The sequence below is a fragment of the Marinobacter sp. F4216 genome (genome assembly GCF_019931195.1).
GTDB classification, from domain to species: Bacteria; Pseudomonadota; Gammaproteobacteria; order Pseudomonadales; family Oleiphilaceae; genus Marinobacter; species Marinobacter suaedae.
Map to the genome: position 1 here is coordinate 56,265 of NZ_JAIOUO010000001.1, position 48,989 is coordinate 105,253.

Consider the following 48,989-nt stretch of genomic DNA (forward strand, 5'->3'; position numbering starts at 1 on the left):
TCTTGCCGGCTTCCATCGGGCCGCCAGAAACGAATATGGTGGGGATGTTCAGGCGCATGGCGGCCATCAGCATGCCCGGGGTGATCTTGTCACAGTTGGAAATGCATACCAGAGCGTCGGCGCAGTGAGCGTTCGCCATATACTCCACCGAGTCGGCGATGATCTCGCGGGAGGGCAGGGAATAGAGCATGCCGTCGTGGCCCATGGCGATGCCATCGTCCACGGCGATGGTGTTGAACTCTTTGGCAACGCCGCCGGCGGCCTCAATTTCGCGGCACACCAGTTGGCCCAGGTCCTTCAGGTGGACGTGGCCCGGCACGAACTGGGTAAAGGAGTTGGCAACCGCAATAATGGGTTTGCCGAAGTCCTCGTTTTTCATGCCGGTGGCGCGCCAGAGGGCTCGGGCGCCGGCCATGTTGCGGCCGGCAGTGGATGTCCGCGATCGATACTGTGGCATGGTGCTGTGATCTCTCTTTTATTTCAGTTGGACGTTATCGTAAGGCATTGTGCAAAAATGAAGAATACCAGATTAGAATCCCTTCGCATGGATGTTTTGAGGGGCGGCATTTCTTGAAAAGTTTCAACGGGAGTAGCTAAAAATGACCGAGGGTCGGAGCATAACGTCGCCGATGGCCGCAGAAGATGGCTTGCTCCCTCGGCTCAGGGAGTTCGGGCCGCTGGCCCGGCTCAGTGATGACCAGCTGGTGCTATTGGCCAGTCGGGTTGAGCACCGGCAGTTTGGAGCTGGTCAGAAGCTGGCGGAGCGGGGTGGACGGGACGGCAAACAGCTGTTCCTGCTGGAAGGCATGGTGGAGCTGTTGGCCGGCGACGGTCAGAAAACCCTGGTTGACGCCCATTCGCCCGAGGCTGCCGCACCTATCGCCCGGCTACAGCCCCGGCTTTATGATGTCATTGCTGCCGCGCCCTGCGAGATCGTGTCTGTTGAGGGACGCATGTTGACTCAGTTGTTGCAGGAAGCGCCACTGGCTCGGCCTGACGGCGGTTCGCATGAGGTGGCGGTAATGGATGAAGACCGTGAACACGCGCTGCTCATGTCTTTTTATAGCGAGCTCCGGGCCAATCAGGTAACGGTACCCAGTCTTCCCGATGTGGCCTGGAAGATCTGTCGGGTGGTGGATGATGATAGCTCCTCGCCGGAGGCAGTGATCCAAGCCATCTCTGCGGATCCCGCCATTGCAGCCAAGCTGATTCGGGCCTGCAACAGCCCTCTTTACCGCGGGTTCAGTGAGGTGACGAGCGTCCGGGGCGCAGTGCTCCGCCTCGGCATGCCAACGACACGTCAGCTGGTAACGGTTTTCGCCATGCGTGAGGTATCCACGGCGCTGCCCCCTGCTTTGAAATCTGCCATGGAGCAACTCTGGCGACACTCCCGGGAAGTTGCCGCGCTGTGTTGGGTGCTGGCGGACCAGATCGCCGGGCTGAATCCGGAAGAGGCCATGCTTGCTGGACTGTTGCACGATATTGGCTCGGTCCCGGTACTGGTTCACTCCGAACGGCATGCTAATCTGTGTAAAGAGGAATCGCTGCTCGCCAAGGTAGTCCGGGAACTTCGCGGTGATGTGGGTGCCTCAGTGCTGGAGAGCTGGTCGTTTCCGTCAGCGTTTGTCGAATCCGCCCGGCATGCTGAGGATTGGCAGTTCGAATGCAGGGAAGAGTCCCCCCAGTTGGTGGATGTCGTTATTGTCGCGCAGATGCACTCGATGATTGGCTCGCATCAGGGTGCCCAGCTGCCACCCTTCACCGAAGTACCTGCCTACCGCAGACTTGGAGCACTGGGACTCAATGCCTCGAAAAGTCTCCAGCTACTGACGGAGGCACGGGCTCGTGTTGAAGATGTGCAGCAACTGCTGTCCATACGCTAATTCTTTTATGTCTGGTCGCCGACGGGGCCCACTGTAACTATGAATGTACCTCTCTTTCCGCTGAACTCCATCGTGCTTCCCAAGGGCAGGATACCTTTACAGCTTTTTGAACCCCGCTATATCGACATGCTGACCCGTTGTTTAAAGGAGGATCGCGGATTTGTCGTGGTCTTGCTTCGGGATGGCAGGGAAACGGATTCCGCTGCGGCCTTTTACGATATTGGCACCTATGTCCGGATCATCGACTTCCAGCAGCTGGACAATGGCCTGTTGGGTATCACTGCCGAGGGTGTTGCCAAGGTCACGGTCGTGCGCAGCTGGCAGCAGGAAGATGGCCTGAATATCGGTGATGTGGAAATGTTGCTCGACGAGGCAGACAGCGATGTGCCGGAGCGGTTTGGGGAGCTGCCCTCAGTACTCCGGGCGCTTTTCAGGCATCCGGTAGTGCGTGACCTGGAAATGGACGTCGATTACGGAGATGCCCGGCAGGTAGGATGGCGACTGACCGAGTTGCTGCCGTTTGATAAGCAGGAAAAACAGCGACTGGTGGAGTTGCAGGACCCGCTTGAACGCCTCAGTCGGCTTCAGGAGTTGCTGGAAGCCTTGGAAGAGGGGTAGTCACATGCCGGTCAGAGTGGCTGGAAGCTGGCCTGTGCGACCGGCCAGTTCGTGATCATGTAGCTGATTGTGAACCCGGCCCAGACGAGTGTTGCCAGCGTCATCGACAGGTCTGGCGACAGGTGAATCCGATCATAGCGGCTGTAACTGGCTCTTACCGCGCCGGTGACGGCCAGCCCCAGTAAAATCCCCCCGATGATGTCCGTAAACCAGTGCACCCCGAGGTACAGTCGGCTGAGTGCGACGGGGATCAGTGGTAGTGAGCACAGCACATACACCTGCCAGCGCTTTCCCGGTCTGCTTTCAGCGGCGACGAAGCTGGCCAGCAGTGTGACGAATACAGTGATGCCAGCGCTGTGGCCGCTCGGGAAGGCCCCCGAGTCCGGTGGGTTGGCGACGGTTTCGGGGCGGACAATGCCAAGGGATGATTTCAGCAGCCAGACCAGAACAAAGGTCAGTAAGGCAGCAAAGGCCACATGCAGCGCTGCGGCATAATACCCCCGAAATACCAGGGTCAGGCAGATCAGGCCGGCGCCAGTCAGCAGCACGGGAGCATCCCCCAGCATGGTGGCGGCGATGGCCGGCCCCTCCAGGAGCGGCTGTCGGAGTTGTTCAAACCAGTGCAGGGCCTGCTGGTCGAACGGAATCAGAGCGTCGGTCTGGGTGGCGAGTTGTCCCCAGATCAGCAGCAGCCCCGCTGCACCCACTGCGAGGATCAGTGAGGCCAGAGGAAACTCCCCGGCGCGGGCAGGGCGGTGGTTGGTGTACAGGCGCCAGAAACGATGAGTGGCGTCGTACTTTCCCATCTTATCTTCCAGCCAGTGATAGAGTCGTCCGCCATCCGTGAGGCCAAGCTGGAACTGGATCAGCAGCAGGTAGACCACCGCTACGGCGGCGAGGCTGATGCCCACCACCAGGTAAAAGTGGGCAGGCGGTCTGATCTCGCTCGCGAGCGCACTGCCCACCATAAACCCGGGCAAAATGTACACCGGGGCCCAACCGACGGCGGAAAAAATATTGAAGGTGAGGAAGCGTTGCCAGGACATGCTGAGAGTGCCGGCCACCAACGGGATGACAGGTCGCACCGGCCCGACAAACCGACCGATCACCACGCTCTTGCCGCCGTGCTCGAGGAAAAAGGATTCACCCTTGGAGATCAACGCGGGATAACGGCTGAATGGCCAGACGGTATGTAATCTGCCCTGCAGTTTGCGTCCGATGGCAAAGCTCAGAACATCGCCTGCGATTGCGCCGAGTCCGGCCCAGATCAGCGCCTGGATCAGAGGCATTTCGATCTGGCCTGCCAGCGCTGCAAAGGCAAAGAGGATGGCGACGCCGGGCACAATGACACCGGCGATGGCCAGGGATTCAATAAAGGCGGCCAGGAACAGCGCGAGGGCCAGCCAGCCGGGGTGCAGGGTCAGCCAGGCGGACAGCTCGCTTAGCCAGCCGTCGTTCATGCCGTAACGGTCTCTCCCGCGCTGAACCAGACCGAATCAGAACCCCGTTTCCTGGCATTGAGCATGGCCTGGTTGGCGCGATTGCGAAGGGCGTCGGTGCGGGTGTCGCCATTGCCTCGGGTTGTGCAGCCAATCGAAACGGTGGCCTTGCCAATGTCAGGCCAGTGGTGTTCGGAGATGGTCCGGCGAATTCGTTCGGCGATGACCCGAACCCCTTCTTCCGGCGTGAACGGAAGAATCAGGAAGAACTCGGTGTCGTTCAATGAGTACAGTGTGTCGCCGGCACGAATCACCGTGAACAATTGTCCGGTCATGTCCTGGTAGAGCGTCTGCAGGCTGTTCCTACCATGCAGGTCCACCAGTTCGTCAACATAATCAATGCTGAGATTAATCACCGACAGCGGATGACCGGTGGCGATGGCGCGGCTGATTTCTTTTTGCAGCGACTCGTCCAGGAAGCGTGCGTTGTGGGCGCCGGTTACGGGATCGGTAATCGCCAGATCTTCTGCGGATTGCGCCATATGGTCGTAGTGCCAGATGTAAAGTGCGGCTGCTGTCAGCAGAATGAAAAGGCCCGCAATGCGGGTAATGGCGTCTATCAGTGGGCCTTCGAACAGCAAGATGGCGGAGGCCGGAAGCAGAAGCAGCAGCGACAAGGAGACCCCCTGTCGCAGAGGCAGTATCAGGAGGTTGAGCACCAGCAGGGGCATGGCCCAGTGGATGATGCCGGCGTTGTCCAAGGTGACAAGGGCCGCAAGCAGACCGCTGTTCAGTCCAATCAGAAGCAGCAGGTGCCCCTTGGCCGACAGCTGGCGCTGACGACACAGGATCGTGTAGGCGAGGCCGATCAGGGTAAGGCCTGCCAGCGTCGCCGCCAGGTAAAACAGCTCGTAAAACCCGTAACGCAGGTTCTGCAGGGCCAGCATGAAAATAAAGAGGGTGGCGAGACCGTAACCGATGCCGTGGGTACAGGTGCGAAGTTGCGTTTCGGTCATCAGGCGGTCCCCTCCGCAGAAGCCGGTCCGGAAGGCGCCGCCTGACTCCAGGCACTGTAAGCCTGGGTGCGGTCGCCACCTTGTTGCTGGGCTCGGCGCAGGGCGTTGGCGGCGCTCTGTTGCAGGCTGTCGGCATCGTCACCAATGTTCAGCCCGGCGATCCCGGCGCTGACGGTGAGTTTCAGTGAGTAGGACTCCAGAAGTGTGTTCAGGCCCTTTCGGATCGTGTCCGAGCGGGCAATGGCATCCGCTGTAGGCACACCCGGAAGGATAATCAGGAACTGGAGATCGGCCACCCGGTAGTAGGTGTCAAAATCCCGGAGCTGTGAGTGCAGGTAGCGGCCAATGCGTGGCAGGATGGAACGGATGTCCTTGTCCGGGGGTGCCTGATCGGTCAGATGAGTATCGAGACCAATCATGATGATGGACATGTCGATGCCCTCGCGCTCACTGCGCTGAATCTCCTTGTGCAGGTCAGCGGACAGGTATTCCCGGCTGGCGGCCTGAGTCAGTTCGTCGGTCCGGCGCAGAGGCACCAGCTGGCGGGCCTTGTATTCCCTGAGGAAAACCAGCAGCGCGGAGAGCAGCAGCGTTAGCAGGAAGGCACTGATCATCTGGTGTCGCTCCGGCTCGCCTTCAGCCAGTGGCAGAGTAACGATCACCACGGCCAGTACCAAGAGACTGATCAGTGCGGCGATGCCGATCGGGAGCAGCGCGAAGGTCAGCAGTGGCAGAGCGTAAATCCAGTGCCTGAGCTCCCAGGGGCCGGTCCACAGGCTGGCGATCAGCAAACCCAGGAAAGCAAAGTAGAGAACCTGCTGGATACGGGGCCAGGGTGCGTTCTTTCGATTGAGACGGAAGGTCCTGGAGCAGATGACAATGCCGGCTCCGGCAATCGCTGCGACGGCGGTTACAGGCTTCCCCAGGGTAAAACCAAGTACGCCAATGGCGATCAGAGCCACGAAACCGGCGCGGGACAATTTGCTCAACAGGAATTTTTCGGCCAGTTGGGCCATGGTGTCCTTCCTCTCTGCTCCCTGACGTGTTGGCATTGCTGCGTCGCTATCATATCCGTTTAGGGTGCGTACTTGAATCGGGCAAGGTAAAGTTAGCTCTTATTACTGAATTCTGCTCGAAAACGTGAAGGTAATTGAATGGATATAGCAGCTTACATGGCCGAAATCGGGCAGCAGGCCCGTGCGGCGGCAAGCGAGGTGGCTCGTTCCACCACCGCGGTGCGGAACCACGCCCTGCTGGCAACTGCGAACGAGCTGGATGCAGCCCGCACTGAGCTGGCTGAGGCCAACGCAAAGGACTTGCGAGACGGCGAACAGCGTGGACTGGACAAAGCCATGCTCGACCGGCTGGAACTGACCCCGGAGCGCATCGACACCATGATCGAGGGGTTGCGCCAGGTCGCGACGCTGCCGGATCCGGTGGGTGAAATTACCGACATGACCTACCGCCCCTCCGGAATTCAGGTTGGCAAAATGCGCGTGCCGCTTGGGGTTATCGGCATCATCTACGAATCACGCCCGAACGTGACGGTGGAAGCCGCCAGTCTGTGCCTGAAATCTGGCAATGCGGCCATCCTGCGCGGTGGCTCCGAATCCATTCATTCCAACCAGGCCATTGCTCAATGCCTGGCTAAGGGCCTTGCGGAGGCCGGCCTGCCGGAAACCGCGGTGCAAGTGATCAAGACCACAGACCGGGCTGCCGTGGGTGAGCTTATTACCATGCCGGAGTATGTGGATGTGATCGTACCCCGGGGTGGCAAGGGGCTGATCGAGCGTATCAGCCGGGACGCCAAAGTGCCGGTGATCAAGCACCTGGATGGTGTCTGTCACGTGTACATCGACAGCCATGCCGATCCGGAAAAGGCGATTCGTGTAGCGGTCAATGCCAAAACCCAGCGTTACGGCACCTGCAACACCATGGAGACCCTGTTGGTGGATGCGGAAATCGCCGAGGATATCCTGCCGATGCTGGCGTCCGAGTTTGTGGCTAAAGGTGTGGAGCTGAGAGGCTGTGACCGGACCCGGGGAGTGATTGAGGCCGGTGCGGCGGTGGAAGGCGACTGGGAAGCCGAATATCTGGCGCCAATCCTGGCCGTTCGGGTGGTGGACGGGCTGGATGGCGCGATCGAGCACATCAATCGCTACAGCTCCCAGCATACGGACAGCATTATCACTGAGAACTATACCCGGGCCCGCCGGTTCCTGACCGAGGTGGATTCCGCGTCGGTGATGGTAAACGCGTCCACTCGCTTTGCGGATGGGTTCGAGTATGGCCTGGGTGCCGAGATCGGGATTTCGACGGACAAGATCCATGCCCGCGGCCCGGTTGGGCTTGAGGGACTGACTTCCCAGAAATACGTGGTCTTCGGGGACGGCCACATCCGGACCTGATCTCCATGCATCTCGTATACGGCGGCACCTTTGATCCCGTGCATCATGGTCACCTGCGCATGGCGCTGGAGGTGAGTGATCGGCTCGGTGGTGAACAAGTCCATCTGATGCCCTGCCATATCCCACCACACCGTGGCGGGACAGGCGCCTCTTCCGAGCAACGTTTGCGCCTGCTGGAGCTGGCAGTCGATGGTGAGCCTCAGTTGGTCGTGGATGATCGCGAGCTACGGCGGGGTGGGGCGTCCTACACGGCGGACACCCTGCGCCAATTGCGTGCGGAGCGAGGGCAGGACACGCCGCTGGCGATCATCGTCGGTACCGATGCGTTTGCCGGCTTTGACCGCTGGCGGGAGTGGCGGGCGATCCCCGAGCTTGCCCACATCATTATTGTTCGGCGGCCCGGCTACCAGTTGGATGCGCATGGTGAGCCGGCCCGGCTGCTGGCGGAACGGGGCGTGTCTGCGCCTGAGGCGTTGTATGACCGGCCGTGCGGGAGACTGCTGGCGCTCGACCTGCCGTTGCTGGACATTTCGGCCACCGACATACGCGCACGCATTGGCGACGGTCGATCACCCCGTTATTTACTTCCTGAATCGGTCTGGCGGGAGATTCGTGCTCAGGGACTGTACAGTGCGTGCCCCGACAGGAACTTTTAGTGCTACAATCGCGTCTGAATAGGGCTTATGGGGATGCCATTCCGGCAGGTCCCGTCTAACAGGGTGATTATGCACGCAGAGCAGCTGAAAGATCTCGTCGTTAACGCACTTGAAGAAGTAAAAGCACAGGACGTCAGTGTGATTGATGTCCGTGACCGTACCAGCGTTACCGACTTCATGGTTCTGGCATCCGGAACGTCTAACCGTCATGTAAAATCTCTGGCCGACTCAGTGGTCGCGGACGCCAAGGAAGAAGGCGTACGAGCCAGCAACGTTGAGGGCGGTGCCACCAGCGACTGGATTCTGGTCGACCTTGGGGATGTTGTTGTCCACGTCATGATGCCCGCAACGCGGGAATTCTACGATCTGGAGCGCTTCTGGCGAGATGCTCCGGACCTGGGTGCTGCGGGCAGCGAATAAGCATGCGTTTACGTCTGATCTGCGTGGGGCAGAAGATGCCCGACTGGGTCAGTACGGGGTATAGCGATTACGCCCGCAGGATGCCGCCGGAGCTGCCTCTGGAACTGGTGGAGGTTCCTATGGCCCACCGAGGCAAAAACCCGGATATCCCCAGACTGATGCAAAAGGAAAGTGACGCCCTTCTGGCCGCCGCTGGTCCGAAAGACCGGGTGGTTGCACTGGAGGTAGGTGGCCGTCCGTGGACCACTGAAAAACTGGCCAGTCAGCTGGAAAGCTGGCAGCAGGATGGTCGGGACGTCAGTTTCTTTGTTGGCGGACCGGACGGTTTGGCCGACGCCTGTCGCCAACGGGCCGATCAGCAATGGTCACTTTCGCCGCTAACCCTGCCTCACCCCCTGGTTCGTATTGTGGTGGCCGAACAGCTGTACCGGGCCTGGTCGATCACCCGCAACCATCCTTATCACCGGGCCTAGGACGTTATTATGCCGTGGGGTGAATTCAAGGATACCGCCGCAGAGCGACGCCTTTTCCAGCGTCGTACCATGGTCATGCTGACGCTGGTGTTCGTTTGCCTGACAGGGCTGTTGGCCCGTATGTACCAGCTGCAGGTAATCGAACACGATATCTACACCACGCTTTCCGACAAGAACCGGGTGCAAGTGCAGTCGGTTCCGCCTCCCCGTGGCCTGATCTACGATCGTAACGGCATTCTGTTGGCCGAAAATCGGCCCGTATTCAGCGTAACCCTGGTGCCAGAGCGGGTTGACGGCATGGACGAAAGCATTGCCAACCTGGGTAACATTCTCGATGTGTCCGAAGAGGATCTGGAGCGATTCGAACGCCGGCTTCGCGAGCCTCGTCGGCCGTTCCAGGAAATCCCGCTCCGCTACGATCTCACTGACGGGGAAATCGCCCGTCTGGCGGTGCACCGACACGAGCTGCCGGGGGTTGAGGTCAAGGCAGAGCTGGTCCGCTACTACCCACACAGCGAACTGACGGCCCATGCCCTGGGCTTCGTCGGCCGCATTAACCGGGACGAGCTTCAGCGCATCGACCCGGTCAATTACGCCGGCACAAACTACATCGGCAAATCCGGGATTGAGCGCTTCTACGAGGAAATTCTCCACGGTCAGGTGGGCTACCAGCACGTAGAAACCAACGCACGAGGGCGGACGCTCCGGGTGCTTGAGCGGGAAAATCCGGTGCCGGGTGAAGACCTGAAACTGCATCTGGACCTGCGATTGCAACAACGGGCTCACGAACTTCTGGATGGCCGGCGTGGTGCCATCGTGGCTATTGAGCCGGAGACCGGGGGAATCCTCGCGCTGGCCAGCGTGCCGGGCTTCGACGCCAATAAATTTGTGACCGGTATCAGTGTCAAAGATTACCGGGCCCTGAGCGAGAGCCGGGACAAGCCACTGTTCAACAGAGCCTTGAGAGGGCAATACCCGCCGGGTTCCACCCTCAAACCGATGCTGGCGATTGCCGCACTGGACAGTGACGTAACTACCCGGGATTACACCATCTGGGACCCGGGTTATTTCCGTCTGAACGAGAGCGGGCGCCGGTATCGCGACTGGAAGCGCGGTGGTCATGGCTGGGTCGACCTGATGGATGCCATGGCGGAGTCCTGCGATATCTATTTCTATGAGGTGGCTGTGAAAATGGGCGTGGATACCATGCACAGCTACCTGTCCCACTTTGGCTTCGGGGAAGACGCCGCACTGGATGTTTCCGGGGCGCTCAGTGGTTTGCTGCCTTCCCGGGACTGGAAACGGGCCATGCGTAATGAGCCCTGGTATCCGGGGGACTCGGTTAACCTGGGGATAGGTCAGGGCTTCATGCTGGCGACCCCTCTGCAGCTGGCAACCGCTACGTCGTTGATTGCCAATCGTGGCATCTGGTCTGAGCCGCGGCTTCTGCGGGATATCGAGGGCGATACGCCGGTAGAGACGTATCTGCCGGAACAAACCCACGAGCCGCTGAAACTGGATAACCCGGATGACTGGGAGTTTGTCGTCAGGACCATGGAGGAGGTCATGCACGGTCGCAAGGGCACCGCACGCAAAGCCGGAGCGGATTCGTCCTATCGTATGGCCGGAAAAACCGGGACTGCTCAGGTGTTCAGTCTGGCAGAAGATGAAGAATACGATGCCGAGGAAATCAGGGAGCGTCTGCGAGACCATGCCCTGTTCGTGGGCTTTGCACCGGTGGACAATCCAAAGATTGCCGTAGCCGTCATTGTAGAGAACGGCGGCGGAGGCAGCAGCACGGCCGCACCGGTTGCCCGAGAGCTTTTTGATGCCTGGCTGCTGGAGTTTGGCCAGCAGCCAGAGTCGCTGGTGAGTGATGTACGATCCCAGGGAGTAAACGATGGCAGCGAATGATCTTGTAGATTCTGCCGGAAACGGCGGGCTGGGGCGTCCGCGAGGCATCTGGGCGGCCTTGCATCTTGATCCGCTCCTGCTGTTCCTGTTGACCGCACTGGTCTGTGGCGGGTTGTTTATCCTGTACAGCGGAGCTGACAGGAACATCGATGTCGTCAAGGCGCAGGGCATTCGTCTGGGTGTGGCCTTTGTCGTCATGCTCGTTTTCGCTCAGCTTGACCCGGCAGTGTTCCGGCGCTGGGCGCCGTGGCTCTACATTGCGGGTGTCGGCGCCCTGATCGCTGTCCTGCTGGTGGGGGTGGGTGCCAAGGGGGCCCAGCGCTGGCTGGCACTGCCGGGGCTGCCCCGGTTCCAGCCATCGGAAATCATGAAGCTGGTGGTTCCGATGATGGCGGCCTGGTATTTGTCACGGCACTATTTACCCCCTCGTAACCGGCATGTATTCGTCGGTCTGGCGATTGTGCTGGTGCCGATGGTGATGATCATGCAGCAGCCGGACCTTGGTACCTCGTTGCTGGTGGGCATGGCCGGCATTTTTGTGGTGTTCTTTGCCGGCATCAGCTGGAAGCTCATTGCTGCATTCGCGGCGCTGGTGGGCGTGTCTGCGCCGGCCATGTGGTTCTTCGTCATGCGCGAGTACCAGAAGCAGCGGGTGCTGACCTTGCTTGACCCCCAGAGTGATCCGCTCGGCGCGGGCTGGAATATCATTCAGTCGAAAACCGCCATCGGGTCCGGTGGCATCGAGGGCAAAGGCTGGCTGCAGGGCACCCAGTCTCACCTGGAGTTCCTGCCGGAGAGCCATACGGATTTCATCGTGGCGGTGTTGGCGGAAGAGTTCGGGTTCATCGGGGTGACCGTACTCATGATTCTGTATTTCCTGATTATCCTGCGCTGCCTGTACATCTCCGTGACCGCGCAGGATTCCTTCAGCCGGTTGCTGGCCGGTGCCCTGACCATGACCTTCTTTATTTACATTTTCGTCAATGTCGGCATGGTGAGTGGGCTGCTGCCGGTGGTCGGCGTGCCTCTGCCCCTGATCAGTTACGGGGGAACGTCGGGGGTGACTCTGATGGCGGCTTTTGGTGTTCTCATGTCCATCCAGACACACCGAAGAATGATTACTGCCTGAGCCTGCGAGGAAATCGTGGCGGCAGGGTAATGGTGAATCTGAGATATAACCCGTTACAATGTAGAAGCAAGTCCAGTAGCGGCATTGATCTGGCGAATAACAAGAGGAAATCCGGACGGTGAACAACAGGCTCCTGTTTTCATGTATGTTTGTGGTGAGTGCGTTGGTGCTGGGCGGATGTGGTTCGGCACCGAAAACTGACCATTCATCACGCTATACCCTGACTCAGGACCGCGCACCGGCAGGCAATTTCGATGCCTCAGGGCTGGTGGATGCCCGTCCGATGTATGAGAAACCAAGGCGGGCGGGCAATAAATCTCCCTACACCGTCTGGGGCAAACAGTACAATGTGCTTGGCAGTAACGACGGCTATGTAGCCCGCGGAACGGCCAGTTGGTATGGAGAAAAATTTCACGGTCACAAGACCTCGAACGGCGAGGTTTTTGACATGTACACCATGACAGCAGCGCATAAGTCCCTGAGAATTCCGAGTTATGCGCGCGTAACGAACCTGGACAACGGACGCTCGGTCATTGTTCGTGTGAATGACCGCGGCCCTTTTCACGGTGATCGGCTGATTGATCTGTCCTACGCTGCGGCGAAGAAACTGGGATACCAGGCCCGGGGCACCGCACGGGTTGAAGTGGCAGCCATTACGGTCCGGCCTGATGGTTCCATGTTCCTCGCAGGCCAGCCGTTTGTGCCCGGAGACAACGTACGACCCGCGGATAACCCCGTTGCGGCCGGTGGACTGGTCGGCTCAGCCAACCAGGCGTTGTTTGTCCAGCTGGGTTCGTTCAGCAGCCGGGATCCGGCCGAGCGGCTTCTCGGGCAGGCGCGCGCCGTACTCCAGGACCCGATGCGGGTTCGTTCGATTGACACCGGCGCCGGACGTTTCCACCGGGTGCAGGTAGGCCCGTTTATCGATGAAGACAGCGCCCGGCGGACACAGAGTCTGCTGGAAGACCGCGGGTTTTCACAGACCATCGTACTGACTGATCATCACTGATTTCGAATTCCACGAAACACACCTGACGACGAACGAAAAGACTCATGGCCCTTAAACGATTGCTTCATTCTTTTTCCGTGATCCTTATTCTGCTGCTTTCGGGCAACGCATTGGCCCAGGCCGTGCTGATCCCATCGCCGCCCCAGATTGCCGGCAGCTCCTACGTACTCATGGATCCGAAAAGTGGTCAGATCATCATGGAGGAAAACAGCCATGAACGACTGCCACCGGCCAGCCTGACCAAGATGATGACCGCGTACATCGTCGAGCGGGAGCTGGACGAGGGCCGGATCAGTATGTCCGATATGGTGCCGATCAGTGTTCGGGCGTGGAAGACTGAGGGATCTCGTACTTTCGTGCGTGAAGGTACCAGCGTACCGGTGGAAACCCTGCTCAAGGGCGTCATTATTCAGTCTGGCAACGATGCTTCAGTGGCGCTGGCGGAGTTCGTCGCCGGCAGTGAAGGGGCCTTCGTCGATATTATGAACCAGCAGGCCCAACTGCTGGGCATGAAGGACACCAGTTTTGCCAACGCCACCGGTTTGCCGGCGGAAGACCATTACTCCACGGCTTACGACCTGGCACTGCTCGCCAAGGCAATCATTAACGATTACCCGGAAAACTACCCGATCTACGCTGAAAAACAGTTCACCTACAACAACATTCGCCAGCCCAACCGGAACAGTCTGCTGTGGCGTGATGACAGCGTGGATGGCCTGAAAACCGGTCATACGGAAGAAGCGGGTTACTGTCTCGTGGCCTCAGCCAAGCGCAACGATACCCGGTTTATCGCCGTGGTGATGGGTACCAGCAGTGCCGAAGCCCGCGCCCAGGAAGTCCAGAAGATGCTCAATTTCGGCTTCCGCTACTACGAGAGCGAGCGTCTGTTCAGTGCCGGCCAGGAGCTCATGGAAGCCCGGGTCTGGGGTGGTCAGTCTGACCAGTTGTCGGTTGGTTTGATTGAGGACGCCTTTGTCACCATACCGAGAGGTTCCCGCGGCAACCTTGAGTCCACCGTGGACTTGGATTCTGTCATCAAGGCCCCCATTAAGGCGGGAGACGAGCTTGGCCGTGTCCGGGTAGCCCTTGAAGGAGAAGTGTTGGTGGATCAGCCGGTGCTGGCGCTGACCGATGTGCCGGAAGGTGGTTTTATCAAACGCATCTGGGACGCCATCAAGCTCTTCTTCTTCCAGTTATTTCAGTGAGGGTGACCAGCGTCCCCTGGGGAGTATCACGGCATGAGTGAGCCGAAAGCACCGAAAATCGAGTTTCCCTGTGACTATGTCATCAAGGTCATTGGAAACGCAGCGCCGGATTTCACCGACTTTGTGGTCGAGGTGGTCGAGCGTCACGCACCCGGTATCGACGAATCCCGTATTTCAGTCAACGAGAGCAGCAAGGGCCGGTTTTCATCGGTCCAGTTGACGATCGTCGCCACCGGCGAGCCCCAACTCAAAGCGCTGTTTGAGGAACTCAAGGCCAGTGGCCGCGTACATATGGTGCTTTGAGGGCGCTTTGCGTCTCCAATAACTTCCGCCTGTTGCCCGGGCCAGAGGCACGATGGTTTCTGGTCTGGCTGTTTTCACTGATCTGCGACATTCTTCCCTGTCACTACCATTCCTGTTCAGAGGCCAGGTTTCCGCCTACATTGATGGTTGAGCAAAACTCAGTTGGTATTTGAGGGGGGTAAGATGGACAGACTGAATGGAAAAGTTGCGGTTCTGACCGGCGCCTGCGGTGGAATAGGCCTGGAAATTCTGAAAAAGCTGGTCAGTGAGGGCGGCAAGGTACTGGCGGTTGACCTGTCAGAGGAAGGGCTGGCGGCAGTAAAGGCAGAACACGGCGATGCGGTGGATACGCTGGTCGTGGATGTGACCGACTACGATCAGGTCGCCGGAATGATGGCTCGGGCGGCAGAACGGTTCGGGCATCTGGACATCGTCATCAACAATGCGGGAATCGGTGTTCCGAAGCCGCTGCTTGATCACGACCCCATTGCGGATTTTGAGGGCGTGACGGCGGTAAATCAGAAGGGCGTGTATTACGGCATTCTGGCGGGCGCACGGCAATTCAGGGCGCAGGGAACCGGAGGTGTCATTCTTAACACTTCCTCGGTCTATGGTCATATGGCATCCGAATTGACCTTTACGTATAACGTCAGCAAAGCCGCCGTAGACATGATGACCAAGTGCGCCGCATTGGAGCTTGGTCCGGCGGGCATCCGGGTGTGTGCGGTTGCACCAGGGCGAGTGGATACGCCGTTGCTGCGCAAATACGAAGAGCTTGGGCTGTGGGACCATATCCGTCGGGAGCAGATGCGCCAGACGTTTACCCAGCCTGAGGAAATCGCCAATGTGGTTGCGTTCCTGGTCAGTGATGAGGCCAACTGCATCAATGGTTGCACCGTTTACGCTTCCGACGGTTTTGAAAATTTCAAATTTCCATTGCTGGGCTCCTAGGCGTTCCCGGCAAGAGTATCTATCCAGAGGGCTGTTGTTTTCATCACGATATGAAGAATCTGATTGTTCGTTCCCTTGGGCAACAGCCCTATCTGGAAACCTGGGAAGCCATGAAGTCGTTCACGGCGGATCGCGACGACAGTACCGTGGATGAGCTCTGGTGCCTGGAGCATCCGCCCATCTATACTCAGGGGCAGGCGGGTAAGGCTGAGCACATCCTGGCACCGGACGATATTCCGGTCGTCCAGGTCGACCGGGGCGGGCAGGTGACCTATCACGGCCCCGGCCAACTGGTTATTTACCTTTTGATCGACCTGAGCCGGCGCAAGCTCGGAGTTCGCGCACTGGTGGACAAGATTGAGCAGGCGCTTGTACGAACACTTGCTGAGCTGGATATCGAGTCAGCACCCCGACCGGATGCACCCGGGGTCTACACCGGTGATGCCAAGATCGCTTCGCTTGGTCTGAGGGTTCGACGGGGATGTTCCTTCCATGGACTGGCTTTGAACGTGGATATGGACCTGGAACCCTTTGCCCGAATCAACCCCTGTGGCTACGCCGGTATGCCCATGAGCCAGGTTAGGGACTCTGTTCCGGGTGCCACGGTGGCTGATCTCGAAAGGCGGCTGGTCGCGCATTTGTGCGAGGGACTGGACGCATCAGAGGTTGACCACCGGAAGGGCTGGTAGGTCCTGGTCCCGCCTGCTAGGCGTCAGGCGGGGGCTTCGGCCTCGTGGGCGCAGACCCGGTTTCGTCCCAGTGATTTTGCCTTGTACAGGGCCTCGTCGGCGCGCTGCAGGAGACTGTCAATGGACTCCGACGGATGAATGCTGGCCACGCCAACGCTGATCGTGGCCGCCACTGGCTTACCATCCACATCGATGGATGAGGTCGCAATCTGCTTGCGAATACGTTCGGCCATCTGAAGGGCTTCCCCGGTTTCCGTTTCAGGCAACACCACCAGATATTCCTCGCCACCCCAGCGGGCAATGGTGTCGATCTTGCGGCACTGATCACGCAGGGTCTGGGCCACCAAGACAATCACCTGATCGCCGATATGGTGACCATGGGTATCGTTCACCGATTTGAACAGGTCGATGTCCATGAGCAGGATGGCGAACGTGCGGGCGTTCCGTCGATAACGGGCGAATTCCTGCTCCAGTTGCGCTACGGCTTCCCGGCGGTTGGCGAGGCCGGTGAGGGTGTCGTGCTTGGCCGCATATTCAAACTTCGACGCCAGGCTGATCAGCTCCTGCCGGGCCCGGCGACGACTCTGGTCCAGTACGAAACAGGTGAACATCTCGAACCCCAGCGCGGCAAGCATCAGCAGCCGGAAGCTCGGGTCATGGGCAGGGGCAAACAGGGCGTCACCGACGGGACTGAATAGCAACACCAGGCCAATAAAACCACCTGCACAGGCAATGACACCGGTCCGGGCGTCGTGAATGTAAAAAACAATGGGTGGGTAGGCAAACAGCCAGAGGATCGCCGCGCCATTTTCCGGCCCCTGCACGGCCAGGTATGTGAACAACGCGGTAATCAGGATGAGGAAGCCGCGGCGGAGCAGGGTGATGTTCTCGAGCGTCCAGTACAGGACACTATTGAAAGCGAGCAGAACTGCCACTGTGAGTAGCAGCGGCGAGGTGATCCAGTCACCTTGAAGTCCAGAGCGCCAGGCAAAGAGTACGAGCAGCGGAATGGCGGCAGCCGTCAGCCAATTGATCAGGATCGGTACCGGGATTTCGCCTGGAACCCGACATTCGCCGGTATCGGGCGTCGTTGGTGTGTCTCTGTTCATGATTTGTCTTGTTGTTTTTGTCATTTGCCAGGTAACCGCTCGTTGTCTCGGTTCTGAAGCGCTAAGCTGGGCCAGAACCGTAATGCACGCGTAAACTGTAACCAATACACAGGTCTACCGTTTCGGCACTGCAGGCGCATTGGCCTGGAGGCCGTTTTGCTGCTGGCGGACCGGTTAGGTTACGCCGCGCAGCTATTCGTATAATGGTCCAAGCCGTCGTGAACGGCAAAATTCTCGGAACCGGATAGGTCGCCCATGTCATCCAGACGTTCAGGAAAATCTGTCTCCCGCATCAAGACCGGCAGCTTCGAGCGCAGGCTCAGCCTGACGAGGGCTGGTCTTTTCGCTGGTACACGTATGGCCTCGCATATGGCCACCAACTGGATAGGCAGTAAGGAAAAGCGGGAAGAGAAGCATCGCGCGATGCTGTCGAACCAGGCCCGTTTCCTGGTGCACGAACTGGGGCAGCTGAAGGGCAGTGTGGTCAAGATCGGGCAGGTTATGGCGTTGTATGGTGAGCACTTCCTGCCCGAGGAAGTCACAGAAGCTCTGCACACGCTGGAAGATCAAACGACATCGCTGGAGTGGCCAGCCATTGAGAAGGTGCTCAAGGATGAATTGGGAGGCGATCGACTGGCCGAACTGGACGTGGATCCCGATCCGATCGGAGCTGCGTCACTGGGGCAGGTGCACCGGGCGGTCCGTCGCAGCGATGGTCTGGAACTGGTGCTGAAAGTCCAGTATCCAGGGGTGGCGGATGCCGTGGACAGTGATCTGAATGCCGTCGCCCAGCTCTTGAAAGTGGCCCGGCTGGTCAGCATGGGTCCCGAGTTCAATGATTGGCTGGAAGAGGTCCGGGAGATGATGCACCGCGAGGTGGACTATCGCCTGGAAGCCAGAACCACCGAGAAATTCCGAAAGATGCTGTCGTCCGACCCGCGCTTCATCGTACCGCGTGTGTTGCAGGAGTACTCGACCGCCCACATCATTGCATCCACCTTCGAGCATGGCCACTCGCTCAACTCGAAAGCCGTCAGGGAGTTGCCTCTGGAGCGGCGGAGTGAGCTGGGCAAGGCCGCGCTGGAGCTGTTCTTTCGGGAGCTGTTCGTCTGGGGGGAGATCCAGACCGATCCCAACTTTGGCAATTACCGGATCCGTTTCGCTGGCGAGGACGGTGACGACCCGGGTTACGACCGTGTCGTCCTGCTGGATTTCGGTGCAGTGCAGTCCTATACCGATGAGTTCCTTGATCCGGTGCGCCAGATGATTCGAGCCTCTTACGAGAACGATCTGGATGCGGTCATCGACGGGGGCGTGAAACTTCGCTTCATGAGCCGGGACTGGCCGGACGAAGTGTTGGAAACCTTTGGTTCGGTCTGTATGTCGGTGCTGGAGCCGCTGGCGCCAGATCACAGTGAGTGGCCCGACGACGCGGTCAACGGGCAGGGAGAGTACCGCTGGAAACAGAGTGACTTGCCATCAAGGGTCGCCCGCCGAGCAGCTCGATCAGCCATCAGCCGATATTTCCGGGTACCGCCAAAAGAATTTGTGTTCCTGAACCGCAAACTGATTGGCGTCTACACCTTCATTGCCGTCCTGCACTCGGAATTCAATGGCGAACATTTGCTGCGCAAATATCTGTATCAGGATCCGGCCGATGACGCTTCGGCAACCAGCCAGAGCACAAAGGCGTAGCGCAGGCCTTTGCCGATGCCCACCAGAATGACGAAATTGAGCCACGGCACGCGCATAATGCCGCCCACCAGTGTCAGTGCATCCCCGCCCAGTGGCAGCCAGCCCAGCAGCAGGGACCACTGACCATAGCGGTTGAAGCGTGCCCGCGCCCGTTCCAGCTGCTGTTCAGTGACGGGAAACCAGCGTTTTTCCTTGAAACGGTCCACTTGCCTGCCGATAACCCCGTTAACCACGGAGCCCAGGGTATTGCCGAGCGTGGCCCAGAACCAGAGCCACCAGTACGACAGTCCCTGACTGACGAGTGTGCCTAACAGAATTTCAGAGTACGCAGGGAGAAGGGTGGCAGCGGCGAAGGCCGTCAGGAAGAGCGTTAAATACGCCAATCGGGTCTCCTTGAGGACAGATTTCAAATTTCTTCACGAAAGTAATCTCATACGATGAGACAGCTCTCCCTCCAATTCAAACTCTTTGTCTTTGTGATCGCGCTGAGGCCAATTTGGGCCGTCCGCTACACGGGCGAAAGTCCGTCATCCATGGCTCCGCCCTATGGCTGTCATTTAAAGCCTCAATTTTCAAAATTTCTTAGTCGTGAGATCATTCCGCCATCAATTATTAGCATGCATCAGTAACGCTGATGCGCAGGAGTGAGTTATGGATCAGGTTACTATCTACGGCCGTGCCAGTTGCGGTTTCTGCCTGAGGGCGAGAGGCCTGTGTGAAGCCAAGGGGCTGCCATTCACCTGGGTGGATATGATGGAAGAGGGTCTGACTAAGGAAGATATTGCAGCAAAGATCGGTCGACCGGTTTACACGGTACCGCAAATTCTGGTGGGAGACCGGTACATCGGCGGGTGTGATGATTTCTTCGCCTTTGTTCGTGAGAATGAGGCAGTGCTGGCAAGTTGAGCGTTTGAATTTGCGCACCAATAAAAAACGCCCGGCTCTCAGGCCGGGCGTTTTTTTGGAGCGGATTAAATCTCGAAGTCGGTTTTCAGCTTCTTGTCCACCAGCTGATTTTTCAGCTTGGCGACCCGTGGCAGGCCGTTATCGAACGGCGGGAAACTTTCACCGGCAATCAGCGGGGAGAGGTATTCACGGCAGTCCTGAGTGATGCCGAAGCCGTCATCCGTGATGTAGTGGATAGGCATCTTTTTCTCCTGGTTGGCGACTTCGCTCAGGGGCGCTTCACCAATCTTCCACCTGTAGGGGCCACCCTGCTCGCGAACGATGGTTGGCATAACCGCCTGCTTGCCGCTAACGGCCATTTCTACGGCCGCCTTTCCTACCGCATAGGCCTGCTCAACGTCGGTGCCGGAGGCAATGTGGCGGGCGCTACGTTGCAGGTAGTCTGCGACGGCCCAGTGGTATTTGTGGCCAAGTGCCTGCTTTACCATGTTGGCCAGCGCCGGCGCGACGCCACCCAGCTGTGTGTGGCCGAAGGCATCCTTGGCACCGGCGTCCGCGAGGAAGCGACCGTCTTCGTACTGGGCGCCTTCGGATGCCACGATGACGCAGTAGCCATATTCTTTGACGCAGTGGTCAACGCGAGCCAGGAAGGCTTCGCGATCGAACGGAATTTCCGGGAACAGGATGATGTGAGGGGGTTCGCCTTCACGCTGGCCTGCCAGGCCACCTGCTGCTGCGATCCAGCCAGCGTGACGGCCCATAACTTCAAGGATGAATACCTTGGTGGATGTCTCGCACATGGACTTGATGTCCAGGCTGGCTTCCAGGGTGGAGGTGGCGATGTACTTGGCCACGGAACCAAAGCCCGGGCAGCAGTCGGTAAACGGCAGGTCGTTGTCGACGGTTTTGGGCACACCAATACAGGTAATCGGGTAGCCCATCTTGTCGGCGAGCTGGGACACCTTATACGCGGTGTCCTGGGAGTCGCCGCCGCCGTTATAGAAGAAATAGCCAATGTCGTGAGCACGGAAGACTTCGATCAGGCGCTCGTATTCACGGCGATTCTCGGAGATGTTCTTGAGCTTGTAGCGGCATGAGCCAAAGGCGCCGCCCGGTGTATGAATCAGCTGGTGAATCGCGTCGTCGCTCTCCAGGCTGGTATCAATCAGCTCTTCCTTAAGCGCACCCAGAATGCCATTGCGACCGGCGAAAACCTTACCAATCTTGTCCGGATGTTTGCGGGCGGTCTCGATGACGCCACAGGCACTGGCGTTGATGACGGCGGTCACACCGCCAGACTGAGCGTAGAATGCATTCTTGATGGCCATCTTGGGCTGAAGCCTCCTGCTGGTTCGATAATCGCGCAGATGATACGCCAAAAGGCGCCGATTTTCATGAGCAGGATTGCGGATGGCGCGGCTCTTGACGGGGTGGAACGGATACGGGAGTCTTGTCGGACTTTAAGACTAAGGAAGTATTCTGGCATGCATATTCATATTCTGGGCATCTGCGGCACCTTTATGGGGAGTCTGGCTGTCCTGGCCCGAGAGCTGGGGCATACGGTCACCGGTTCGGATCAGGGGGTCTACCCGCCCATGAGCACCCAGCTTGAGGCGCAGGGAATCGAGCTGATGGAAGGGTATAGTGCCGATCACCTGGAACCGAAGCCGGATCTGGTGCTGATTGGCAATGCCATGTCCCGGGGTAACGCCGAGGTTGAGGCGGTGCTCAACCAGAATATCGATTACATGTCCGGACCAGAATGGCTGGCTCGTGAGGTCCTGCGCCATCGCTGGGTTCTGGCGGTGGCGGGCACCCATGGCAAGACGACAACCACATCCATGCTCCTGTGGATACTGGAGCAGGCAGGATTCGAGCCGGGATATCTCGTTGGTGGTGTGCCCAAAGACTTTCCGGTGTCGGCCCGGCTGGGCAAGAGCGATTTTTTTGTCATCGAAGCCGATGAATACGACAGTGCGTTTTTTGATAAGCGTTCCAAGTTTGTTCACTACCGACCGCATACCCTGATTCTGAACAATCTGGAATTCGATCATGCGGATATTTTTGACAACGTCGAAGCCATCGAGCGGCAGTTCCACCACCTGGTCCGCACTGTGCCCTCCAAAGGGTTGATTGTTCGCCCCGCAGTGGACGAGCACCTCGATAACGCCCTCGCGATGGGCTGCTGGAGCCCGGTGCAGGATACGGCCATCGGCAGTGAGATTTCCCGGGCCTCGGACTGGCGTGCCGAGCTGTTGTCAGAAGACGGGAGCCGGTTCATGGTGATTCATCATGAGCAGCCGGTCGCAACGGTCAACTGGCCGCAAACCGGCATGCACAATGTGCGTAATGCGCTGGCGGCGATCGCGGCAGCGCGGCATGTGGGCGTGACTCCAGATCATGCGGTGGCTGCCTTGTGTCGTTTCTCCGGGGTTAAGCGACGCATGGAGCTTCTGGCGGATGTTGGAGGTGTGCGCGTCTACGATGATTTCGCTCATCACCCCACCGCGATAGCCACCACGCTCGAAGGACTGCGTGCGCAGGTAGGCGAGGAGCCCATCGTGGCGCTCATCGAACCCCGGTCCAACACCATGAAACAGGGGGTTCACCAGCAAACCTTGTTGCCGAGCGCCGCGGCGGCCGATCAGGTGTTGTGGGCGAATCTCAACGACATGGACTGGCTGGAAACGCTGGTGTCGGAGTGGTGCGCTGCCGGAGCAACGTCAGACCAGCATCGCGTTGAATCCACCGTGGAGGGATTGATCGATCAGGCGCTTGCAGATCTGTCAGGGCCTTGTCACATCGTCATCATGAGTAATGGTGGCTTTGGCGGAATTCACGGCAAATTGGTGGGCGAGCTGAAGCGTCGTCTTGGCTGAGATCGCAGGAACGGGGATGAACGGGATGTCTGAACAGGTTCGAACGATCAATCTGGCGATAACGGGAGCGTCCGGAGCCCAGTACGGGTTGCGGCTGCTGGAGTGTCTGGTGGCGGCCGGTTGCCGGGTCAACGTGATGGTGAGCCGGGCGGCACAGGTGGTAATCGCCACTGAAACCGATCTCAAGCTCCCGGGCACACCTCCGGCCATGCAGTCGGCCCTCACCGAATGGGCCGGAGCCGAGTCCGGGCAAGTGTTGGTGTTCGGTCGGGAAGACTGGTTTGCGCCGCCGGCGTCGGGTTCCGGTGAAAAGGCGCCGATGATTGTCTGTCCCTGCAGCACCGGTACGCTGTCTGCTCTGGCGACCGGTGCCAGCAACAATCTCATCGAACGGGCAGGGGACGTGGCGCTGAAAGAGCGCCGGCCTCTGATTCTGGTTCCCCGGGAAGCGCCTTACTCGGAAGTTCACCTGGAAAACATGCTCAAGCTCACCCGCATGGGTGCGGTGATCTTACCGGCCAGTCCGGGGTTCTATCACAAACCTGAATCAGTCCAGGACCTGGTCGACTTTGTGGTGGCCCGACTTCTGGATCATCTTGATATTCCCCAAACCCTGATGCCCCGCTGGGGTGAAGCACGTGCGGAGCGCAAACGGGACAGCTGATTCGGGCGGCAGCGATGCTTTTGGTCAGCCCGATTGATGGTTTTCACCATTGAGACCTGAGCCCCCTCGGCCGAGACTTGGTGCCATATAGACACAACACTGGCCAAGTACCGAGGTTCCACATGATTCCACGCACCCTTTTCGATGCCGATCTGGAGAGTTTCCGGGATTCTGTCCGAAAATTCCTTGAGCAGGAAGCCGCGCCCTACCACGAGCAGTGGGAAAAGGATGGGCAGGTCAGCCGTGAGCTCTGGCACAAGGCCGGAGAACTCGGGTTCCTGTGCCCCACGATTCCGGAGGAATATGGCGGTGTCGGCGCGGATTTCCGGTACAGTGCTGTGGTCATGGAGGAAGTCTCGCGAGCTGGATTGTCCGGTATTGGCTGGGGCCTTCATTCAGACATCGTGGCGCCCTATATTCTCAATCACGGCACTGAAGATCAGAAAAAGCACTACCTCCCCAAGCTGGTTTCCGGCGAGATGATCACCGCCATCGCAATGACGGAGCCGGGCGCCGGGTCCGATCTGCAAGGCATCAAAACGACAGCGGTAAAACAGGGTGATGAATACATCCTCAACGGTTCCAAGACCTTTATTACCAACGGACAGCTGGCCGATCTGGTCATCGTAGTGGCTAAAACCGATCCGCGTGAAGGTGCCAAGGGCATCAGTCTGCTGCTCGTTGAATCCGAATGGGATGGGTTCGAAAAAGGACAGAATCTGCAGAAAGTAGGGATGAAAGCGCAGGACACCTCCGAGCTGTTCTTCCAGGACGTGAGCGTGCCGTTAACTCACTTGCTGGGCCCGATGGAAGGGCAGGGCTTCTTTCAGCTCATGCAGGAACTCCCCGCCGAGCGTCTGCAGGTAGCCATTGCGGCGGTGGCGGCGGCCGAGGCTGCATGGCAGTGGACGCTGGATTACGTGAAAGAGCGCAAGGCGTTCGAAAAGCCCGTGATCGCATTCCAGAACACGCGCTTCAAGCTGGCGGAGCTGAAGGCGGAAATCACTGCTGCCCGGGTCTTTACTGACCGGTGCCTTGAGCTGCATCTGGACAAGAAGCTGGATATCCCGACGGCTGCCATGCTCAAGCAACACACCACAGACCTGCAATGTCGTGTGATGGACGAGTGTGTCCAACTCCATGGCGGCTATGGCTATATGTGGGAATACCCCATTGCCCGGGCCTGGGCGGATTCCCGGGTACAGCGTATTTATGCCGGCACCAATGAAATCATGAAGGAGATTGTGGCTCGCTCCTTTTGAGAGTGGCCACTTCAGGGAAAAGTTTTAACCATCTATTCCGGGGCAGTCTCTGCAGATTTCAGAAAAGCGTCTCTGAGGAAGCTGAGTATTGCCTGGCCTTCTGACCTCAAGGGGACATCCCTGGCCTTGAGGTCTTTTCTGAGAGATGCTCGAACGGCCTTATCTGAAGGATGCATCTTCATCCTCCGGAGGCGTCGCGCTACCACGGTCGAAAATAACACCTCTGATACTTAAGTTTACAATTTGCCAAACCAGTCAAGGTCTCCGGTACCCACTTCCCCTAAAGTAGCGGCACAACCTCTAAAAAGGATAAATGGTTGCCGCAATGAAACGCTTTCCTGCTCTCTCTGCCTCTGTAATTGCCGTCGCTCTCGCTGGTTGCGGCGAAGAGTCCGCTGTATTGCCTGTGGATGGGCGGGAGTTTGATGGGGTGGAATATGAAGAGCCGGCGCCTTATACAGGGAAGGTGATTGATGGCTACCTGAGGAGCGCCCGGGTCTGGCTGGACCTCGACGGGGATAGTCAGTACACACCGGGGCCAATGACGATTACGCTGGCTAACGGTCGTGAAGTGGTTCTTCCATCTGGTGAACCCACAGCAATGAGCGGCCCGGGTGGGGAATTCTCCCTGGATGTCCTCGAGTTGGAAGTTCCTACCGAAGTAGGGCCGGATATTGACCCTCGGGATTATCCCCTATTTGCGCTGGCGATACCGGGCAAAACCCTCGAAGAAGCCCATAATGGAGACGTGCCGGTCGAACGCGCTTATCTGTTATCTGCAGCGCCGGGCGTTCGAAATGTCACACCCCTGACCATGCTGGCGCGTTTCCGAGACATGCTTTTTTTGTTCGATGGGGCGGATGGTGGCTTGCCACAGGGGCTCGCCAGCCTGAATCTGCTTCGAGATTATATTCAGGCGGAGGATCACCAGGCCCATGCCTATGCTCAGGCATTTGCGCGGTTTTTAGCAAGCCAGTTTCCGGAGACCTACAACGGCGTTTTGGTGCAGGCTAATTCAGATGGAACTGAGCGTTTGTTGAGCAAGGAGGCAGCTCACCTCCTTGGTGTCTCTCTGGTGGCGCACGCCAGTTCACTTTCTGAGATGGTGGATGAGGCGGCTTCTCCGGGGGGATACGCAAATGTTGATGTGAAGGCTCTGAGCCTCCCCGAGGTACCCATTGACCTTAACGACCCCGTGCTACTGACAAGTCAGCGGATCTATGCTCATCCCAGGAGTCAGAGCAATTTGCCTGTCTCGGGAACAAGCCTGGACCAATCGGCGCAGCTTACTTTTTTTTATCGGGAAGACGGACGGCTCGAATCGGTGGACATTGATGGGTGCATCGTTCCGTCAATGGCAGAGCTGGCGCGATTAATCCGCCACAACGGGTATATGGTGAATCTGAATACTCAATGGTTGCCCTCAATTTCTCTCGCCTTTAATGAGAGCTGGATGCAATTCACGAATGAGCGTGATGTGGACGAGCGCCTGGAATTTGACTGGGAGAATCAGAGGATCTTGTTCGATAGTGCAACAACGTGCCACCAAAACCTCGGTATTGAGGCCGGCACAGAGCTTGGCGGCGTGCCGGAGATCTCATATGCGTGGGATGTGAATGATGGCAATGTGAGCTTGGTAGCCCAGATGCGTGGTGCGAATGATTCGCTCATTTCGAGGGAGTATGTCTCCAACTCATCGGCAGCCACTGGCGCCGTCTCGGGGTTTTCGCTTTCGAACGGTGGAGGAGAGCTCGCGTCACTGGAGTTGACGGGCAGCCCCACTGCTTGCCCACCCCCTTCAAGTGCTGACTCTGAAGCGGATCATCTCGTCAGCGCGTACCAGGCTTACCGCTTTGCTACAGATACCCTTACCTTGGAAGACACGGCGCTCGAATTCGACGTGCGTTCATTTGGTCTGGATCCATCCGGTGATGGCTTTGCATTTCAGCGCTTGTTGAGATTCGGCTTCTTGGATCAGGATTTGGCCGGCCTGCCGAATGTGGTTGGTGATAACGGGTTCGAGTGGCAGATGTTTTATAACACCGTAGACAGTGCTGGCTTTGCGCCAGATCAGCCCAATCTGATCGCCAAAGCTGATTTGCTGAGGTACGGGGGCGCGAAGGAATGTAGCCGTGCCGTTGAGCCTGCCAGTGGTGGACTCTTTGCCAAGGTAGACTACGTCTATCATACACTATCAGAACATCTGATCGGGCGCCTTCAATAGACGGCGCCCCGTCACTTTCTCCCGCCTATTTAAAGCACGCAAGAAAAATAGACAAGGCTAGCAGTTAATCTGGGTTTAATCTTAGAAGGAACGCTTAGGAATATCGCCATTTCTTGAGGAAAGAAATGGTGCCGAGGAGAGGACTTGAACCTCCACGGGGTTGCCCCCACTAGCACCTGAAGCTAGCGTGTCTACCAATTTCACCACCTCGGCAGGTGATTTGCAGAGCCGCTCGGTTTGTTGAAAACTTCGCTCGTCTGCCGCTGTTGAGGAGTGCCCCTCAACCGATGGCGCGTACTTTAATGATTCCCTCAAAACCTGTCAAACATTTTTTGGGAAAAATTTTCTCAAGCTAATACTCCCTGTTTTATGCCGTGGTAAGTCCTTGTTGGGCAGGGAGGCGTTACCAGCGTTATACTTCACGCCATACGACACATCCGTGCCGCTTTCAACAAGGATTCGAATGGTTTCCAGGAAGAAAAATGTAAGTGACCCCCACGCAAGTCGTGAGGCGCAGAAGTACGACAACCCTATCCAGAGTCGTGAATTTATCCTCGCCCATCTCAAGGACCGGGGGGCTCCTGCGACTCACGAGACGTTGTGTTCAGAGTTAGGACAAGCGTCTGCAGATGGCATTGAGGCGCTGCGCCGTCGTTTGATTGCCATGTGTCGTGATGGCCAGTTGATCTGCAACCGACGCGGCGCTTACTTGCCCATTGAAGAAGCGGATCTGGTGACCGGGAAAATCATCGGCCACAAAGACGGTTTCGGCTTTTTGTCCCCGGATGACGGCGGAAGTGATCTTTTTCTTACTGCCCGTCAAATGCGGCAAGTCTTTCATGGCGACCGGGTCGCAGCCCGGGTTGATCGGGTGGATGACCGGGGGCGCCGGGAGGGCGTGATTGTTGAGGTACTGGAATATCGTACCCAGCAGACGGTCGGTCGCTTCTTCAAAGAGAGCGGCATCAATTTCGTGGTTCCGGAAAACAGTCGCATAAACCAAGAGGTTCTGGTGCCGGATGAGAGTGCCGGCAACGCCAGGCACGGTCAGTATGTGGTGGTTGAGATCCTGCGTCAGCCCACGATAAGGCGTCAGCCGACCGGTAAGGTGGTTGAGGTCCTGGGTGAGCACATGGCACCGGGCATGGAAATCGATGTGGCCATCCGGTCTTACGATATCCCACATGCCTGGTCCCAGGCACTCGGAGATCAGGTTGCGGCCATTCCTGATGAGGTCCAGGAGAAGGATAAGGCCAATCGTGTCGATATTCGTGACCTGCCTCTTGTGACCATCGACGCTGAAACAGCTCGCGATTTTGACGACGCCATTTACTGTGAGTCTCGCCCTCGGGGTGGTTACCGCCTGGTCGTGGCCATAGCGGACGTATCGCACTATGTCCGCCCCGGCTCGCCGCTGGATGACGAGGCCGTGCGCCGTGGTAACTCGGTGTATTTTCCGGATCACGTGGTGCCCATGCTGCCGGAGAAACTGTCGAACGGGCTGTGTTCGCTGAATCCGGACGTGGACCGTCTGTGCATGGTGGCGGATATGACCATCAGTGCAGCCGGTAGTATCAGCGGTTACACCTTCTATCAGGCCGTCATGCGCAGCCATGCGCGGCTGACCTATACCAAGGTCAGCGACATGCTGGAGCGGCCGGATTCTGAACCTGGCTACCGGTTGGCGGAGCAGTATGCGGATCTGTTGCCACATCTGCATAACCTGTACGCCCTCTACAAGTTGTTGCGTAAGGCTCGAACAGAGCGTGGTGCCATTGATTTTGAGACGACGGAAACCCGGGTCGTGTTTGATGCCCAGCGCAAAATTGAAGAGATCGTGCCGGTCCATCGCAACGATGCTCACAAGATTGTCGAAGAGTGCATGCTGTGCGCCAATGTGGCGACGGCCCGATTCCTGAAAAAGCACAAAATGCCGGCGCTCTATCGGGTGCACGATGGTCCTTCGGAAGAGCGCCTGATGGCTCTGCGCCTTTTCCTGGGGGAGCTTGGCTTGTTCCTTGGGGGTGGTGACAAGCCGACCTCCGCCGATTATCAGGCCCTCCTTGCTCAGGTGGCTGATCGCCCGGATGCCCACGTCATACAGACGGTGATGCTCCGGTCGCTCAGTCAAGCTGTGTACAGTCCCGACGAGAGCGGACACTTCGGGCTTGGTTTTGCCAGCTATACGCATTTCACTTCGCCCATCCGTCGTTATCCGGATCTGATTGTTCATCGGGCAATCAAGTCGCGGATTCATAATCCGGACGTGACCAAGGATGTGGTGACGCCTCCCCACCAGGATCCGGAACTGGCTGAATACCCCTACGATCATGCGCAAATGGTTCAGATGGGTGAACACACCTCCATGACCGAGCGCCGGGCCGACGATGCCACCCGGGATGTTATGGCGTGGTTGAAGTGTGAGTTCCTCAGGGATCACGTCGGTGAGGAATTTGATGGCATCATTGCCGCAGTTGTTCCCTTTGGCTTCTTCGTGGAGTTGAACGATGTCTACATCGAGGGGTTGGTGCATGTCTCCACCCTCAGTGGTGATTACTTCCATCACGATTCGGCGAAACACCGGCTGATCGGTGAGAGAACAGCGGTGAGCTTCCGGTTGGGGGACGAAGTCCGGGTTAAAGTGGTACGAGTGGATCTCGAGGATCGGAAGATCGACCTGGAGCTGGTCAGTCAGCCGCGGCGCCGTCGAGCAGATCTTGATGCCCTCGAGGTATCTCGGCGTGAGGCCGGTAAAAAATCGAAGCGTGCTGAGAAAGCGTCTGGCAAGAAAACAGGTCGTCGGAAGTCGTCGTCCAAGGGGCAGTCTGCGTCAGCGCGCAAGGACGGCCGCAAGCCAAAAGCCGGCAGTGCCAAAGATCGCCTGGTGGCCGAGGCGGCCCGTGAGGCCGGAAAAAAACAAAAAGGGGATGGTGATCGCTCATCGGGCGGGCTGCGCCGCCCCAGAAAATCCAGCAAGTAACAGGGGCCTTAGCTCGTGTCGAAAGATTATGTGTTTGGATGGCACGCCGTTGAAGCTGTGCTTAAAAGAGAGCCCGAGAGGCTGCAAAGGGTCTGGATCCAGACCGGAAGGCAGGACAAGCGCGTCGGACGGATTACTGAGGCGCTGGAGGATCTGGGTGTTGCCTGGAAAGTGGTGCACCGGAGAGAGCTGGATGAAAGGGTGTCCGGGGTTCACCAGGGCATTGTTGCGGCGGTGAGCGAGAGCCGTGAGTGGACGGAAGATGACTTGCTCTCGATGCTTTCCGCCGCCGATGCCCCGGCCTTTTTGTTGGTCCTGGACGGTGTGACGGATCCCCACAATCTCGGGGCTTGTCTGCGCACGGCCGACGCGGTTGGGGTTCAGGCAGTTGTTGTTCCAAAAGACAAGTCTGCCTCGCTGACACCTGTGGCGCGTAAGGTTGCGTGCGGAGCGGCTGAGACCGTGCCCTTCGTTCGGGTGACCAACCTTGCCCGTTTTCTGCGGACTATAAAGGACGAGGGGGTTTGGCTGATCGGAACCGCAGGGGAGGCTCAGGCGACTCTCTATCAGGCTGATTTCAAGGGTCCCGTTGCGCTCGTGATGGGGGCTGAGGGCAAGGGTATGCGCCGGCTGACGCGGGAGCATTGTGATCAACTGATCAATATCCCCATGTTGGGCCATGTAGACAGCCTGAACGTCTCTGTGGCTACCGGTGTCTGCCTGTACGAAGCGCTACGCCAGCGACTTGGTTAATGCTTGCACATCTGTCTTTGGGTGCCTAGAATACGTCACCCCTTTTTCTGGGGGTGGCGTGTTTTTGTCTGAATAACAGGCACTCCGCGTCTCGCCTTCGGTCAGTCTCGGTACGTATGAGGCTGAACCGAAAGCAAAAAATTGAAACTGACAGCTCCGGCTGTTTCCTCCTTGCTTTCATGTTTGGCTCGCAGGCTTCGCCCGTGGGTCGAAAAGGAAGCTGTTAAATCCGTAGGGAGAACTCATGCGTCACTACGAAATCGTATTTATGGTGCACCCGGATCAGAGCGAGCAGGTGCCCGCGATGATCGAGCGTTACACCAGTATTATCAGTGAAGATGGCGGTCAGGTTCACCGCCTGGAAGATTGGGGCCGTCGTCACCTGGCTTACCCGATCAACAAGATTCATAAAGCTCATTACGTGCTCATGAACATTGAATGTTCAAAGGCCGCTATGGACGAGCTGACTCACAACTTCCGGTTCAACGATGCCATCATCCGCGACCTGATTCTGCGTCGTGATGAAGCAGTTACCGACCTGTCTCCGATGAAAGCTGCCGAGTCCCGTGAAGACCGTCGTGGCGGTGGAGAGGATCGTCCGCGTCGTTCAGCTGAAGGCGAAGATCGCCGTAAAGCTGAAACCCAGGACGAAGAAGAGTAATTAATCGGAGTTGAGGAGTTACCGTTATGGCTCGTTTTTTCAGACGTCGTAAGTTCTGCCGTTTCACGGCAGAAGGTGTTAAAGAGATCGATTACAAAGATCTGGACACCCTGAAAGGCTACATCACTGAAACCGGCAAAATCGTGCCCAGCCGCATCACCGGCACCAAAGCACGTTATCAGCGTCAGCTGGCTACCGCTATCAAGCGTGCCCGCTACCTGGCACTGCTGCCGTACTCGGACAGCCACGATCACTAATAACAGATAGACAGGACTTGGGACCATGCGTGCACTCGCGCAGTATGTAATGCGAGGTCCCCTGCAGGCCAGCGGGGTAGCCGTCATAACGACGGCGTTGCCTTTGCTGTTCTGGATTGGCGCAGCTGTTGTCGGTCTGGTGATTCTCAGGCTTGGCATCAGCCAGGGGTTCAATATTGGCCTCTGGGCATTGCTTCCGGCGCTGGGCTGGAGCTGGTTTGGGCAGGACCCAACGGCTCTGGCTGTGCTGCTTCAGGTAATGCTGATGGCGTCGGTGCTCAGAACCACGCTGTCCTGGGAAAGAGCCCTGCTTGCGGGGAGCTTTCTGGCCATCATCACGGGCCTGTTGTTGCCTGTGGTGTATCCCGGATTGCTGGACGAACTGGTCCGCGCCGGGGTCAGTTTTTACGAAGACTACAATGCCCAGGTCGCCCAGACACTCGGGGATAACCTCGAAAAAGTCGTTCGGGAGACCATGAACGCCAGCATGGCGGGCACGTACCTGGCAACGGGTATTGCCATGACAATGCTGGCGAGGGCTTGGCAAGCCGGGCTGTATAACCCCGGCGGATTCCGAGAGGAATTCCATGCCCTGCGATTGTCACCTGCCATTGCGGTGGGCTGTGCGGTCGTCATGGTGGTTGGCCCGATGCTCGGGCTTAACGCCATGTTGCTGGTCTGGGTAGCGGGTACACCGCTATTTATTGCTGGCGTGGCATTGGTGCATGGTTTCGTGGGACGTAAGCAGCTGAGTGGCCAATGGCTGGTGATGTTTTACATCGCTCTGGTTCTGTTGGGGCCAAGTCTGATGATTCTGTTGGTGTTTTTGGCTTTTGTGGATAGCTGGCTGGATTTTCGGGGGCGCATCAAGCCTTCCGGACCGGCTGAATAAAGCACGAAGAGGTTAACGAGATGGAAGTTATTCTGCTCGAGAAAGTTGCAAACCTTGGCTCACTGGGTGACAAGGTTAAGGTTAAGGCCGGTTACGGTCGTAATTTCCTGCTTCCTTATGGCAAAGCCGTTCCTGCTACCGCAGAGAACGTGAAGGCGTTTGAAGAGCGTCGTGCAGAGCTGGAAAAGGCTGCCGCTGAGAAGCTGGCCGCTGCCCAGGCTCGCGCAGAGGCTCTGGAAGGTGCGTCCTTCACCATCACTTCCAAAGCGGGTGATGAAGGCAAGCTGTTTGGTTCTATCGGTGTGCGTGACATCGCGGATGCGGTGACTGCCGGTGGTACCGAGGTAGAGAAGAGCGAAGTGCGTCTGCCGGAAGGCCCGCTGCGGGTTACTGGTGAGTACGACATCGACCTTCAGCTGCACTCTGATGTTGAAGTGACCATCAAGCTGGCGGTCGTTGCCGAGTAATCGTCAACGTCCCTCTGGCGGGCCGGAATCTTCCGGCCTGGCTTGATGTAAACGGGCCCGGGCCGTCAATGGCTCCGGGCCCGTTTTTGTATGTATCATGGCAAAAACAAGCACTCCCAAAATCGAAGCCCAGCCCGTAAACTGTCAGCTTCGTGGTATCAAACTGAAGACGTCGTTATGGCCAAGTCCAATCTGAAATCCTCTACTACTGATCTTGAAACCAGTCGTGTGAAAGTGCCGCCGCATTCTGTTGAGGCGGAGCAGGCGGTCCTGGGCGGTCTCATGCTGGATAACCGGCGATTCGATGAGGTCTCGGAACTGATTTCCGCCGAGGATTTTTACCGTCAGGATCATCGCCTGATTTTCGGTGCCGTCGAACGTCTCGCCAGCGAAAGTGAGCCCCTGGATGTTGTTACCCTGGCCGAGTTTCTGGAGCGCGCGGGTGATATCGAAGACGCCGGCGGACTTTCGTATCTTGCGGAGCTGGCCGAGAAAACTCCGGGTGCGGCTAACATCAAGGCCTACGCCACTATCGTGCGCGAGCGGTCGGTGCTCCGTCAGCTGGTCGAGGTGTCCGGGACTATCGCAGACTCTGCGTTCAATCCACAGGGGCGCACCAGTGATGAGGTACTGGATGAGGCAGAACGGAGTGTGTTCCAGATTGCCGAGTCCCGTAACAAACAGGGCACGGGACCACAGACGATCAACCCGATCCTGACCAAGGCCCTGAGTCGTATCGAGGAATTGTTTGAATCCGGCGAACAAACCACGGGGCTGACGACCGGTTTCCGGGATCTGGATGAAAAGACATCCGGTATGCAGCCGGCGGATCTGATCATCGTGGCGGGTCGTCCCTCCATGGGTAAGACCACGTTTTCCATGAACCTGGTAGAGAACTCTCTGATCAGTACGGGCACGCCGGTTCTTGTGTTCAGTATGGAAATGCCCGCGGATTCTCTGGCCATGCGGATGCTGTCGTCGCTCGGTCGTATTGATCAGACCAAGGTGCGAAGCGGTAAGCTCGAAGAAGACGACTGGCCCCGGCTGACATCGGCAGTGAGCCTGTTGAAGGATAAGCCCCTGTACATCGATGACACCCCGGGACTGAGTCCGACTGAAATGCGTTCCCGCGCCCGTCGTGTTGCCCGGGAAAATGACGGCAAGATGGGCCTGATCATGGTGGACTACCTGCAGCTGATGCGGGTGCCGGGCAATACCGAAGGCCGGACGGCGGAAATTTCCGAAATCTCGCGCTCGCTCAAGGGTATCGCGAAGGAATTGAATTGCCCGGTAGTGGCTCTGTCGCAGCTCAACCGGAGTCTGGAGCAACGCCCGAACAAGCGTCCGGTAAACTCGGACCTTCGTGAATCCGGGGCGATCGAGCAGGATGCGGACGTCATCATGTTCGTATACCGGGATGAAGTCTACAACGAAGACACGCCGGACAAAGGCATTGCTGAAATCATCATTGGTAAGCAGCGTAATGGCCCTATTGGTACGGTTCGCCTGGCCTTCATTGGTAAGTACACCAAGTTCGAAGACCTGGCACACGGTGATTATGGCGATTTTGACGGAGAGTATTAATGCCGCGAAGTACTGTTGCACGAATTCACTTGGACTCCCTGCGCTACAACTATCAATTGGCGTCGGAACGGGCCGGTTCTGCTCAAGCCATGGCCGTGATCAAGGCGGACGGTTACGGGCACGGGATTGTTCAGGTCGCCTCTGCGCTGGCTGATCTGGCGCCAAAATTTGCGGTGGCCAGCCTGCAGGAGGCGCAGGCAATTCGCAGTGCCGGGCATACCCTGCCGGTGGTTCTGTTGCAGGGGCCTCATGAATTTGGCGACATCGAGCGTTGCGCTGAGCAAGGCTTTGAGCCGGTCCTGCACAGTGAGCAGCAACTTGGCTGGCTCGAAAAAAGCGTCTCTCGCGGCCCCTTCTGGTTGAAAGTAAACAGCGGCATGAACCGTCTCGGCTATGCGCCGCGAGGGCTGGCTGATGTGATGGGGCGATTGGAGGCCATTGGCGCAAACAAAAGTTTGTTGGGCTTTGTCACCCATTTTGCCTGCGCCGACGATGAGTCGAGTTCGATGACCGCCCAGCAGACCGCCAGTTTCGTGGACGCAACAGCGCCCTGGCCGGATTACATGAGAAGTGTGGGTAACTCCGGCGCGCATTTTATCCCGGGTCAGCCTTTGTTTGACTGGAGCCGGCCAGGGATCATGCTGTATGGCAGCTCACCCATGGCGGCTAAAACTGGCCCCGAGCTCGGGCTCAAGCCAGTGATGACCCTCGAGGCGCCGCTCATTTCCACGCGTACCCTCTGCAAGGGTGAAAGCGTTGGCTATGGGGCCAGTTTTATTGCCGATCGTGACATGCGAATGGGTATGGTCAGTATCGGGTATGGGGATGGCTATCCCCGGCATGCCGGCACCGACACTCCGGCGGCCATTCGGGGGCAGAAAATCCGCCTGATTGGACGGGTCTCGATGGATATGCTGGCGGTGGATCTGAGTGGGGCACCGGATGCTGCCGAGGGCGACACGGTGGAACTTTGGGGTCCAAACGTCAGTGTGGATGACGTCGCGCGCTGTGCCGAAACCATTGCCTACGAGTTGCTGACCGGCATTACAGCCCGGGTTCCCAGGCTGTATCAATAGCAGACGCTTTAATCAGGCCTGTTCGGGTTCGTGAATGATTTCTTCAATGAAATCGAGAATGGCCGCCAGGCTTCTGTCGTCGAGCTTCTTGAGCACTTTGTGGACCACCATCTTGCTGCCTTTCAGCATGCTGCCGATGCCCATGTTGGCCATGCCCATCATCATGCTGCCCGCTCTCAGGCGGCGCAGCGGTTCGATGAAGAAGAAGTCGAGCCCGTTCTCGGTCAGTTCGACGATCAGGGAGTAAAGCTGATCGATGGCTTCCTTGTCGGCCTTGCCCCGGCTGCGGAGCTGGCTGACGGTGTACAGAGCTCGGGTGCGTAGTTCATCCGGAATCGGCGCCACAATGTGGCTCTGTTGTTTCAGCATCTTGTTTCCTGTTACTTACTCATAAGTGAAGATAACGATATAAACTGCCGGTAGCCCGGACAAGCTGTTATTGTATGCCTCGGCTTCAAGAAGCCATTGGCTGACCTTTTCGGGGCTGCCGTCATATCTGTAATAGTCTGGAGGCGTTAATTCGTCGTGCACGTACTTGTTGTTCATGATTATGGTCCACTCGGGACGTTGCTGCTCGAACGCCTGCGCAACACTCCGTTGCAGGTGACTCCACTGCTGGTCAGTGACCCGGCCAGCGCCGATCTGCAAGCGGTACAGAGCTGGGTTCCGGAAGACACCGACCTGATCGTCAACGCACTCTGGCTGGTGGATCCGGAGGATGCCCAGAAAGATCCGGAAGACACCCACAAGGCTGCCTTTTCCCTGCCAGTGGCATTGGCCGAATGTGCCCGGGACCGGGACATTGCCCTGTTCCAGTTGTCCTCGTGTTATGTCTTCGATGGTCGCAAGCAGAGGGGCTACATCACCTCGAACCCGGGGCAGCCTTTCAATGAATTGGGTAACTGGCAGTGGGAGTGTGAACAGGCTCTGCGCACGCTGTTGCCGAGGCACATTATCTTGCGTACCGGGTGGAGTCTGTCGCGGTTTATTCGCAAGGTTCAGGCGAGCGCCTCTGCCGGGAATGCGTTGTCCATGCCGGGTCGCTGCCGGGGATTGCCGGTTGCCGTGGCCGATCTGGCCCGGGTGATGGCTGCTGTCATTCTTCAGCTCGATTGCGGCGCTGAGGTTTGGGGGACCTACCAGTATGCAGGTGCCGAAGAGGTGAATCTGTACGAACTGGGACAGGTGATTGTGGGTTTGCCCGGTATCCCGGAGAGCACAAGGGTCGTGGATGACGTGCCGGATTGGGCTCAGCTAGAACCGCTCAATACCACGTTAATCTGCACCAAAATCCGTAATACCTTTGGCATCAAGCAGCAGCCCTGGCGGTCGTTTCTGGCGGACGAAGCCGCCATGCTGACAGAGCCTGCAACGAAAGCGGAAAGGGTGCCGGCCAACTAACCAGGCCGGCCGTCAGTCCTGCCGGGTAGAATCGCGAGCCACCAGTTGCAGAGCATCCACATCCAGCAGTTCCAGGTCCCGGCCTCGCGCCTTGATCAGTCCCTGGTTCTGAAACCTCGTGAAGACCCGGCTCACCGTTTCCACGGCAAGGCCCAGGAAATTGGCAATATCACTGCGAGCCATCGGCAGGCTGAAGTGGGTGCCTGACATCCGACGACGCTCAAAACGGGAGGACAGGGACAGCAGCAAAGCGGCGATGCGCTCCTCAGCCGTATTCTTGCTCAGCAACATGGCCAGCTGATGGCCGTTCTGGATTTCCTGGCTCATCAGGTGATACATGTGGTGCTGAAGTTCCGGCATTTTGCCGGTCAGCTCTTCCAGCTTATCAACCGGAAACTCGCAGATACTGGTGCGTTCAAGGGCCCGTGCGGTGCAGGCATAGGTCTCGTGGCTCATGCTGTCGAGCCCGACCAGTTCGCCCGGCATGAAGAACCCGGTAATCTGTTCTTCGCCGCTTTCAGTGATGATGGAGGTCTTGACGGACCCGCTGCGCACTGCAAAACAGGCGCGGAACGGCGTGCTCTGATCAAAGATGTGCTCACCACGATTGAAAATGCGCCCTTGCTGGACAATGTCTTCCAGCCGATCAAGCTCATTTTCTTCCACAGCCAGAGGCAGGCACAGATTGCTGAGACTGCACTGGTGACATGAGGCTTTGAGTGATGAGGAGGTCCGATGGAGCCGGATAGGTTGGGCCATAGCGAGACGATCCGTTCGTTCTTATCCCTGACAAACCCGTACCTTAATACGTAACGGTGTCTTTGCCAATCGTTGGACTGACGTATTGCCGGGCCGTGAGACACAGGCCCGGCTGGTGCCTCCGAAGATTCAGTCCATCAGTTTTTCGAACACCAGGGTGGCGTTGGTGCCTCCGAACCCGAAACTGTTCGACATCACGGTGGAAAGATCGGCCTCCCGGGACTCGGGCCCCACGATAGGCAGCCCCTGAATCTTTTCATCCAGATTCTGCAGATTGGCGGTTCCGGCAATGAATCCGTGCTGCAGCATCAATAGCGAATAGATGGCTTCGTGTACGCCCGCGGCGCCCAGGGAATGCCCGGAAAGGGACTTGGTTGAGGAGACGGCGGGCACATCATCGCCAAAGGTGTTTCGCAATGCGCCCATTTCCGCCACATCCCCCACTGGGGTACTGGTGCCGTGGGCATTGATGTACTGCACCTTGCCGCGAATGGTGGCCATTGCCTGCTGCATGCAGCGCTGGGCACCCTCGCCGGAGGGGGCGACCATGTCGTAGCCATCTGACGTTGCACCATAGCCGGTCAGCTCCGCCAGAATCGTTGCACCGCGTTTGCGGGCGTGCTCCAGTTCCTCCAATACCATCATCCCGCCGCCGCCGGCGATCACGAAACCATCGCGCCCGCCGTCGAACGGGCGGGAGGCTGTCTCAGGGGCGTCGTTGTACTTGGTGGAAAGTGCGCCCATGGCGTCGAACATCATGGTCAGGCTCCAGTCTTCTTCCTCACCGCCGCCTGCAAACACGATGTCCTGCTTGCCGGCCTGGATCTGTTCCATGGCGTGGCCGATGCAGTGGGCGCTGGTGGCGCAGGCCGAGGACATGGAATAGTTCACACCCCGGATCTTGTAGGCCGTGGCCAGGCACGCCGATACGGTGCTGGTCATGATGCGCGGCACCATATACGGGCCGATACGTTTGACGCCTTTCTCCCGCATTGTGTCGGTGGCTTCCACCTGGCTGGAACAGGAGGCGCCGCCGGAACCGGCAATGAGCCCGGTCCGGTCGTTGGAAATCAACTCGTCGGTCAGGCCGGCCTGGGCGATGGCCTGTTCCATGGCCAGGTAGCTGTACATGGCGGATGGCCCCATGAAGCGCCGTATCTTCCGGTCGATAACGGATATGTCGATGTCCGGTGAACCGGAAACCTGGCTGCGAAACCCCTTGTCGGCGTAGGTCTGATTGAAACCGATGCCGGACCGTCCGTGTTTCAGGCTCTCAACAACCTCCTCCAGGCTGTTTCCAAGACAGGACACGATGCCCATGCCGGTGACGACAACGCGTCTCATATGCTCCTCCTGTTGCCCCGTTTAATGCATCGGGGCGGTTGAAATCGTGGAATAGGGGACAGTGTAGGCCCTGGGTGCTCCGGGGGATATTTGACCTTGGTAAGAGACGGCCGTTCGCGCTGGTTTCCGAGCCATAGCTGTTTCGTACAAGTCCGAGAGTTTATCTACTGGTAAAGTGACGGTATCTGATGGAACAACAACAAGGAGAATTGACATGCGTTCGTTGCAGCAATTTTTGAGTGACTACGGAGACAGCCACCAGAATCCACTCAATCAGTGGATTCATATTGTCTGCGTACCCGCCATTCTTATCTCGACTCTGGGCCTGCTATGGCTGGTGCCCATTGGTAGCTGGCTCGGCCTGAGTGGGGCAGCGGCGGAATGGGTAAACGGCGCCACCCTGCTGGGCGTGCTCTCCGGCATTCTGTACCTGCGATTGTCGTTCTGGGTATTCCTGCTGATGGTGGGCTGGTTTGCGGTGTCCGTCTGGGCAATCCTGAGTGTGAAGGCCGCGGGATGGTCGCTGTTCTGGACCAGTCTTATTATCTGGGTGCTGGCCTGGGTCGTTCAGGTATACGGCCACAAGGTCGAGGGTAAGAAGCCGTCCTTCGTGGAAGACCTGGTGTTTCTGCTGATTGGCCCGATTTTCGTCAGTGTTGAATTTGCGGCCAAGCTGGGGATTCCCGTGCCCCACGCCCAGGGTACCGGTGGCAACACACCAGCCCAGAACCATTAATTGACGGTTTGCTGGTAGCGGATGGCGATTGCGCCGGCCTGCGGTATGCTTCGGGCAGACAACGAAATTTATGACTGGCTTGGTTATGCAGCAATCGCCCCACGGCACCCTGTTTCTATGGCCCGATCACTGGCACGTGGTCGGGCGCCTGATGCCCAATCGACCGCACCGGCACATCAGTGCGTCCTGGCTGGTGGGGCTGGATGGGTGTTTCCGTATCCGCGTGGATGGCCACTGGCGAATGACGCGCGCTGCGCTCGTCGCACCGGATGTGGAGCAGTCCCTGGAGCCAGGCGATACCCGAATGTGGTGCGCCCAGCTGGACCCGGACAGCCGTTACTGGCGTTCGCTGTGTCATTTGCTTGAGGAGCGGAGTTGGGTTGAGGTCTCCCACTCAGTAGAGGAGTTGGATAGCATCGCGGACATGGGCTGTGCCGGGGTGCATGAGGCTCTGCTGAATATCCTGCAGGCATTGGGCGAGAGGCCCGAACCACTGGATGACCGGGTTCAACAGGTGTGTGGATTACTGAGGGCCGAGTTGCCTGAAAGAATTCAGGTGGCTTCACTGGCGGCTTCGGTGGGGCTGTCACCGTCGCGGCTCAGCCATTTATTTCGGCAGCAGGTGGGCGTTCCCCTGCGCCGGTTTCTGTTGCACCTGAAGGTGAACCAGGTATTGGCCCACTGGGAGCGGGGAAAAACCGTGTCCCAGCTCGCCCTGGACGCGGGATTCTACGACCAGCCCCATTTTGTACGAACGGCCCGTGACATGTTCGATGCCCTGCCATCCGAATACGTGACCACCGGCTGGTTTAACGTTTGCCGGTGCGGTCTTTCTTCTTCCTCTTAACATCCTTCTGAGCAGCTTTCTGGGCGGCTTTTTCAGCGGCTTCGCGTTCGGCCTCAGCAAGCTCCTGTTCCACCATCTCTGGTGTTTCCAGCGAAATCTGGCCTAATGTGCCGCTGCGAAATTCGTTCAGCAGCACTTCCGATACCTTGTGCAGGTCCGGTATGCCACCTCGACCGAAAAAGCGCCGTTTGGCTGCGATGGCATCCATGAGTCCAAGTCCGTCTTCCGGCAATGGATTCACTCCGTAGCGCGCCTGCACGAGCTCTGGGTATGCCTGTATGAGGTAGTCTGCTTCAAACAGGGCAATGTCTTCGAAATCCAGCACGGCGCTGCGAATGGCACCGCTGACGGCAAGCCGGTAACCACTGGCCTCCGGCGACAGCTTGGGCCAGAGAAAACCCGGGGTGTCGTACAAAAGGATGTTATCCGGCAGCTTGATGGCCTGTTGGGCCCGGGTAACGGCCGGCTCGTTGCCGGTTTTTGCCACCGGGCGGCCAGCCAGTGTGTTTATGATGGTGGATTTCCCGACATTCGGAATGCCCAGAATCATTACCCGAAGGGCGCTTTTCTGCAGATCATGGTCGGGCGTCATCTCCTGGGCCAGCTCAAGGATGCCGAGGGCTTCGTGGCGCTGGTTGTGGGTGAGGGTGATGGTGCGAACCCCCCGCTCGCGCTCAAGCCAGGTCTGCCAGCGTTCTGTGATCTCCGGATCCGCCAGGTCGCGCTTGTTCAGAACCTTGATGACGGGTTTGTCTCCACGCAGGGCCGGCACCAGCGGATTTTCGCTGCTGAACGGTATCCGGGCATCGAGCACTTCGATGATCAGATCCATCTGGGGCATGACCTGTTTGATCTCCTTGCGGGCCTTGTGCATATGCCCGGGAAACCAGTTAATTGCCATGATTGCTACTCCGCCGATGATTGAACGGCGCCATTATGAAGGGGAATGGCCAGTTTTTCACTTGTTGAAGGCTGCCCGGGTGTGAGTCACCCGGGCAGCGCCAAACGGAAATTCATACGAGAAATCCACCACAAAGGGGCAGGAATGGGATGCAAAGGCGGGCCCGGATGTTTTAGGGTGTACGACCTGTGACGAGAAAAATACATGTTTGTGGTCTCGTGAGTTAGGCCACCCTATTAACGGAGAAGTTTATGAAGCTCGGTAAATTGATTGGTTCGGCACTCATCGCTCTGTCTTTGTCAGCGCCGGTAGCTGCGCAGGCCCCGGCTGGTCAGCCCGACCAGGTAGATCAGCTGGCGCAGCTGGTAGGGTTGTCGGATGACCAGCAAACAGAGATCCGCGGCATTATTGACGAGATGCAGGGGCAGATTGGCGAGCTTCAGCAGGAAGCCCGGACACTACAGCAAGCACTGCAGGCCGAAATCAAGGCCGACTACGATGAAGCCACGATTCGTGAAAGTGCCGAGGAGCTGGGCGAGCTGACTGGTGAAATCGCTGCATTGTCGACCCTGATGCAGGCCAAAGTAGACAGCGTGTTCACTGATGAGCAGCGTGACGAACTGGACCGCCGGATGAAGCAGATGCAACAGCAGATGCAACAACAGCGTCAGATGATGCAGCAGCCGGGGCAGTAATACGGCTCTGCCTGTATCGTTGAAATGAAAAGGCCGCATCATTTGATGCGGCCTTTTTTGTGTCAGTTGGCAGTCTGGGTGTTGCTGGAACTGCCTTCCGGACCGAAGGGTTTGGTCAGGACAATCAGGCGCGGCAGCAATGTCAGTGCGCCAACCAGTGCCATGAACATGGCGAAGCCGGTGAACAGGCCAAAGTAGATGGTCGGAATAAAGTTTGACAGCACCAGGATGGAGAAGCCCGAGATGATCGTCAGGGAGGTGTAGAACATCGCCTGGCCGATGCTGCGATGGCAGCGATGCATGGCGGCCAGGTAGTCACCGTCCTTGCGGATTTCCACACGGAACCGGTGGATATAGTGGATGGTGTCGTCGACGGCAATGCCCACGGTGATGGCCGCGACGGTGATGGTCATCATATCCAGCGGAATGCCCAGCCAACCCATCAGCCCCAGGACCGATCCGGCGGCAATGAGGTTGGGGGCAATACCCACCAGCGCCAGCTTCAGCGACCGGAACAGCAGCAGGAACATCACCAGAATGGCCAGCAGCACCACACCAATGGTCTTGATCTGGGAGTCGAACAGGCTTTGCAGCATATTGTTGTACATCACCGTCATGCCGGTGAAGAGCACCTGGTCATCCTCGAAGTCCAGCTCTGTAGTCAGGTGCTCTCTGATGCGATCCAGCAGCGCCTGGCGCCGGAGATCTGGCATGGTTTCCAGGATACGGATGCTGAAACGGGCCTGGTCGTGTTCTTCGGAAATGTAGGGCGTGAGCAGGATATCCTTGAGATCATCCGGCACGGCCGCCGGTACAAACGCAAGTTCCAGCGCGTCCAGAGGTTCGCCCTGATTGATCCTGGCCAGAATCGCGAGAGTGGTGTCGATGGACAGCACCTTGCCGGTTTCCGGCAGGCTCTCCAGATAACTGTGGACCTTCTCCAGCCGACTCATTTTCTGATAGGTGTACCAGGTGTCCCGGTACTCCTCGGCGCCGCCACAATCGTCGACAAACGGATCGCAACTGCTGGCAAAGGGGTCGCCATCCACGGCCGCGTCTTCAGGCGGCAGGTCGTCGGTAATCACCACATCCAGCGGCGTGGTGCCGCCCAGCCGGTTATCGATGGTCACCATGCCCTGGTGGATTTCCGTCGATGACTTGAAGTAATCGACGAAGCTGTTTTCCACGGTCAGTCGGCTGATACCGATCACACACAGCACCGCGATGACCATCGATCCCACGAGCACCAGGGAGCCAAACCGTTCAGTGAAGCGGGCGAAAGCATCGGTAAAGGGAATTCGGTCGGAGGTCACCCGCTTGTCAAGAGGCGGCGGTAGCAACGCCAGAAGCGCCGGGAAGACCACGAAGGTGATCAGGAAGGCCACGGCGAGGCCGAGGGTCATCATCCAGCCAAAATCAATGACCGGGCGGATACCGCTGAAGGTCAGGGAACCAAACGCCACAATGGTGGTGATTGCCATGTAGAAACAGGGTTTGACCATGGCATACACGGTCTTGCGGAGCGTATCGCGGGCGGCGGCTTCCGGTTCGTCGTGCTGGAACTCCCGGTAGCGCACGATCAGGTGGATGGTCAGTGACAGGGTCATGATCAGCAGCAGGGCGACGAAATTTGAGGAAATCACCGTCACCGGCCACTGTGCCCAGCCCAGGAAGCCAATCATCAACCACACGGTAAAGCTGCAGCACAGCAGGGGCACCAGCACCCAGCGCCACTGGCGGAAGATGATCGCCAGCGTCACCAACAGGAACACCAGAACGCCCAGACCGAAGGTGGACAGGTCGTTCTGGATAAACCGGATCATGTCCGAAACCACCATGGGTACACCGCCAAGGTGAATATCAGCCTTGTGGCGATGCTGGTCGAGAATGTCTCGAACGCGATTAATGGTGGCGTCCCGCTCCTTTCCGAGTTGCTCGGTATAACCGATAAAAGCGTCCCGCGCCCTTTCGTATTGAGTCTGTTGCTCGGCGCTTGCATCGCCGGCGGCCAAGAGGTCACGCAGTCGATTGCGTTCGTTCAGTAATTCAAAGTATTTCTCTGGAGTGGGCAGATTGACCTGAATGGCGGTGGTCTGACCGTCCTCGCTGATCAGCAGGTTGGGGTACAGCGGGTTGTTGAGGAGGGCACCGCGCGCGGTTTCAGGCGGAACGTCATGCTCGTCCAGGGTTTTGATTTCCGAGTCGGCGGTGTCCAGCGTCAGGTCCGGGCTGTGGAGCAGTGGCACATTGAGGATGCTGTTGGTCGAGCCAACGGCGTCCAGTGCCTGAAGTTCGTCCCGCAGACCGCGCAGATCCGACAGACCCTGCTCGGAGAAAAGCGTGTCGTGGGGCGTGTAGGTAACCACCAGGAAATCGTCGGAGGTGGTAAAACGCCGGTTCACCTGACGGTACTGTTCCAGTGATCGGTCGTTCTCCAGAACCAGGGATTCGGCCGAAGCATCGAGGCGGAACTGGTCAAAACGAAGGGCTGCCAGGCCCAAGAGAAGGGCGAGGGCGGCCAGCACCATCAGCGGGTGTGGCAGTATCAGGCGATTATACAGATTGGAAAGCCGGTTCATGGATGGACAACTCTGCGCAAAAACGAGCGCAGAGTTTGCCATAAATGCCGGTAAACTGTGACCTTTCGGGGCGGGTTATCGGCGATCCGTGGGCGTCAGTCGAGGGATTTGACAGGAATTTGCATCGCATTGGCCGACGCAGGAACGTCTGGCACCGCCAGGCCAAGGTTGTTCTTGTCGAACACCTTGTCGGCCCGATAACTGGAGCGGACCATGGGGCCGGACGGCACTTCCATGAAACCTTTTTCCAGACCGATTTCCCGGTACCGGTTGAACTCCTCGGGGGTGACGTAACGCTCAACCGGCAGGTGGTTGGGTGTCGGGCGAAGGTACTGGCCCAGAGTAAGGATATCCACGCCAATGGCACGCAGGTCGTCCATGGTTTGCAGGATTTCTTCCTCGGTTTCGCCCAGGCCCAGCATCAGGCTGGTCTTGGTCAGGATGTCCGGGCGGTATTCCTTGGCGTGTTTCAGAACACTCAGGGTTTTCTGGTAGCCAGCGCGCGGGTCGCGGACGCGATGGGTCAGCCGATCCACGGTTTCGACATTCTGGGCGAAGACGTCGAGTCCTGAATCCACCACTTTCTCGACGTCCGACATTACCGCGTCGAAATCGGGGGTCAGTGCTTCGACCGCCACTTCGGGTGTGCGCTGTTTGATGGCCGCCACGCAGGCGGCGTAGTGGCTGGCACCGCCATCGGCAAGGTCGTCACGGTCGACGGAGGTGAGCACGATGTAGCGAAGCCCCATCAGTTCGACCGACTTGGCCGTGTTCTCGGGCTCTTCGTGATCCAGCCACCCCTTGGGATTCCCGGTGTCGACAGCGCAGAACTTGCAGGCCCGGGTACAGACCGATCCCATCACCATGATGGTGGCGGTGCCCGCGGTCCAGCACTCGCCGATATTGGGGCAATGGGATTCCTGGCAAACGGTACTCAGTCGGTGTTCCTGAACGTTGCGACGAACGGCTTCATAGCGCTCCCCGCCGGGCATGCGGGCCCGCAGCCACTTTGGCTTGCGTTCCAGCGGGCGGTTCTCGGAGTTGTCGCCGGAGGATCGCTTCACACCATCCTTGATGGCAGAAAAGCCGTGCTCACTGCGAAATTTGGAACCACTGGTAATGCGGGGTTTTGCGCTGTCGCTCATTCCAACCGGACTCTTTTGTTGAGGCTTGCGGGGCATTTAAGAGTAATGTCCGGCCCCCGGAGATACAAGGCGGGTACGGGCAATCACGGGGATCGACCGGGCACGACATTGGTCGTACCCGGTGTCTGGGTCAGGCCTGGGAAGCCGCCAGTGCCTGAGTGATGTCCGCGATGATGTCGTCCACATGTTCAAGGCCAATGGACAGCCGGACAAGGTCCTCACTGACGCCGGCGCTGCGCAACTCATCCGGCCCCAGCTGGCGGTGGGTAGTGCTCGCCGGGTGGCAGGCCAGGGATTTCGCATCGCCGATGTTCACCAGACGGTAAATCAGCTGCAGGGCATCAATGAATTTTGCACCGGCTTCCAGCCCGCCCCGAATGCCAAAGCTCAGGATGCCAGAGGCCTTGCCGCCACAGATCTTGTCACAGGTGGCTTTGTAGGGGCTGTTCGGCAAGGCTGCATAATTGACCCACTCAACCGCCTCGTGCTGTTCCAGGAAGCTGGCAACTGTCTCGGCATTCTGGCAGTGGCGCTCCATACGGAGAGACAGGGTTTCAAGCCCCTGCATGATCAGGAAGGCATTGAACGGTGACAGGGCCGCACCGGTGTTGCGCAGGGGGACGACCCGGCATCGGCCAATGAAGGCGGCAGGGCCAAGGGCTTCGGTGTACACCACGCCGTGGTAGGACGGATCCGGCTCGTTCAGCATCGGGAACTTGTCGGCGCTGGCTTTCCAGTCGAACTTGCCGGAATCCACGACGATGCCCGCCACGGTCGTTCCGTGCCCACCGATGTACTTGGTCAGCGAGTGGATGACGATATCTGCACCGTACTCGATGGGGCGACACAGGAAGGGGGTTGCGACGGTGTTGTCCACCATCAGGGGAATGCCGTGGCGGTGGGCGATCTCGGCCCAGCGCTGAATGTCGACGATGTTGCCCGCCGGATTACCGATGGACTCGCAGAACAGGGCGCGAGTGTTCTCATCGATCGCCTTTTCCACCGCGTCGAAGTCATCGTGGGGCACCATGCGACACTCAATGCCCTGGTTGGGCAATGAATGGGCGAACAGATTGTAGGTGCCACCATACAGCTGGCTGGTGCTGACGATGTTGTTACCAACCTTACAGATCGTCTGCAGGGAGTAGGTGATGGCGGCCATGCCCGAGGCCAGTGCGAGTGCGCCGACGCCACCTTCCAGTTGTGTCATCCGTTCTTCCAGCACCGCATTGGTTGGATTCATGATGCGCGAATAGATGTTGCCCGGGACTTTCAGGTCGAAGAGGTCAGCCCCATGCTGGGTATTGTCAAAGGTGAACGATGTGGTCTGGTAGATGGGCGTGGTGGCCGCATGAGTCGTGGGATCGCCATTGAATCCGGCGTGCAGAGCGAGCGTTTCGAGTTTCATTGCAACGTCCTTGCAGGTTGGTTGTTGGTGTTGTTGGGTAATTCCTTTCTGGATTGAATCGTGTCCGGTAAGTTACCGGTCAGATCATTGCGTCGTATACCAGTTTGCGGACTTCCTCCCGAACCGGGTAGGCCGACGAAGGCATCAACTGTGTCATAAAAATTAGGACCAGTTCGTTGGCTGGGTCAACCTGGAAATAGGTGCCTGCCAGACCTCCCCAGCCAAACTCGCCAATGGAGCCCGCGGTTGAGTGGGGCGATTCGGCAATTCTGACGGCAAAGCCGAGCCCAAAACCATTGCCAATTCGGGATGATTCACTGAATGGAGCGATCGACAGTGCCGGGATGTCTTTATTGTCCGGCAGGTGGTTCTGGCGCATCAGATCCAGGGTGTCACGGCGGATGATACGGCGCCCGCGGTATTCACCGCCCTGGCACAGAGCCTGGGCGAAAGCGTGGTAGTCGTCCAGGGTGGACACCAGTCCCCCGCCCCCGGACAGGAAACGGGGTTCGCGCAAGTAGCGGGAGCGCTCCGGGTCGTCCTGCAGCTTCATCTGGTCACCCGGTTGGTGCAGGTAGCAGGCGGCAAGGCGCGATCGTTTCTCTGGTGGAACATGAAAACCGGTGTCGTCCATGCCCAGTGGGCGAAAAATGTGCTGCTGGAAATAGTCAGCCAGCGACTGGCCGGATAGTTGCTGGACCAGGTAACCCAGCACATCGGTGGATACCGAGTAATTCCAGGCAGTACCGGGTGAGAACTCCAGTGGCAGATCGGTCAGGCGCTGGATCAGCTTGTCCAGCGTCAGGGTGCCGCTGCCATCCAGCTTCAGACGACGATACGCGGCATCTACCGGCGTTTGCTCCAGGAAGCCATAGGTCAGCCCGGAAGTATGGGTCATCAGATCCCGAATGGTCATCGGCTTGCTGAGAGAACGGGTCTGGAAATCGGGCCAGTGCCCGTTGTCGTAGACTTCCAGACGCTGCCACCCCGGAATATAACGGTGCACGGGATCGTCCAGCTTGAACAGGCCTCTCTCATAAAGCTGCATCATGGCAATGGAGGTGACCGGCTTGGTCATCGAGTAGATCCGGAAAATCGTATCATCAGCCAGGGGTCTCTGGCGCTCTACATCCATCCAGCCCTGCGCGCGTTGCCATACTGCTTTCCCGTGGCGGGCCACCAGCGTGACGGCACAAGGAAGCTTGCCCGGTTGCAGGTAATGGTGATCCAGATAAGCGGCAATGCGTTCAAGGCGCTCGACTGAAAAGCCAGCGACATCTTCATCGGCAGACATACGGTTCTCCTCGGCAGAGTAGGGAGCTTATGCCAATGTCGATGCGGGGAGAAGGGGGGATGTCACCGTCACTTTTTCGGGGGTTATCTGTCGCGAAAAACGTGCGGTACGTCACGTATTTCCTATACTGCTAGATTACCCGGGGACAAAGATGTCCCGCGCCTGGCGAGATCAAGGAAGCCGAGCAATGAAAACCAAACCGCTGTTCAGGACCTCTTTGTGGGTGCTGGTCACATTCGGGTTTGGCTGTACCGAGAGCGAAACGACGTTCAAGGAGGACCCGGATACGGCTCCTCCTCCCAGGGCTGCTCCGTCGCCGGGCGAGCCGAGAATGCCTTTTCCGGGTGAACCGGAACCG

46 protein-coding genes and 1 tRNA gene (1 of these 47 only partly in view) are annotated in these 48,989 nt (G+C 58.2%); 31 read left to right on the forward strand and 16 right to left on the reverse strand.

All coding sequences use genetic code 11. The features are described from left to right. Positions 1–457, reverse strand: the beginning of a protein-coding gene (ilvD, locus tag K8I84_RS00280; protein ID WP_223792722.1) for a dihydroxy-acid dehydratase. Its footprint begins 1,379 nt before the window's first position; only the first 457 of its 1,836 coding nucleotides appear in the window; its start codon is at positions 455–457; its stop codon lies beyond the left edge, outside the window. A 142-nt stretch (positions 458–599) separates the two neighbouring features. Here ilvD and K8I84_RS00285 point away from each other — a divergent pair, with 142 nt between their 5' ends. Next, positions 600–1,883: an HDOD domain-containing protein gene (locus K8I84_RS00285; RefSeq protein ID WP_317848191.1), complete on the forward strand. Its 1,284-nt coding sequence runs from the start codon at positions 600–602 to the stop codon at positions 1,881–1,883. Positions 1,884–1,922: 39 nt separating this feature from the next. Next, on the forward strand, positions 1,923–2,501 hold the full coding sequence (locus tag K8I84_RS00290) for an LON peptidase substrate-binding domain-containing protein (RefSeq protein ID WP_223792723.1): 579 nt from the start codon (positions 1,923–1,925) through the stop codon (positions 2,499–2,501). Between the two features lie 11 nt (positions 2,502–2,512). Here K8I84_RS00290 and K8I84_RS00295 read toward each other — a convergent pair whose 3' ends face one another. From K8I84_RS00295 to K8I84_RS00305, 3 genes are read right to left on the reverse strand one after another with little or no spacing between them, the layout of a single operon-like run. Then, a complete protein-coding gene (locus K8I84_RS00295) occupies positions 2,513–3,961 on the reverse strand; it encodes a bifunctional DedA family/phosphatase PAP2 family protein (protein WP_223792724.1) in 1,449 nt (482 codons plus the stop codon). Beyond that, the gene (locus K8I84_RS00300) at positions 3,958–4,956 is read right to left on the reverse strand and encodes a GGDEF domain-containing protein (RefSeq protein WP_223792725.1); all 999 of its coding nucleotides are present in this window, start codon (positions 4,954–4,956) and stop codon (positions 3,958–3,960) included. Before K8I84_RS00300 ends, K8I84_RS00295 begins: the two co-directional genes overlap by 4 nt. Continuing rightward, entirely contained in the window at positions 4,956–5,972 is a 1,017-nt protein-coding gene (locus tag K8I84_RS00305) for a GGDEF domain-containing protein (RefSeq protein ID WP_223792726.1), read from the reverse strand. Before K8I84_RS00305 ends, K8I84_RS00300 begins: the two co-directional genes overlap by 1 nt. Positions 5,973–6,110: 138 nt before the next feature. Between K8I84_RS00305 and K8I84_RS00310 the strand changes: the two genes are divergently transcribed. From K8I84_RS00310 to lipB, 11 genes are all read left to right on the forward strand, one after another. Beyond that, positions 6,111–7,364, forward strand: a complete 1,254-nt coding sequence (locus tag K8I84_RS00310; RefSeq protein WP_223792727.1) for a glutamate-5-semialdehyde dehydrogenase — start codon at positions 6,111–6,113, stop codon at positions 7,362–7,364. Between the two features lie 5 nt (positions 7,365–7,369). Further along, a complete protein-coding gene (gene nadD / locus K8I84_RS00315) occupies positions 7,370–8,020 on the forward strand; it encodes a nicotinate-nucleotide adenylyltransferase (RefSeq protein WP_223792728.1) in 651 nt (216 codons plus the stop codon). 69 nt (positions 8,021–8,089) lie between these two features. After that, on the forward strand, positions 8,090–8,440 hold the full coding sequence (gene rsfS / locus K8I84_RS00320) for a ribosome silencing factor (protein ID WP_223792729.1): 351 nt from the start codon (positions 8,090–8,092) through the stop codon (positions 8,438–8,440). Positions 8,441–8,442: 2 nt separating this feature from the next. Next, a complete protein-coding gene (gene rlmH, locus K8I84_RS00325; RefSeq protein WP_223792730.1) occupies positions 8,443–8,913 on the forward strand; it encodes a 23S rRNA (pseudouridine(1915)-N(3))-methyltransferase RlmH in 471 nt (156 codons plus the stop codon). A gap of 9 nt (positions 8,914–8,922) precedes the next feature. Beyond that, positions 8,923–10,827, forward strand: a complete 1,905-nt coding sequence (mrdA, locus tag K8I84_RS00330) for a penicillin-binding protein 2 (RefSeq protein ID WP_223792731.1) — start codon at positions 8,923–8,925, stop codon at positions 10,825–10,827. Further along, positions 10,814–11,956 (forward strand): rod shape-determining protein RodA, encoded by a 1,143-nt coding sequence (gene rodA / locus K8I84_RS00335; RefSeq protein ID WP_223792732.1) that lies wholly within the window; start codon positions 10,814–10,816, stop codon positions 11,954–11,956. The genes mrdA and rodA overlap by 14 nt, the downstream gene beginning before the upstream one ends. A gap of 145 nt (positions 11,957–12,101) precedes the next feature. Then, positions 12,102–12,965, forward strand: a complete 864-nt coding sequence (locus K8I84_RS00340) for a septal ring lytic transglycosylase RlpA family protein (RefSeq protein ID WP_263282914.1) — start codon at positions 12,102–12,104, stop codon at positions 12,963–12,965. Between the two features lie 44 nt (positions 12,966–13,009). Continuing rightward, positions 13,010–14,170: a D-alanyl-D-alanine carboxypeptidase family protein gene (locus tag K8I84_RS00345; RefSeq protein ID WP_223792734.1), complete on the forward strand. Its 1,161-nt coding sequence runs from the start codon at positions 13,010–13,012 to the stop codon at positions 14,168–14,170. A gap of 33 nt (positions 14,171–14,203) precedes the next feature. Next, positions 14,204–14,473, forward strand: coding sequence for a YbeD family protein (locus K8I84_RS00350; RefSeq protein ID WP_223792735.1), 270 nt, complete (start codon positions 14,204–14,206; stop codon positions 14,471–14,473). 183 nt (positions 14,474–14,656) lie between these two features. After that, on the forward strand, positions 14,657–15,424 hold the full coding sequence (locus tag K8I84_RS00355; protein ID WP_223792736.1) for an SDR family NAD(P)-dependent oxidoreductase: 768 nt from the start codon (positions 14,657–14,659) through the stop codon (positions 15,422–15,424). 50 nt (positions 15,425–15,474) lie between these two features. Then, positions 15,475–16,113 carry a lipoyl(octanoyl) transferase LipB gene (lipB, locus tag K8I84_RS00360; RefSeq protein ID WP_223792737.1) on the forward strand — a complete coding sequence of 213 codons (639 nt, stop codon included), beginning with the start codon at positions 15,475–15,477 and terminating at the stop codon, positions 16,111–16,113. Positions 16,114–16,136: 23 nt separating this feature from the next. Here the strand turns inward: lipB and K8I84_RS00365 are convergent, their stop codons facing one another. Further along, entirely contained in the window at positions 16,137–17,222 is a 1,086-nt protein-coding gene (locus tag K8I84_RS00365) for a GGDEF domain-containing protein (RefSeq protein WP_223792738.1), read from the reverse strand. 255 nt (positions 17,223–17,477) lie between these two features. On the opposite strand from K8I84_RS00365, the gene K8I84_RS00370 reads away from it, so the two are divergent. Continuing rightward, entirely contained in the window at positions 17,478–18,917 is a 1,440-nt protein-coding gene (locus tag K8I84_RS00370) for an ABC1 kinase family protein (RefSeq protein ID WP_223792739.1), read from the forward strand. Here the strand turns inward: K8I84_RS00370 and K8I84_RS00375 are convergent. Beyond that, positions 18,866–19,300, reverse strand: coding sequence for a YqaA family protein (locus tag K8I84_RS00375; RefSeq protein WP_223792740.1), 435 nt, complete (start codon positions 19,298–19,300; stop codon positions 18,866–18,868). The two genes, K8I84_RS00370 and K8I84_RS00375, sit on opposite strands and share 52 nt — an antisense overlap. A 268-nt stretch (positions 19,301–19,568) precedes the next feature. Between K8I84_RS00375 and K8I84_RS00380 the strand changes: the two genes are divergently transcribed. Then, positions 19,569–19,823, forward strand: coding sequence for a GrxA family glutaredoxin (locus K8I84_RS00380; protein ID WP_223792741.1), 255 nt, complete (start codon positions 19,569–19,571; stop codon positions 19,821–19,823). A gap of 65 nt (positions 19,824–19,888) precedes the next feature. Here K8I84_RS00380 and K8I84_RS00385 read toward each other — a convergent pair whose 3' ends face one another. Then, complete coding sequence (locus tag K8I84_RS00385) at positions 19,889–21,151, reverse strand: 6-phosphofructokinase (protein WP_223792742.1); 1,263 nt, start codon at positions 21,149–21,151, stop codon at positions 19,889–19,891. 156 nt (positions 21,152–21,307) lie between these two features. Between K8I84_RS00385 and mpl the strand changes: the two genes are divergently transcribed. From mpl to K8I84_RS00405, 4 genes are all read left to right on the forward strand, one after another. Next, positions 21,308–22,702, forward strand: coding sequence for a UDP-N-acetylmuramate:L-alanyl-gamma-D-glutamyl-meso-diaminopimelate ligase (mpl, locus tag K8I84_RS00390; RefSeq protein ID WP_223792743.1), 1,395 nt, complete (start codon positions 21,308–21,310; stop codon positions 22,700–22,702). 16 nt (positions 22,703–22,718) lie between these two features. Further along, complete coding sequence (locus tag K8I84_RS00395; protein WP_411722629.1) at positions 22,719–23,366, forward strand: flavin prenyltransferase UbiX; 648 nt, start codon at positions 22,719–22,721, stop codon at positions 23,364–23,366. A 122-nt stretch (positions 23,367–23,488) separates the two neighbouring features. After that, a complete protein-coding gene (locus K8I84_RS00400; protein ID WP_223792745.1) occupies positions 23,489–24,628 on the forward strand; it encodes an acyl-CoA dehydrogenase family protein in 1,140 nt (379 codons plus the stop codon). A 325-nt stretch (positions 24,629–24,953) separates the two neighbouring features. After that, positions 24,954–26,852 (forward strand): hypothetical protein, encoded by a 1,899-nt coding sequence (locus K8I84_RS00405; RefSeq protein WP_223792746.1) that lies wholly within the window; start codon positions 24,954–24,956, stop codon positions 26,850–26,852. Positions 26,853–26,978: 126 nt separating this feature from the next. On the opposite strand, the gene K8I84_RS00410 is transcribed toward K8I84_RS00405, so the two are convergent. Beyond that, positions 26,979–27,065 (reverse strand) — tRNA-Leu (locus K8I84_RS00410). A 250-nt stretch (positions 27,066–27,315) separates the two neighbouring features. On the opposite strand from K8I84_RS00410, the gene rnr reads away from it, so the two are divergent. The 8 genes from rnr (at position 27,316) to alr (ending at position 35,522) form a co-directional block, all read left to right on the forward strand. Next, a complete protein-coding gene (gene rnr, locus K8I84_RS00415; protein WP_223792747.1) occupies positions 27,316–29,832 on the forward strand; it encodes a ribonuclease R in 2,517 nt (838 codons plus the stop codon). A gap of 15 nt (positions 29,833–29,847) precedes the next feature. After that, positions 29,848–30,585 (forward strand): 23S rRNA (guanosine(2251)-2'-O)-methyltransferase RlmB, encoded by a 738-nt coding sequence (gene rlmB / locus K8I84_RS00420; RefSeq protein WP_223792748.1) that lies wholly within the window; start codon positions 29,848–29,850, stop codon positions 30,583–30,585. Positions 30,586–30,829: 244 nt separating this feature from the next. Further along, positions 30,830–31,246 carry a 30S ribosomal protein S6 gene (gene rpsF, locus K8I84_RS00425; protein ID WP_223792749.1) on the forward strand — a complete coding sequence of 139 codons (417 nt, stop codon included), beginning with the start codon at positions 30,830–30,832 and terminating at the stop codon, positions 31,244–31,246. Positions 31,247–31,272: 26 nt separating this feature from the next. Beyond that, positions 31,273–31,503 carry a 30S ribosomal protein S18 gene (rpsR, locus tag K8I84_RS00430; protein WP_206645447.1) on the forward strand — a complete coding sequence of 77 codons (231 nt, stop codon included), beginning with the start codon at positions 31,273–31,275 and terminating at the stop codon, positions 31,501–31,503. Between the two features lie 25 nt (positions 31,504–31,528). Then, positions 31,529–32,395, forward strand: coding sequence for a hypothetical protein (locus K8I84_RS00435; RefSeq protein WP_223792750.1), 867 nt, complete (start codon positions 31,529–31,531; stop codon positions 32,393–32,395). 20 nt (positions 32,396–32,415) lie between these two features. Further along, positions 32,416–32,862 carry a 50S ribosomal protein L9 gene (gene rplI / locus K8I84_RS00440; protein WP_223792751.1) on the forward strand — a complete coding sequence of 149 codons (447 nt, stop codon included), beginning with the start codon at positions 32,416–32,418 and terminating at the stop codon, positions 32,860–32,862. A 177-nt stretch (positions 32,863–33,039) separates the two neighbouring features. After that, positions 33,040–34,446, forward strand: a complete 1,407-nt coding sequence (gene dnaB, locus K8I84_RS00445) for a replicative DNA helicase (RefSeq protein WP_223792752.1) — start codon at positions 33,040–33,042, stop codon at positions 34,444–34,446. Further along, positions 34,446–35,522 carry an alanine racemase gene (gene alr / locus K8I84_RS00450; protein ID WP_223792753.1) on the forward strand — a complete coding sequence of 359 codons (1,077 nt, stop codon included), beginning with the start codon at positions 34,446–34,448 and terminating at the stop codon, positions 35,520–35,522. The genes dnaB and alr overlap by 1 nt, the downstream gene beginning before the upstream one ends. A gap of 12 nt (positions 35,523–35,534) precedes the next feature. Here the strand turns inward: alr and K8I84_RS00455 are convergent, their stop codons facing one another. After that, positions 35,535–35,891, reverse strand: a complete 357-nt coding sequence (locus tag K8I84_RS00455; RefSeq protein ID WP_223792754.1) for a hypothetical protein — start codon at positions 35,889–35,891, stop codon at positions 35,535–35,537. 156 nt (positions 35,892–36,047) lie between these two features. Here K8I84_RS00455 and K8I84_RS00460 point away from each other — a divergent pair, with 156 nt between their 5' ends. Further along, positions 36,048–36,923: an SDR family oxidoreductase gene (locus tag K8I84_RS00460; protein WP_223792755.1), complete on the forward strand. Its 876-nt coding sequence runs from the start codon at positions 36,048–36,050 to the stop codon at positions 36,921–36,923. Positions 36,924–36,935: 12 nt separating this feature from the next. On the opposite strand, the gene fnr is transcribed toward K8I84_RS00460, so the two are convergent. Together fnr and fabB are read right to left on the reverse strand one after the other, a co-directional pair. Then, on the reverse strand, positions 36,936–37,682 hold the full coding sequence (fnr, locus tag K8I84_RS00465) for a fumarate/nitrate reduction transcriptional regulator Fnr (protein ID WP_223792756.1): 747 nt from the start codon (positions 37,680–37,682) through the stop codon (positions 36,936–36,938). Between the two features lie 129 nt (positions 37,683–37,811). After that, entirely contained in the window at positions 37,812–39,026 is a 1,215-nt protein-coding gene (gene fabB, locus K8I84_RS00470; RefSeq protein ID WP_223792757.1) for a beta-ketoacyl-ACP synthase I, read from the reverse strand. 214 nt (positions 39,027–39,240) lie between these two features. Between fabB and K8I84_RS00475 the strand changes: the two genes are divergently transcribed. Beyond that, positions 39,241–39,762 (forward strand): DUF962 domain-containing protein, encoded by a 522-nt coding sequence (locus K8I84_RS00475; RefSeq protein WP_223792758.1) that lies wholly within the window; start codon positions 39,241–39,243, stop codon positions 39,760–39,762. Positions 39,763–39,832: 70 nt separating this feature from the next. Beyond that, the gene (locus tag K8I84_RS00480) at positions 39,833–40,609 is read left to right on the forward strand and encodes a helix-turn-helix domain-containing protein (protein ID WP_223792759.1); all 777 of its coding nucleotides are present in this window, start codon (positions 39,833–39,835) and stop codon (positions 40,607–40,609) included. On the opposite strand, the gene ylqF is transcribed toward K8I84_RS00480, so the two are convergent. Further along, positions 40,572–41,510, reverse strand: a complete 939-nt coding sequence (gene ylqF, locus K8I84_RS00485) for a ribosome biogenesis GTPase YlqF (RefSeq protein ID WP_223792760.1) — start codon at positions 41,508–41,510, stop codon at positions 40,572–40,574. The two genes, K8I84_RS00480 and ylqF, sit on opposite strands and share 38 nt — an antisense overlap. Positions 41,511–41,761: 251 nt before the next feature. Here ylqF and K8I84_RS00490 point away from each other — a divergent pair, with 251 nt between their 5' ends. Further along, positions 41,762–42,205, forward strand: coding sequence for a Spy/CpxP family protein refolding chaperone (locus K8I84_RS00490; RefSeq protein ID WP_223792761.1), 444 nt, complete (start codon positions 41,762–41,764; stop codon positions 42,203–42,205). Positions 42,206–42,267: 62 nt separating this feature from the next. Here the strand turns inward: K8I84_RS00490 and K8I84_RS00495 are convergent, their stop codons facing one another. From K8I84_RS00495 to K8I84_RS00510, 4 genes are all read right to left on the reverse strand, one after another. Then, positions 42,268–44,784, reverse strand: coding sequence for an efflux RND transporter permease subunit (locus tag K8I84_RS00495; RefSeq protein WP_223792762.1), 2,517 nt, complete (start codon positions 44,782–44,784; stop codon positions 42,268–42,270). A 95-nt stretch (positions 44,785–44,879) separates the two neighbouring features. Then, on the reverse strand, positions 44,880–45,929 hold the full coding sequence (gene lipA, locus K8I84_RS00500; RefSeq protein ID WP_223792763.1) for a lipoyl synthase: 1,050 nt from the start codon (positions 45,927–45,929) through the stop codon (positions 44,880–44,882). A 130-nt stretch (positions 45,930–46,059) separates the two neighbouring features. Next, the gene (locus tag K8I84_RS00505) at positions 46,060–47,337 is read right to left on the reverse strand and encodes an O-acetylhomoserine aminocarboxypropyltransferase/cysteine synthase family protein (protein ID WP_223792764.1); all 1,278 of its coding nucleotides are present in this window, start codon (positions 47,335–47,337) and stop codon (positions 46,060–46,062) included. Between the two features lie 79 nt (positions 47,338–47,416). Continuing rightward, positions 47,417–48,631, reverse strand: a complete 1,215-nt coding sequence (locus tag K8I84_RS00510; RefSeq protein ID WP_223792765.1) for a serine hydrolase domain-containing protein — start codon at positions 48,629–48,631, stop codon at positions 47,417–47,419. Between the last annotated feature and the right edge of the window lie 358 nt (positions 48,632–48,989).

Bases quoted from the DNA above. Each gene is read 5' to 3' on its own strand.
- K8I84_RS00505 (WP_223792764.1), bottom strand. From the start codon at position 47,337: ATGAAACTCGAAACGCTCGCTCTGCACGCCGGATTCAATGGCGATCCC.
- K8I84_RS00290 (WP_223792723.1), top strand. From the start codon at position 1,923: ATGAATGTACCTCTCTTTCCGCTGAACTCCATCGTGCTTCCCAAGGGC.
- K8I84_RS00345 (WP_223792734.1), top strand. From the start codon at position 13,010: ATGGCCCTTAAACGATTGCTTCATTCTTTTTCCGTGATCCTTATTCTG.
- K8I84_RS00490 (WP_223792761.1), top strand. From the start codon at position 41,762: ATGAAGCTCGGTAAATTGATTGGTTCGGCACTCATCGCTCTGTCTTTG.
- rlmH (WP_223792730.1), top strand. From the start codon at position 8,443: ATGCGTTTACGTCTGATCTGCGTGGGGCAGAAGATGCCCGACTGGGTC.
- K8I84_RS00295 (WP_223792724.1), bottom strand. From the start codon at position 3,961: ATGAACGACGGCTGGCTAAGCGAGCTGTCCGCCTGGCTGACCCTGCAC.
- K8I84_RS00300 (WP_223792725.1), bottom strand. From the start codon at position 4,956: ATGACCGAAACGCAACTTCGCACCTGTACCCACGGCATCGGTTACGGT.
- K8I84_RS00435 (WP_223792750.1), top strand. From the start codon at position 31,529: ATGCGTGCACTCGCGCAGTATGTAATGCGAGGTCCCCTGCAGGCCAGC.
- mpl (WP_223792743.1), top strand. From the start codon at position 21,308: ATGCATATTCATATTCTGGGCATCTGCGGCACCTTTATGGGGAGTCTG.
- K8I84_RS00495 (WP_223792762.1), bottom strand. From the start codon at position 44,784: ATGAACCGGCTTTCCAATCTGTATAATCGCCTGATACTGCCACACCCG.
- K8I84_RS00355 (WP_223792736.1), top strand. From the start codon at position 14,657: ATGGACAGACTGAATGGAAAAGTTGCGGTTCTGACCGGCGCCTGCGGT.
- K8I84_RS00400 (WP_223792745.1), top strand. From the start codon at position 23,489: ATGATTCCACGCACCCTTTTCGATGCCGATCTGGAGAGTTTCCGGGAT.
- K8I84_RS00365 (WP_223792738.1), bottom strand. From the start codon at position 17,222: ATGAACAGAGACACACCAACGACGCCCGATACCGGCGAATGTCGGGTT.
- mrdA (WP_223792731.1), top strand. From the start codon at position 8,923: ATGCCGTGGGGTGAATTCAAGGATACCGCCGCAGAGCGACGCCTTTTC.
- K8I84_RS00475 (WP_223792758.1), top strand. From the start codon at position 39,241: ATGCGTTCGTTGCAGCAATTTTTGAGTGACTACGGAGACAGCCACCAG.
- fnr (WP_223792756.1), bottom strand. From the start codon at position 37,682: ATGGCCCAACCTATCCGGCTCCATCGGACCTCCTCATCACTCAAAGCC.
- rplI (WP_223792751.1), top strand. From the start codon at position 32,416: ATGGAAGTTATTCTGCTCGAGAAAGTTGCAAACCTTGGCTCACTGGGT.
- nadD (WP_223792728.1), top strand. From the start codon at position 7,370: ATGCATCTCGTATACGGCGGCACCTTTGATCCCGTGCATCATGGTCAC.
- fabB (WP_223792757.1), bottom strand. From the start codon at position 39,026: ATGAGACGCGTTGTCGTCACCGGCATGGGCATCGTGTCCTGTCTTGGA.
- K8I84_RS00285 (WP_317848191.1), top strand. From the start codon at position 600: ATGACCGAGGGTCGGAGCATAACGTCGCCGATGGCCGCAGAAGATGGC.
- K8I84_RS00385 (WP_223792742.1), bottom strand. From the start codon at position 21,151: ATGGCCATCAAGAATGCATTCTACGCTCAGTCTGGCGGTGTGACCGCC.
- K8I84_RS00350 (WP_223792735.1), top strand. From the start codon at position 14,204: ATGAGTGAGCCGAAAGCACCGAAAATCGAGTTTCCCTGTGACTATGTC.
- lipA (WP_223792763.1), bottom strand. From the start codon at position 45,929: ATGAGCGACAGCGCAAAACCCCGCATTACCAGTGGTTCCAAATTTCGC.
- K8I84_RS00510 (WP_223792765.1), bottom strand. From the start codon at position 48,631: ATGTCTGCCGATGAAGATGTCGCTGGCTTTTCAGTCGAGCGCCTTGAA.
- K8I84_RS00370 (WP_223792739.1), top strand. From the start codon at position 17,478: ATGTCATCCAGACGTTCAGGAAAATCTGTCTCCCGCATCAAGACCGGC.
- K8I84_RS00395 (WP_411722629.1), top strand. From the start codon at position 22,719: ATGAACGGGATGTCTGAACAGGTTCGAACGATCAATCTGGCGATAACG.
- rodA (WP_223792732.1), top strand. From the start codon at position 10,814: ATGGCAGCGAATGATCTTGTAGATTCTGCCGGAAACGGCGGGCTGGGG.
- K8I84_RS00340 (WP_263282914.1), top strand. From the start codon at position 12,102: ATGTTTGTGGTGAGTGCGTTGGTGCTGGGCGGATGTGGTTCGGCACCG.
- lipB (WP_223792737.1), top strand. From the start codon at position 15,475: ATGAAGAATCTGATTGTTCGTTCCCTTGGGCAACAGCCCTATCTGGAA.
- rsfS (WP_223792729.1), top strand. From the start codon at position 8,090: ATGCACGCAGAGCAGCTGAAAGATCTCGTCGTTAACGCACTTGAAGAA.
- rpsR (WP_206645447.1), top strand. From the start codon at position 31,273: ATGGCTCGTTTTTTCAGACGTCGTAAGTTCTGCCGTTTCACGGCAGAA.
- dnaB (WP_223792752.1), top strand. From the start codon at position 33,040: ATGGCCAAGTCCAATCTGAAATCCTCTACTACTGATCTTGAAACCAGT.
- alr (WP_223792753.1), top strand. From the start codon at position 34,446: ATGCCGCGAAGTACTGTTGCACGAATTCACTTGGACTCCCTGCGCTAC.
- ylqF (WP_223792760.1), bottom strand. From the start codon at position 41,510: ATGGCAATTAACTGGTTTCCCGGGCATATGCACAAGGCCCGCAAGGAG.
- K8I84_RS00455 (WP_223792754.1), bottom strand. From the start codon at position 35,891: ATGCTGAAACAACAGAGCCACATTGTGGCGCCGATTCCGGATGAACTA.
- K8I84_RS00310 (WP_223792727.1), top strand. From the start codon at position 6,111: ATGGATATAGCAGCTTACATGGCCGAAATCGGGCAGCAGGCCCGTGCG.
- rpsF (WP_223792749.1), top strand. From the start codon at position 30,830: ATGCGTCACTACGAAATCGTATTTATGGTGCACCCGGATCAGAGCGAG.
- K8I84_RS00480 (WP_223792759.1), top strand. From the start codon at position 39,833: ATGACTGGCTTGGTTATGCAGCAATCGCCCCACGGCACCCTGTTTCTA.
- K8I84_RS00305 (WP_223792726.1), bottom strand. From the start codon at position 5,972: ATGGCCCAACTGGCCGAAAAATTCCTGTTGAGCAAATTGTCCCGCGCC.
- K8I84_RS00405 (WP_223792746.1), top strand. From the start codon at position 24,954: ATGAAACGCTTTCCTGCTCTCTCTGCCTCTGTAATTGCCGTCGCTCTC.
- K8I84_RS00380 (WP_223792741.1), top strand. From the start codon at position 19,569: ATGGATCAGGTTACTATCTACGGCCGTGCCAGTTGCGGTTTCTGCCTG.
- rnr (WP_223792747.1), top strand. From the start codon at position 27,316: ATGGTTTCCAGGAAGAAAAATGTAAGTGACCCCCACGCAAGTCGTGAG.